The sequence below is a fragment of the Paenibacillus sp. LK1 genome (assembly GCF_002750415.1).
Taxonomy (GTDB): Bacteria; Bacillota; Bacilli; order Paenibacillales; family Paenibacillaceae; genus Paenibacillus; species Paenibacillus taichungensis.
This window is the reverse complement of record NZ_PEII01000021.1, coordinates 1-57,671: the sequence shown is the minus strand read 5'-3', so window position 1 is coordinate 57,671 and position 57,671 is coordinate 1. Positions and strand designations below refer to the sequence as shown.

Here is a 57,671-nt window from a genome sequence, read left to right as displayed (position 1 = left end):
AAGCTTTGACTTGCCATACACGGTCTGCGGGTTCGTCAAATCAAATTCCTGATAAGGTCTCGTTGCGGTGCCATCAAATACATAATCGGTACTAATATAGATCAGCTTGGCTTTCACTTTCTCTGCAGCAACAGCTATATTTCTAGTGCCTGTTACATTGACTGTGTACGCCATATTCTCATCTGTCTCGGCCTTATCAACGGCTGTATAGGCAGCACAATGAACGATGATGTGAGGCTGAAAAGCGTTAATGGTTTCTCTGCATTGCTGTTGGTCGGTAATGTCCAATTGATCCCTGTCACAGGCCATGACATCATGACCACCAGCTTGAAATGTCTTTACAACATCGTATCCGAGCTGTCCCGCAGCCCCTGTCACCATCACTCTATATTTCATTCTGTAGAATCACCCATTCGATCGCCGTATTGAAGTTTTACATAATCTTGATACGTACCTGATTGAATTCGTGTCCACCATTCCTGATGATTCAGATACCACTGGATGGTTTCCTTAATCCCTGTCTCAAAATTGTGCACGGGCTTCCAGCCAAGTTCAGTATGCAATTTGGTCGGGTCAATCCCATAACGTCGGTCGTGCCCCAATCGATCCTGTACATATTGAATCAAACTTGCAGGTTTGCCTAGTTGTTCTAGAATCTTTTCAACAATATATATATTAGTACGTTCGTTATTTCCTCCGATGTTATATACCTCTCCAATCTTGCCATTATGAATGACCAAATCGATAGCACTACAGTGATCTTCTACATAAAGCCAATCACGAATATTAAGCCCATCGCCATAGACAGGAATAGCCTCATCATTTAATGCACGAGATATAATAAGCGGTATAAGCTTTTCTGGAAATTGGAAAGGTCCATAATTGTTCGAACAACGTGTAATGTTTACAGGCAAACCAAAGGTTTCATGATACGCTCTTACAAGCAAATCCCCACCCGCTTTACTGGCAGAGTAAGGACTGTTCGGCATCAAAGGTGTCTCTTCTGTAAACAAACCTGTTGGACCAAGTGAGCCATATACTTCATCCGTAGACACCTGAACATATTTGGTAACCTGATATTTCTTCGCGGCATCCAGCAACACCTGAGTTCCGAGTACATTGGTGCGCACAAAAATATCCGGGGACAGAATGCTGCGATCCACATGAGACTCAGCCGCAAAATTGACGATTACATCGATCCCTTGGGAAATAATTTGTTCCATTTGCTGAACGTCAGTGATATCCGCTCGGATAAACGTATATTGAGAATTCGATTCTACGGATTGCAAATTCTCAAGGTTGCCCGCATACGTTAAGGAATCCACGTTAACAATTTCATAATCAGGATGCTCACGAAGCATATACATCACAAAGTTGCTGCCAATAAATCCAGCCCCTCCAGTAACGAGCAGTTTCATGTTATCTCTCTCCTTCTGCCCCCAGATACTGTACGATCCGAGAAGCTTGTTTTAGTTAGCCAAAATTCAGTTCCGCCCCTTGAAGTAAAGGGTGCTTCTGGTCTTTCTCGGAGAGAATGGGATTCGACACAGGCCAATCAATTCCGAGCGCTGGATCGTTCCACAATATACCCCGGTCATGTTCAGGCGAATAGTATGCGTCCACCTTATATGTCACCTGTGTATGTGGCACCAGTGTACAGAACCCATGAGCGAAACCTTGAGGGACAAGCAACTGCCGCTGATTATACTCACTGAGAATGACACTTTTCCACTGTCCGAAGGTTGGTGAAGTGGTACGAATATCTACAATAACATCATAGATGGCTCCAGATATAACTCTGACCAACTTGGTCTGTGCTCTGGGCTGAAGCTGGTAATGAAGTCCGCGAAGAACTCCAGCTTCTGCGGACAGGGATTGATTGTCCTGCACGAATACATGATGTATACCATTTTCATTCAGAACACGCTCATTATAACTTTCCATGAAATATCCCCGATGATCGCCATAAACCTTAGGTTCCAATATAGCTGCGCCATTCATAAACAGCGGAATCACCTTCATGTTATCCCTCCGTTATTGCTATTAACAGCATTTCTTCATATTAATCTATGTATATGTAAGGCATCGGGCAAGTGATCGTTCATTGGCCTGGTTAAATCACGATATTTCAATACGTTGTTCCATAAAATAATTAAAACCCAGCCGGTGTCTAACTTTCGGCTGGGCTTAATCATAGCGATTTCTCTATTTGTTCTGTACTATCTGCTCCAAATACTTCAACAAATCATCTCTAAGATCCGGGCGCTGAAGCGCATAATGAATCGTGGTTTTAATAAAACCAAGTTTCTCCCCAACATCATGACGTAGGCCATCAAAGTGATAGGCGAGAATCTGTCGTTGGTCATTCAGACGGGACAAAGCATCCGTTAACTGGATTTCTCCGCCCACGCCAGCAGACTGCTGACCAAGGATATCGAAGATATCCGGCGTTAGAATATAACGCCCCATAATAGCCAGATTGGAAGGTGATTCTTCCGTCTTCGGTTTCTCGATCAAACGACGCGCGCGGTATACACGATCTTCGGTGCGAGATACCAATTCCCCATCCACAATCCCGTAACGAGACACTTCGCTCCAATCAACAGGCTGCACACCTACGATTGGAGATTGCAATTCATCATAGACTTCGATCATCTGCTGTAGACAAGGATGTCTGGACTCCACGATGTCATCTCCTAGCAGGACAGCAAATGGTTCATTTCCGATAAACTTGCGGGCACACCAGATGGCGTGTCCCAGACCCTTTGGTTCCTTTTGACGGATATAATGGATGTCTGCCATCTCGGAGGGTTTGCGAACTTCATTCAGCAGATCCCATTTCTTTTTACCAGCAAGATTCTGCTCCAGTTCGAATGAATAGTCAAAATGATCCTCGATGGCCCGTTTACCTTTACCTGTTACGATAATGATATCCTCAATGCCTGAAGCCACGGCTTCTTCAATAATGTACTGGATCGTTGGTTTATCAACGATTGGTAACATTTCCTTGGGCATCGCCTTCGTGGCAGGAAGAAACCGGGTACCGAGCCCGGCCGCTGGAATGATTGCTTTGCGAATACGCATGCTGAGCCCCACTCCTTTTTTTGCTAGAGTCATATTTTAATATATTAAATGATGGTAAACTCCAATGTGATTGGACTTCATTATACCATCAACAACTCCCGGATATCCTGCTCGGATAAGGTAGTCGATCCTCGATCTCCGGGTTCAATGACTTCGGCAATCAAATCTTTTTTGCGCTGCTGCAGTTCCAGAATCTTCTCCTCAATTGTACCTTCCGTAACGAGGCGGATAACCTGTACAACTTGTTTCTGCCCCATACGATGGGCACGTCCGATGGCCTGTTCTTCCACGGCGGGATTCCACCACAAATCATATAAAATAACAGTATCTGCACCCGTTAAATTCAATCCGGTACCGCCAGCTTTCAAGGAGATCAGGAACAGCTCAGCTTCGCCTTCGTTGAATCTGCGGCACATCTCTACCCGACTCTGTGCAGGTGTCTGACCATCCAGGTAGAACAAATCTCTCCCCTGTGCAGCGAGCGTCTGTCGAATTAGATTCAGCATGCTAGCGAACTGGGAGAAGATGAGAATCCGCTTGCCAGCAGCCAGACAATCCTCTACCGTCTCCAGCAGCTGCTCCATTTTCCCGGAATCCCCTTGATAACCCTCCACAAAGAGAGCAGGATGACAGCACAACTGGCGCAGGCGTGTAATACCAGCAAGTATTTTGATCCGGTTCTTCTGAAAACCGTTCTCTTCCATATCCTTGGATGTCTCATCCTGAAGCTGGGATAGATAGGCGGCATACAGTTTCTTCTGTTCGTCCTTCAGCTCGGAGCGCTGTACGGTTTCAATACGATCGGGTAATTCCTCCAGCACGTCTTTCTTAAGACGACGGAGAATAAACGGACGAACCATTCGCGCGATCCGCTCAGGTGGCAGGTCCCGGAATCTGCGATAACTTGGAAACAAGCCCGGGAAAACCGCTTCAAAGATTGACCACAGCTCATCCAATGAATTCTCCACGGGTGTTCCTGTAAGAGCGAAGCGACGTGGTGCCTGAATCTGTTTAACAGCCTGAGCCGTCTGGGAAGAAGAATTTTTGATTGCCTGGGCTTCATCCAAAATAAGCGTATGAAACGTTCTCCCCAGATATGTGTCCAGATCACGCCGCAATAGAGGGTAGGAAGTCACAATAACATCTGCGTCATCCATACCTGCGAGCATACTTGCACGTTCGTCTTTTTGACCCGCTGCAATCAATACTCGCAAATGCGGTGCAAAACGGGCAAATTCATTCGCCCAGTTGTACGTTAATGAAGCTGGTGCAACGACGAGTACTGGAGGATGAGCAGGTTGTTGGGGCAACAATCCGACCTGTACTTCATCTGGGATGTTACTTCCGAAGGTTCCCTCATCGACAGTGTGGCTAGCATCACCTGGATGATTACTATTGTGCTGTTTCGGCTTTTCTTTCAGTTCTGCCGCGATATAGGCGATACTTTGCAGCGTTTTTCCAAGTCCCATATCATCTGCCAGAATGCCGCCAAATCGGTAAAATGCGAGTGTGCGCAGCCACTGGTATCCACTCGCTTGATAATCACGCAACACAGGAGCAAGCTCATCCGGCAGCGCAAAATCCATCCGCTCGGGATCACGAAGATCATCCAGGAAACGTTTCAGGGAACCTCCCCACTTCACATGTCCGGATACCTCGTCCCGGCCCGGAAGCTGTAACGCCCGAACTGCTGGCATCCGAATATGACTGCCCTTGATGTCGCCCGACGCAAGTCCAAGCGAGTCCGCCATGTGTGCGAAGCTGTCCGCTCCTTCATTTTCGAGAGAGACAAACACACCGCTGCGCAAGCGGAAATACGGTTTCTTTTCCACAATGCTGCGCATAATTTCCTGAAGCTCCAGCTCATCTACACCTTCCATCTCGAATGAGATCTCCAGCCAATCCAAGCCTTTGCCCAGATCTGCCCGAACTTTCGGCGGTGTCGGATAGGATTGCACCATGGCCTTCACCGCATTCGGGATATAGATATCTACCTGCTTCTCAAGCTCCGGCAGCAGATGATACATCACATCGTATACCGCATCTTCTCGTTCACTCGCCCATACACTGCCATCCCGTTCCAGGAAAGAGCGATCTAGTCGGTCGATCAGGTTACGCTCCGCATGACGGTCACGTACCAAAATCACCTTTTTCTCTTCCTCATCGATCAAATATTCGGCCAGCGGATTAATTACCATTACATCATAGTCAAACTCCAGACGCGCAGTAATCCGTTCCCGGTAGAAATCGATATACAACTTTGGCGCAAGCTCCGGCTCTGCGATTCGTTCTCTCACCTGGGAGTCGATAGACAGATGTCCAAGTGTTCGCAATTCCGGTACTACATGCTGCACAAATTCATCCACCTGCTGAGCTGAAATATCGATACTTTCCTTGATTCCATAAGATGTGAGCGCTCTGCTCAAATCCTCCAGACTTCGCATCTGCATCGGCTCCAACATATGCAATTGCCCTTCCACCACGGCAGCATCATAGGCTGGAAGAAGAATCAGCTCACGAAATCCGGAGATCTCCAGCTGATATCCTTCATTAGTCCCCTGCGCAATACGGTAAAATAAAGGCAGTGCCCCCTCACCCAAAGTGAGCGGACCATTCGCTAACCCTGTCCCCTCCATCCGGCTATCTGCCTGAAGCAACAAATCCAGTAGAGGCTTCCAAACCAGAGGAGCAATCAATATATCTCTTCCGTCTGAAGCACCCAAGTAACCCGAGATGGATTCGCGGTATGCTTCCTCACTCTGCCTCATTCGAATAAGCATAGACAGGATCGCCTGATCCTGGGGCCGAAAATAGTGCATTGAAGGGTCGTAGAAAAATAGCTTGGTAAACGACATCGGCTCACCATTCTCAATGCAGTTCAGGAATTGCTTCACTTTCTGAACGACATACAGGCGTTTATTTCCGACCTTCAGTTCAAGCGCGAGTTTGGCTCCGCCTTTGTGAACCTGCACAAGCTTGCATATAAATTGGAGCTGCAGTTCCTCCCGTAATAAAGACCGGGTTACAGGCGCAGTGTATTTACGATCATTTGCATGCAAAGGGCTGCGTTCTTTGGCAAACAAGGAAAGAATCTGATCTGCTGTTCGGTAGGAAGGTTTATCTGCTGATCTGCCCCATCCAGGAGCAGAGCTTGGACGACCTGCTTGAGCGAAATGTACGGACGGACGATCCCTATCCGAATGGTCATCAAGCTTGGCATCGGAAGGCAATGGCCCCGCTGCAAAGGTCTGAGCAGATGAAGTTGAATGAGATCCTGCATTCATCACTGAGTCGGTATTTGAAATGGAGTTTGGACGCTCCCACTCATTCTCCTCCACCAGCGTTCCTACTCTGGAAGTGGAGCCACGATCAGATTTAGACACCAGCTTCGAGGAGGTTTGAGAGCCCGTGTCACGCTGTTCTCCCCATTCATGAATCGCCAGCAATACGGCAGCCACATGTTTGCAATAGTCATAATATCTCCCATCGCCCGGACAGCTGCATCCGGCAACAACCTCACCTGCATCATCCAGATCAACCGTTACTTTGTATCGTTCTGTACCTCGAACCACAGCTTCGTAATGACGCTCATCCTCACTGGCAACCAGATTGGTCACCCTGCCAGATTGGTTATACGCTTCTCCCCGTTTGAAAGCCGTGACCCCGCACAGCAATTTGATATCCATCATCGTGAATGGCGCCACGGTTCTTCGCCTCCTATATTTCTCTGACAAACAAAATACCACATACGAATTTAGTATCGGTATAGTTCAAGTCTATTTTATAGAAAAAACCCCAAGAGCTCCGTAAAGCAGAGATTGGGGTTGCAGTATAGTTCAACTTCATGCTTGTTCTGTTTATTTCCGTTTCGATCTATTATTTCACCAGTTGACCACGCGTTACGCCAAGCTGGTTTGTTGCTTTCAGTGTTTTCCACACTTGTGTACCGCTGATCTCTCCACGCAAAGCACGATTGTACAGATCAATAACCTCGCGCACCTGCTCTGGAGTTTCCTCCAGGAATTCAACACGGTAACGGGATACACCCAGATCCATGAAGTTGGTCAGGTATTCAGCACCGGATTGTTCCACTGCATTATACACGGTATTACGGCAGCCTTCGTCCACACGTACCGGGTGAGACATACCGATCCGGTCTTGCAAGGAAGCCCGGTGATCTTCACATGGACGTCCACAGTTCGTAAAGTCCGTTCCTTCACTCATAAACGTACAGTACACACAGTGCTCAGTATGGAACATCGGCAAATGCTGATGAATAACGACTTCCGTCTGACTTGTACGGGAGTGTCCCAGCAAATCAACCATTTGCTGAATGTTCAGGTCATAAGAAGGTGTAATCCAGTCACAACCTGCTTCCAGGAACAGTTCCACTGCTTTGTGATTGGCAATGTTGAGTGAGAAGTCACCGATCAATTCAGGATGCTTCGCATCCGGGTTCTCCATCCGGTGGCGCAAGTAGAAGTACAATGCACCCGTATTACGTACGAGCACAGCATCCGGCTGCAAACGCAGGATGTTGTTGTGATACCCGTTCTCGCCAGGCATATGAATGCGTGGTGTTGCCAACGCAATCTTGCGGCCTGCGGCACGAACAGCTTCCACTGCTGCCGGGAACTGCTTGATAAACTCGAAGTCGGCGTAGATCATGCCGATACCCGCTTCCAGCGCTGCCTCCACTTGGGGCAGGCTGCGGCAGAGCGCGGTCAGCTCCGCATGACCGCGAGCAACTGGCGCTGCCGGTTTAACCGCATCGCCGTAGACTTCCACCGCCCGCTTCACGTAGACGGGCGGTTTAGGCCGCTCGCCCGCGAGTTGTTCCACCGCCTGACGGCGAATGTTATTCAACTCGCGCATCGGGATGATGACGTCACCGTGCAGGTTGACGTCCAGTTCTTCCAGCTGGAACACAGTGCCGCCCAGACGTCCGAATTGCTCTTCGAGCAGTTCGTGCGTCATTGGACGCTTCTGGGCAATATCCAGTTCCATCTCGGAATTCACACGGACTGTCGTGCCCTTCTGCACGTCCGTCCACCATGTGCTAAGCGGCTGCCCTGGGCTGCCGATAACTTTTACGTTTACCGGGAAGATGCGATAAGGCTTCTCGGTTTCAAAGCTCTGACGCAGACGTTTGTCCAGCGCCGGATCATTCGTTTTCCATACTTTGTCGCCAACTTTCACGCGGCGCAGGTCCACATCACTACGGCCTGGTACAACGTCCACGATCCAGCCTTCCTCGGCTTCGCCTTCAAGCTTCACGCCTTTGCGACGTACATCGTAGACACGTCCGCCCTCTTCCTTCTTCGTCGGATCTCCGGCATCGAATACGATTCCGTCTCCACGTTTCACTGGTGCATCGAGCTTCAGGACGACACCATCACGCAATACTTGGTCAACACGACCCAGATAGACGCCACGGCTTTTCGGGAACGTACCGTCAACCAGCTGTTTATTATTCGTTCCGTCCAAGAAACCGTGCGTAAATCCACGAGAGAAGCTCTGCTGCAATTCACGAACTTCTTCCTTACTTGGAGGAGTATTATCTCCATCAAAGTAACGGTCAATCGCTTTGCGGTATTTACTAACCACGTTGGCCACGTATTCCGGCGTTTTGAGACGTCCTTCGATTTTGAAGGAAGTTACGCCTGCTTCGATCAGTTCCGGCATCAAGTCAATCGCAGCCAGATCCTTCGGAGACAGCAGATACGCCACATCGCCCATTGGTTTATGCTCACCATCCACCATCAGGTCGTACGGCAGACGACAAGCCTGTGCACATTCCCCACGGTTGGCGGAGCGTCCACCCCACATTTCAGATGTCAAACATTGCCCAGAATAAGATACACACAACGCACCGTGAACAAATACTTCCATCGGCAACTTCGCCTGTTCTCCGATCTTCTGGATCTGCTTCAGGTTGTTCTCCCGTCCAAGCACGACACGTTCCATATCAAACGGCTTCGTAAACTCCACCGCTTCCGGTGACGTAATCGTCATTTGGGTGGAACCGTGAATCGGGAAATCCGGCGAGATCTCGCGAATCATTTTGACCAGACCCAAATCCTGTACAATTACGGCATCCACACCTGCATCGACACAAGCATCAATCAGTTCTTTGGCATCCGTCAATTCATTTTCAAAAATCAATATATTAAAGGTCAAAAAACCTTTTACGCCATAACTGTGCAAAAACGCCATAATCTCTGGCAGCTCGTCCATACGGAAATTGTTCGCCCGTGCCCGTGCATTAAATTTTTCGACTCCGAAGAAAATCGCATCCGCGCCGTTGGCTACCGCCGAACGCATACAATCCCAGTCACCTGCGGGTGCCAGAAGCTCAACGTCTTCTCTTCGTATTGTTGCTGTTTTCATGTGTATCCTCCCCATAACCGGCATAGCCGGATTTCATCCCTGTACCCTGTACGCTAAATCCTGTACTTAATTCCATACGCCTGCATTATCACTATATCGCTATATCTATACATTATGTCTGTATTGCCTGATTCCCAAGCCTACAGTCATTCTTATTTTTCAGAACAGCAGTCATAACTCCTGAACTAGTATAGTGTACCACTTCTGCAACGACTCTTCTACGCTTTCCTGAAAAAACCGTTTATCATTTTCATTTCCATCTCAATATGAAAAACCGGAAGGTCTCTTGACCCTCCGGCAACACACATCTATTTTATTTCAGTATTTCGCATTATTTGATAAAAGTAAATGAGTTCACGGCTTTTTCCAGCGCCGCTGCCTGGACTTCTGTCTTGTTGGCGTCATTCAGCCCGCTCGTAATGGTATACGTCGTTCCATTCTGTTCAAATACGATCTGACGTCCGGTATACGGCACACCATTGTCCACTTCATGATAGATAAAGGAAAACGCAGGCACACCCGCAAACGTCAACTCCTCACTGCTAAGCAACTTGAAGTTTTTACGCGTTTTGGTTGCTTCCGCATAGGCCTCTCTAAGTTGGCTGACGGTCATTTCAATGGATTTGTCCTCACTTGCGGCAATGGAGAATTGGCCACCTGTGAAGGTATACACGACAGGAGAATACTCAAACCGATCATTGTACGGCGTCCAGTAACGCGGAATATCTACACTGTAATGATAACGTTTGGACGTTCGTGTCACAGCTTTTGTTTTATCCGTCAAATACGGGTCTTCATCCAGCTGTCCGAAATTATCGGATACGGTATCAAAATCAATCTCGACACTCTTCATGATACTCTTAAACCATTCACGATCCTTCGTTTGCTCCTCAGGGAACGTATACTCTGCATAATAGCGATAGCCGTTTTTTTGCAAAAGAACATCAAACTCCGTCTGCCATCCATCGCCAAAGTTATAACGGAACTCATTCACCTCAGCAGTCTCGCCTGATACATCCATCGTATACGAACCTATCGGTTCATAACTTTCCCGCGTGAACGTCTCACGCATCCATTTGTCCAGTTGACCGCTCCACTCTTTGACCGTCGCACCTTTCGGTGCAGATGTAACACGCAGCTGCAGATATGCACCATCTTTGGCTTCGTATATCATCTGTGTGTTGTCCATGGACCAACCTGCTGGAATCTTCAGTTCAATGCCATAATCGTCATTCCAGGTAGAGCGCATACCCTCATCCACGGTTGAAAGATCCTTAATTGTACGATCGGACTGTGCATAAGTAGGCTGGAATGAATTAAGCAGCGCTGCACGTTTGCCCAGATCCTTGTAATTCAGTGCTTCATAATCGGCAAGGTATACGTCATATTGGCGACCATCATGGATATATTGACGCATTTCCCACAATACCCCGTCCGCATCTTTAACTACAATTCGGGCATAAGGGGTTTTCCCTTTGTCAATTGATTCCCGATCGAGCACCGTGTCTCCGCTCTCTTTCGCTTCCTGAACAAGCTGCTGTAACAAATCATCCGAATCCAGATTCACATCCTGGTCACTCACGTACACTTCAAGATAATAACTGCTGTCCTCCGCGCCAAATGTCATCATGCGCTCCTGCTCGCCCGTTTGCAGAATCATGAGGTCGGATGGGTAATTAATGGACCAGCCGTAATAACTGTTACCAATTCTCGTTTTGCCTTCGTCCAGATTAATGCCGCCCTCGTCCTCATCCACCGATTCATCCGTTTGCAATAATCGAATGACCATTTCTCCAGAGCTACTAGGGGCAAGTGTAGCGCCAATCCCCGCGGCTACCGGTCGGAGCGGCACCATGAGCACGCCATTTACCATTTTTGGGGCAGCGCCCATCTCTTTTTTGACTCCATCCACCCAGGCAATCGAACTGCCAATGGTTAAGGTGACAGTATGCGGGCCTTCCTTAACCTTGACCACATCATTCTTCTCCAGTCGGATCTCGCTACCAAAAGCTTTCTTGAATACACCGACAGGAACCATCGTAACCCCTTTGAACTTATATGGTTTGGCGATTGCCTGCTTGCTGCCATTGATATAGGCGCTCGTACTACCCGCTGTGATCCGCAGCTCACTTGATATAAGATCGGATGCCCCCGCAGGCAATGCCGCTCCAATGCTCAGCATCCCGGCTAACATTCCTGTGCTCAGCACACGTAAAAATGATTTTTTCATTCCGTTCATTCGTCCTCTCTGGATCCGGATTGCTCGCCGGGCTTTATTGATCTTCATCTACAGTGAACTGCTCATCTTCATCGTCTTGGAAATCCGCTCGATCAGCAAGGACCACCGTACGAGTGACAATATCGCCGTCCGTTTGCATTAACAGTTTGACCTTCTGACCTGGCACATACGCTTTGAGCAGCTCATTGATATCCACCACAGAGGACACACGTGTGCCTGCCACACTGTATAACACATCTCCCTCTTTGATTTTGGCTTTCTTCGCTTGAGCTGACAGCACACCCGTAATCGTCAAAGGATCATCTGTAGGCAGGCCCACAATCGCTGACCAGCTCTCTTCCAGTTGCAGTCCAAGGCTTGCACGCTTGATTTTTCCGTATTCAAAGAACTGATTGATAATATATTGAACGGTATCTACTGGAATTGAAAATCCCATGCTCTCGATACCCACCGCTGAAAATTTCATAGAGTTAATACCAACAACTTCACCTTTGAGGTTGACCAGCGGTCCGCCGCTGTTGCCCGGATTAATGGCCGTATCTGTTTGAATCAACCGATAGGTGGCCTCCACTCCCCGATTAAGCCCACTGATTACGCCCACTGTCGCCGAGTTACGCAAAGAGAAGGAGATCGGTGTGCCGATGGCAATGACAGTCTCTCCAACGGTTGTTTGGGAAGCTTTGGCGAAGGTCGCCGGTTTAAGAGATTTGGCATTAATTTTAATTAGAGCGATATCGCTTAACGGGTCACTGTATGTTTTGGTGATTTTATATGTATTGCCATCGGTCGTCACGACCAACGGATCGATTAATCCATCAACCACATGGGCGTTCGTCACAATCCAGCCGTTAGAGCGGATGATCACGCCAGTGCCATGAGCCAGGTTATAACGGTCCGATGTGACGCCATCCTGTGATTCAGTAGATTTGCCGATGATGCCTACAACAGACGGAGATACTTTTTCAATTACTTTCGGGACTGCTTCACTGCCCTTATACTGAAACGTTCCAGATTTGGCGTCATATTGGCCAGTTCCTCCCAGCGCTTTGACTAAATCCTTTGAATTAACATATACTTGTCCATCTACCACTTTGGCTTGCATACTTGATGAAGACTCCGCTGCTCCAGCCGTTGCTGCAACACTGATCGAGAGCACAGCAGCCATCAGTATGGCTACACCCTTTTTCCCCAACACTCTCATTCTCTCACCTAACCCTCTCTATATATCCTCCGTTATGCAACCGAAACCATAGGATCCAACACTGAATCTCTTTCTCTATTATCTGCAATACCGGTATCCTCAAATTTAACATACAAATTATTCCTGTACAATCGCTTTAAGACCTAATTTCTATAGAGAAGGCCGTATTATCCACACCACTCTGCAAAACACAAAAAAACACCCTCCTAAATTCCATGGAAAGTGTTTGTCTGTTCTTCTACTTGCTGTTTTCAAATAAGTTCAGCGTTGTCTACGAACCAAACCAACCGGTAATCATGGCATAGTCCGTCAAAAGGAATACAAGCAGACTGACCACTGCAAATCCGATAGCAAACAAATTCTTCTTCGGTGCGCGAAGCAGACGAACCACTCCGATGAAAATCAGGATCGTAAATAAGATGACAAAAATATCAAACGCATTAAAATTTGAAGTACTCGCCGCGGCAGCTTCTGCAAACAGCATGGATAGACAGACCTCCTCACCATAGTTGAACAGCTAAACGCATACCCTAATATCTTCCTCTATGTTATCTGTACCCTGCTTGTAATGCAAGCCCTATCATCCAGAAAAATGAAAAAAATCCAGTTTGGCAGTAGATTGTTGGAATGCTTGCTCTACCGCATATGTAAACACTTTCACCGATTTCATATAAGATTGACACAACGGCAAAATATCAGAAAACCCTTCTTCTCGGAAGAAGAGGACATCGAATCATACATCGATGCGCCTACTTCATGAAAAGAAGGGTTAGATATTTAAAAACAAGCTGTAAACTGGAGCATTTACTCCGTCAATTGCAACGTCTTGCTTCGTTCCGTATCCCGCTCCAATACTGGCTTCAAGTACTTACCTGTATATGAAGCTTCCACTTTAATAATATCCTCTGGCGTACCTGTCGCAACAATGGTTCCGCCACCACTTCCACCTTCTGGACCCAGATCAACGATATAATCGGCTGTTTTGATAACATCCAGGTTATGCTCGATAACCAGTACCGATTCTCCCGAATCCACCAGACGGTGCAGGACGTTCAGCAGACGATCAATATCATCGACATGAAGACCAGTCGTTGGCTCGTCCAGAATATAGATGGTTTTACCCGTACTGCGACGATACAGCTCGGAAGCAAGCTTCACGCGTTGTGCTTCACCACCGGACAACGTTGTTGCAGGCTGCCCCAGGTTAATGTAGCCCAACCCCACGTCGAGTAAGGTTTGCATTTTGCGATGAATTTTCGGAATGTTCTCGAAGAACTGTGTTGCATCCTCTACCGTCATTTCCAGCACATCTGCAATATTTCTATTTTTGTATTTGACTTCAAGGGTTTCGCGATTGTACCGTTTGCCTTTGCAGACCTCACAAGGCACGTAGACATCTGGCAGGAAGTGCATCTCAATTTTGATAATGCCGTCCCCGCGACATGCTTCACAACGACCACCTTTAATATTGAAACTAAATCTGCCTTTTTTGTATCCGCGCACTTTGGCTTCATTGGTCTGTGCAAACAGATCACGGATGTCATCAAAGACGCCTGTATAGGTAGCTGGGTTGGAACGTGGTGTCCGTCCGATTGGAGACTGGTCAATATCAATGACTTTATCGATATGTTCCAGACCGCGAATCTCTTTGTGCTGACCTGGGCGTACTCGTGCGCGGTTCAAATCACGCGCCAGCGTTTTATACAAAATCTCATTAATTAGCGTTGATTTACCCGAGCCGGATACACCCGTTACTGCGGTGAATACACCCACTGGAATTTTTACATTGAGGTTTTTCAGGTTATTTTCCTTCGCTCCACGCACTTCCAGCCAGCGGTCCCCGACACTACGACGTTCCGTACGTACCGGAATAAACTTGCGCCCGCTCAGATATTGACCCGTTAACGAGTTCTCGTCATTCATGATTTCTTCCGGTGTGCCCTGAGACATGATGGTACCACCGTGGATACCTGCCCCAGGACCAATATCGATAATATAATCGGCGGCCATCATCGTATCCTCATCATGTTCAACCACGATCAGTGTGTTACCGATATCCCGCATATGAGCGAGAGTTGAGATCAGACGATCGTTATCCCGTTGATGCAGACCGATACTCGGCTCATCCAGAATATACAGTACACCCATCAGGCTGGAACCAATCTGTGTCGCCAGTCTGATCCGCTGGGCTTCACCACCGGACAACGTTCCTGCAGCACGGCTCAGGGTCAGATAATCTAGTCCTACGTTTACCAGGAAGCCGAGACGGCTGTTGATTTCTTTTAAAATAAGTTTAGCGATTATTTCTTCTTTTTCACTCAATTGCAGCGAGTCGAAGAAACGACCAGCTTCTCCAATGGACAAACTTGTCACATAAGCCATGTTGTGATCGTTAATCGTAACAGCAAGGCTTTCACGTTTCAGTCGCTGACCTTTACATGTTCCACAAGGCTTAGCACTCATATAACCTTCAATGAATTCACGGATACCTTCGGATGCTGTCTCACGGTAACGGCGCTCCAGATTATTCACAATACCCTCAAAGGTAACCAGTGCTTCTTTCCGTTGTCCAAAATCATTCTCGTACCGGAAACGAATTTTCTCCGTACCTGTACCCTGCAACAGCTTGTTCATTTGTTCAGCAGGCAAATCTTCTACAGGTACGTTTTGTGGAATGTTAAAGTGCTCGCATACCGATTTGAGGAACTGCGGATAATAGGTGGATGTGCCACCTGTCCAAGCATCAAACGCACCGTCTTCAATTGTTTTGCTACGATCCGGTACTAACAGGTCCGGGTCAACAATCATTTTGACACCTAATCCATCACAATCCGGGCAGGCGCCAAATGGGCTGTTGAATGAAAACATGCGCGGCGCCAGCTCTTCAATACTGAACCCGCACACCGGGCAGGCAAAGTTGGAACTGAAACGCAGTTCTTCTTCACCCATAATATCTACCAGCAGTTGTCCACCGGACAGATTAAGTGCAGTCTCAATAGAGTCGGCCAAACGTGATTGCACATCTTCCTTGATCACGATCCGGTCAACCACAACTTCAATCGTATGTTTTTTGTTCTTCTCCAATTGAATATCTTCGGACAGATCACGTAACTCTCCGTTCACTCGAACACGGACAAAACCTTGTTTGGAGATATCGGAAAACACACTTTTGTGTTCACCCTTGCGTCCCGAGACAATCGGTGCCAGAATCTGCAACCGGGTCCGTTCAGGATATTGCATTATGCGGTCTACCATTTGTTCAACGGTCTGGGAGCTAATTTCCACGCCATGATCCGGACAATGAGGATGTCCCACACGTGCAAATAACAGACGCAGATAGTCATAGATTTCCGTAACGGTTCCCACAGTAGAACGCGGGTTACGACTTGTCGTTTTCTGATCTATGGAGATAGCCGGGGATAATCCTTCAATGGAATCAACGTCCGGTTTCTCCATCTGCCCCAGAAACTGTCGTGCATAAGCCGATAATGATTCAACGTAACGTCGCTGTCCTTCGGCATATATCGTATCAAAAGCCAGCGAGGACTTGCCTGAGCCACTTAGACCGGTCAATACAACAAAACGGTCACGCGGGATGGTGATATCAATGTTTTTGAGGTTATGCGCTCGCGCGCCTTTGATGACAATGTTCTCGCTCGCCAATGGTATTCATCCTTTCAATGTTGAAATTCCAACCTTTTTTAAAGGCTTTTCGATCCCTCCCAAACCCTCCCTTCCAAGGGAGGCCCCAAAGGGCACAGCCCTCTGGACACCCGAAACAAGCGGTGCAATGGTGAATGGTCGGGTCTTGCTATGTGAAGGTTGTCGTGTGCCCGCAGCTTCGTCCAAGATCCCGGCCGATCGCCGGTCTCTTGGACGGCCGCTCTACCACGAGAGGGCGCTCACGGCTTCGCCTCGTTCGCGATATGTCGCCATTCCCTTTGGCTCGGCTCCCTTTGAACACCGGGATGCTCACGGCTTTTCATCGCTCGCGATGGTCGCCATTGCCTTCGGCTCGGCTCCCGAGTACACGACTTCCAAATGTTTTCCTATAAACCTTTTAACCAATTTCAACTTTTCTATCAGTATAGACCTGATTTTAGGTTTTCAACATGTCTAATTATCGGTAGACATCACTGATTTCCTGACTCAACAAGAGAACGGCCACCCGGCCGTTCTCTTGTTGCAGATCTATCCTTGCTGCGACACATTCATTACTGTGCCTCTATCTTAAACTTATGCTGTCTGTCTTAATAAGCTATTCTGCGCGCAGTTCCAGCAATGCATCGCGAAGTTCAGCAGCACGCTCAAACTGCAAGTTTTTGGCTGCGTCTTTCATCTCTGCCTCTAGGCGCTGAATAAGTGACTGACGTTCCTTCTTCGACATCTTCTCGGCAGCGCCTGTAAGATAGTCTTTCTTGGATTCGGCAACTTTGGTTGCTTCAATCACATCACGCACTTTTTTACGTATCGTCTGTGGTGTAATGCCATGCTCTTCGTTATATTCAATCTGGATTGCACGACGGCGTTCCGTTTCCTTAATGGCCTTATCCATCGAATCCGTCACTTTGTCACCATACAGAATGACTCTACCTTCGCTGTTCCGCGCTGCCCGACCAATCGTTTGGATCAGTGAGCGTTCCGAGCGTAGGAAGCCTTCTTTGTCGGCATCCAAAATGGCTACCAGAGAAACTTCTGGAAGATCCAGACCTTCCCGGAGCAAGTTGATTCCGATAAGGACATGGAAAACCCCTAGCCTTAGATCACGCAGGATCGCCATACGCTCCAACGTCTTGATCTCGGAGTGCAAATAACGAACCTTGATTCCGATCTCCTTCAGATAATCTGTTAAATCCTCGGACATCTTCTTCGTTAATGTTGTGATCAGGACCCGCTCATCCTTCGCAATCCGGTCATTAATCTCACCAATCAGGTCATCAATCTGCCCCTTCGTTGGACGCAGTTCAATAATTGGATCAAGCAGACCGGTTGGACGAATGATCTGTTGTACCATCGTATCCGTATGCTCTATCTCGTAAGGACCTGGTGTCGCGGATACATAAATGATCTGATTCATCTTTTCTTCAAACTCGTCGAATTTGAGCGGACGGTTATCCAGTGCAGATGGCAGACGGAATCCGTGATCAACAAGTACAGTCTTCCGTGCTTGGTCACCGTTATACATTGCACGGATCTGTGGCAGCGTCACGTGGGACTCATCGACCACAATCAACATATCATCTGGGAAATAGTCCATCAGTGTGTAAGGTGTATCGCCTCGTTCACGGAACGTCAGTGGTCCGGAATAGTTCTCAATCCCTGAACAGAACCCGACTTCCTTCATCATCTCGATATCGTAACGTGTACGTTGCTCCAGTCGCTGAGCCTCCAGCAATTTCCCCTGTTCTCTCAGCACTTCAAGACGTTCTTCCAGTTCACGCTCAATGTTCACCAGCGCGACACGCATCGTCTCTTCTTGGGTTACGAAGTGAGATGCCGGGAAGATGGCGATATGCTCACGTTCGCCAACCAATTCTCCAGTTAACACGTCAATCTCCGTAATCTTTTCAATCTCATCACCGAACAATTCCACCCGAATCGCATGTTCACCCTTTGATGCAGGGAAAATCTCGATAACGTCACCGCGAACGCGGAACGTGCCACGCACAAAGTTAATGTCATTACGCTGATATTGAATCTCTACCAGACGAGACAAAATCTGATTGCGTGGTTTCTCCATCCCTACCCGTAGGGACAGAAGCATGCTGGAATAGGAGTGCGGCGAACCCAAACCATAGATGCAGGATACACTCGCTACAATAATGACATCCCTGCGTTCAAACAATGAACTCGTAGCCGCATGGCGCAACTTATCGATCTCTTCATTGATACTTGAATCCTTCTCGATATACGTATCAGAGGAAGGAATATAGGCTTCTGGCTGAAAGTAATCGTAGTAACTGACAAAATACTCAACCATGTTATTCGGAAAAAAGTCTTTGAACTCACTTGCAAGCTGTGCTGCCAGCGTTTTATTGTGGGCAATAATCAGTGTGGGACGTTGCAGCTTGGCAATCGTCTGTGCAATGGTGAATGTCTTACCCGTACCGGTTGCACCCAGCAGCGTCTGATATCTCTTCCCTTCCTGAACACCCTTCACCAATTCTTCAATGGCTACAGGCTGATCACCTTGGGGAGAAAACTCTGACTCGATTTCGAACGTTTTGTCGCTCATTATAATATCGCTCATTGCCGTATCTCACCCTATCGTCTAAAATAATAGTCACTATATATTGTCGAAGTTCCCCGAATTTACATATGGGAAAACTTATAGTAATAAGAATATTTGTTCCCGTTTAATTATACCTCGTCTGTGCAAGTGATGCAATCGCGAACTAAAGATAGGAGTGGGTTAATTTATGGATATTGCGACACTTATCGGCATTATTGCCGGGATTGCCGCAGTCATTAGTGGTTTCTTATGGGAAGGTGGCCAATTATCCGGTCTGATGCAAAAGACCGCTGCTCTAATTGTATTTGGTGGAACGATCGCCGCAGTTGTTGCCAGTTTCCCTGCACATCGGCTGCGTACGATTCCTGCTGCCCTCCGCATGGCCTTTGGGCGTAACAACAATGACTCAAGCCAGTGGGTTGAAGAACTTGTAGATATGTCTTCCATTGCTCGCCGCTCAGGCGTACTTGCACTGGAACGAAAAGTGATGGACCATCCGCATCCATTTTTGCAAGATGGTATTCAAATGGTTGTCGATGGCACAGATCAGGATGTAGTTCGCCAGATCATGGAGATGGAGATTGATTCCGTCGAACAAAAATATGAAGGTTATGCCAAAATTTTTGAATCAGCAGGCGGTTATGCTCCAACGATGGGTATCATTGGTACCGTGATGGGACTTATTCAGGTACTTGGCAGTCTGACCGATCCTACCGGACTCGGACCAGCAATTGCTGTTGCCTTTACCGCAACCCTTTACGGGGTCGCCAGTGCCAATCTTATCTTTTTACCCATTGCTTCTAAAATTAAATCCCGTGGAGCAGACGAAATTCAAACGATGGAAATGCTGCTCGAAGGCGTACTATCCATCCAGAACGGGGAAAACCCTCAGCTTGTGCGTAAACGGCTCGAGTCCTTTACACTTACTCACCGCCAAATTACACGTCCTGTAGTGAAGGAGGGATTGGATGAGTCGGCGCAGTAAACGGCGCGGAAAACGTGAACCTGGAGATCATCGAGATCGCTGGATGATTACCTATGCCGATCTCATTACCCTGCTACTGATCTTTTTTGTGATCATGTATGCCATGAGCAATCTGGATTCTGGTAAATACGATGTGGTTACTCAATCGTTGCAAAATACTTTCAACCAATCCAATTCCCTGCTTGATCAAGGGGAAGGCCTTGGTGGTACAGCTGGACAAGCCATTACCAAAAATCCACCTTCTCAGATTCAGGGTGAAGATCCCGGAGAAGGCGAAGGTTCTCCTTCCGGCTCCGAGACAGGTACGCCAGATGATGAAGATCAGCCACTTACGGAGCGTGAAGAGCAATTCAGATCACAGGAGCAGGAGCTGCAAAATCTGTTCAATGTGATTACCCAGTATATCGAAGACAATAAACTGGAAAATCAGATTTTTGTTGCGGACAAGCCGCAAGGCATCTCTATCACACTCAGCGACCGCTTCCTGTTTGATCAGGGAAAGGCAGCACTCAAAAGTGATGCTGCACCCACACTGAGCAAATTGGCAAGCCTGTTCCGTGATCTGAGCACGGTTGTCAGCATTGAAGGACATACGGACAACGTTCCTGTCGGAGCGAACGCAACCTATAAAGACAATTGGGAACTTTCCGGGGAACGTGCACTGTCTGTATTGCGATTTTTTCTCGACAAAGAAAAGCTTGACCCTGACGGATTTCAATATGCCGGATACGCGGATACGCGCCCAACTGGGGATAATACCACCGCAGCAGGGCGGCAAAAAAATAGACGTGTGGAAATCACCGTTTTACGTCAACTCCAGCCTTAAACTCAAACATTTCGTATGGAGCACCCTTGCTCTATTATAAAAAGCACGTTCTTACTGAATTCGATTCAGCAGAACGTGCTTTTTGTTTATACTTCTATCTCTTATTGCTAAACGACAGATCCCTTATTTTCTTCGTTGTACAGCAATGGCACACGATGTGATTACCTTCATCATACAAACGATTCACACATTACGCATCTACGCCTGGCTGGCTGGGACGAAGAATCGCAGAACCCACCGTCAGCAAAATGGCTGCCATGCCAAACAGTATCAGCAGCGGCATTGTGATATCCGACAACGTACCACCAGCAGAGATCGTTTCCACCGCTTGAATCGCCCATTTCTGCGGAACAAAATTAGCAAGTTTTTGCATGTAATCCGGCATGATCGACAGCGGCCAGAAACAGCCACCAATCATACACGTCGGTGTGATAATCAGTGAATTCAGCATGGTTGCATTTTTGGATTCACGAATCAAGCCGGCAACCGTACTCGCAATCCCCATGGAGACCAGCATAAATGCGGCCAAAATAAGAAGATGGATGCCAAATGGAATCCCCGCATCATAATGTAGCCCCCATCTGCTAATCACCAGCACCAAAACAATTTGGATCAAACCGATCGCAAAACTTCCCAAAAAATTGCCCAGTGCAATTTCATAAGCGCGGACCGGCGCCGTGTAGACTCTGGCCATCGTCCGCTTCCTGCGGTCTTCCATAATAACAGCAACTGTACTGGTCAGCAGACCCATCATGAACATAATTGTAAATCCGGTTACGTTGTTCAAACCCGGTTTTGGATAAATCTTCAGCTCAGTTGCTTCACCCGAAATTTGATGTTTACCAAGTTCAATTAACAGCTCTTTAAATTTTGCTTGGGCCAGAGCTGGATCAGGAGTCTCACCCGATGCCGCATCTGTTGCTGCCAATACTGCCGAAGCAGATTGATTCAATCCCGCCGCCAAACCTTCAACAGCAGCTCTAAGCGTATAAGAGCTTTCACTGACACGAAGTTCTACCAGCTCGATTTCAGGCTGTTTGTCTTGCAGTAAATTGTCCGTGTAATGCGCCGGGATGACGAGTCCTGAACTCCCCCTTTGCTGCGCGATGGCTTCATTAACTTCCCCAACGGTTTTCATGGGTTTGAGCAAATATTCCTCTTTGCGGCCCAGCTCATCCAAGATCCATCTGCCTGCTGCACCCTGATCCTCGTTTACATAAGGAATGACTGCACGTGTTCCCTCCTCGCTCCCAAACAGCGCAATTGTTCCTGTGACGACAAGGCAAGGAAGAAGAAAGAATGTGATGAAACCACGTTTGCGCAATATCGTGCGCCGGATCATCAGCCAGGCAATATTCAGGCTATTCATAGCGATATCCCGCCTTTCTATAGATCAGTCCCGCTGCCGCCACCATTACCGCACATACCGAACCAAGCATCATGATGCTGTACATAATCTCACTTAAGGGAGCGTTCAGCATCATCCGCAGAAAACTTTGCAAAGCCCAGTGGTTTACCGTAAATTCGCTTATTCGCTGTACAAAACCAACGGCAATGGGTGTAAATCCACCGCTAATAAATGTCATGGCAATAATGATGCCTTGAAGAGCGGCGCTTGCGGATGCCGAATTCTTGAAAAGCAGGGCAACAATCACGCCGAGAGTCATGGAAGCCAGCGTAATCAGCACACAGATTAGAACAATTAGCCAGGGATGTGTGCCCCAGTTCACACCATATAACCAATGTGTCGCCAGTACGATGATGATGGCCTGCAAGAAAGCAATTAGGCTGTTGCCTGCAATTTTCCCTGCAAAAATGACCCCATTGCCTATTGGAGCTGCCTGTAAGCGAGTTAGCGTTTTTTTGTCTCTCTCACCAAACAAGCTGTTGCTGGTGGTCATGCCCGAGTAAAGCATGAACATGGCGAGCATGGAAGCTGCATAATATTGTGAAGCACTATAAGAGGTACCCACTTCTCCGGGACTGCTGACGGCTATATATGAAGAGCTCGTTCTATTGGTCTGTGAATGCTCAGCCATTGCAGCTACTGCGTCAGGACCTAACATTTTCGCCGCAGCGACCTGTCTGTTCAATTCATCCGTGAACCGCGTAAACAAAGTCTGACCCACGACATTGAGCGTGCCATCCTTCCCCAGTATCCATTGCAAACTTGCCTCTTCCCCCTTCATGATCTGCTCTTCCAGATCCGATGGGACGATTAAGGCAAAATCTAGATCACCACGACGCAGTGCACTTATAGCCTCTTTTTCCGTAGAAATGTTCTGCACCTTCATCATCTCGGCTACCGCCGGGGATGTCACAAATGTATTTAGTGCTTTACTGATCGTATCCGAACCGGAATTCTTTTCAGTTTGAATGATCCCTACTCTCACCGGGTCAGGAATGGCTTCTTTTGCCGTTCCCATTGTACTGGAAAGTGCAGTACCCAATATAAAGATGAGCAGCAACGGCAGAATAAACAGATTCAGCAGAACCGAGCGAATTCTCAGAATCCGTCTTAACTCAAAGATGCAAATATGCCATATGTTCATCTGACATCCTCCTAGTCCCGAAGCGTACGTCCGGTCAGATTGAGGAAGAGCGTTTCCAGATCAGGCTCTTCGACCTTGAGCGATTGAATGGAGATTTCATGTTTGCTGCAAATGAAGAGCATATCCTGTAGGTCCTGCTGTGCAGAAGGCAGCGTAATGGTCAATGTATCGTCTGATACTTCTACCGCCCGCACACGGGGGTGAAGTTTCAACTCCTCCACAACGTCGTGACCAATGCCCGAAGTGGTGAGCACTATTTTTTCCTCAGATGCAACCCGTTCTCTCAGCTCTGTTTCGGTGCCACAGGCAATGATGTGCCCCTGATCCATAATCGCTACCCGATGACTGATTGCAGCAACTTCCTCCATGTAATGACTTGTATAAATAATGGTTGACCCCATCTGATTTAACGTACGGACCGACTCCAAAATATGATTCCGTGATTGCGGGTCAATGCCCACTGTTGGTTCATCCATAATGATTAAATCCGGCCGATGCATAATGGCACACGCAATGTTCAGCCTGCGTTTCATACCGCCAGAGAAAGTGGACGGGGCATCCTTCGCTTTGTCCTGCAAACCTACAAATTCGAGGGATTCCTGCACCCTTTCTTTAAGCATTTTTCCACGAAGTCCATATAGTCGGGCAAAAAAAGTGACATTCTCCGCAGCGGTCATCGTTTCGTATAGAGCCAGATCCTGTGGTACCAGCCCGATTTTGCGTTTTACTTCAAGCGGCCGCTCCTTGACTGATATGCCATCCAACCGAATTTCACCCTGATCCATATTTAAAAGACCAGCAATCATGCTAATGGTAGTACTTTTCCCAGCTCCATTGGGTCCAAGCAATCCAAAAATTTCACCTTTACCGACACTCAGATTTAAATGATCCACTGACAGCTTGCTACCGTATCGTTTCACGACGTGATCCACTTCAAGCATAGCCATAGATTATACACTCCTCTTCCGTCCAGCTTCCTGCGACTGGATTTTCATATCTGTATTGTAACGAATTGTGATCCTCTGCGAAGGTACGAAAGGTCATGAAACAAAGGTGACTTAAGTCATCTTCGGTTGGGAAAACTGCCTATGATATAATCGACATACATTACCGGAAGGTATACCTTCACTTCTAAAATAAAGGATGTCTCTGACATATGCCGATGCGGTTGCTGCAATACGGTTTACTCATAGTTCCTGCGGTCCTGTACATCCTGGTGCTACCCCTGGAACAAGAAGATAGCTATACTCTGTATATTATCATTGCGCTAGGACTCGCGGTGTGGAAAGACTTCTCCCGTTCAAGTATGCAGCTTTTGCTGCTCGCGGCCGAAATCCTCTTCAGCTGCTGGCTGATCGCTCTATATGGCCCATTTATGTTTTTCCTCTCCTTATCTGCGCTTTATGTGTACATGTACAGACTGGATAGGACCCAGCGATGGTTAATGCTCGCCATTCAGCTTATAGCCAGCAATATCGCGTTACATTGGTATTACAGCCCACCACAGGAGCTTCATGCATGGCTTACACTTCACACTAATACAGCCATTCCTTTTAGCTTTCCCCAAGAGACAATGGCTCGGGTTGCAGGTAACTTGCTCCTGCTCATCACCGCAACACTCTCTTGGCAGGGGTCTAGAAGCGCCAGCAGCCGTGGGCAGCTTGAACAGGTGTACGATGAGCTGAGAAGTAAACATTACGAGCTTCAGGAGGCACGCGAACAATTGCTGCAATTCACGAAGCAGCTTGAAGGAGCAGCACAGGTTGAGGAACGTACCCGGATATCCCGACAGCTTCATGATGATATTGGTCATCGCCTGATTCGTACTAAAATGATGTCTGAGGCAGCCCTCTTGACCCTCCCTATACATCCTGAACAGGGCACAGAAATGGTGAGACAGATTCGGGATCAATTGGCCTCCAGTATGGATGACATGCGCACCACGCTTCACAAATTGCGGCCTGACTCTTATATATCCGATGCCTATGCATTAGATCGTCTGCTTGAAGACGTTGGCCGGGAAACAGGTGTGAAAACGCGTTACGAAGTGCGTGGGCATTCACATGCACTCTATCCCAGTATGCAGATTGTCTTGTACAAAAATGCCAAAGAGGCCGTGACCAATGCACTCCGTCATGGTAATGCCACTACGATTAGTGTGGAACTGGAATTTGGGGAAAGAGAAATCTGTATGTCCATCAGCAACGATGGGAGGATCCATACCCTTTCCACCAAGGAACAAACGAAAAGAAGACATGAAGGATCTCGTGCTAAACCGGACGTAAAGGCAGAGTCTACAGGACTCGGCATGGGACTTGAAGGAATGCGCCTACGCACACAGCTGGTTGGTGGGAAACTGGAGATCAAGGCGGACTATCCCTATACAGTGATTACACACCTACCCATGGCGAACAAAGCTGAACTGATCTGAAAAAGGAAGTGATTTGCTCATGTCAGACCTGAATGAATTAAATAACTCGAGCCATTCTGTTCACCCTGAGTCCATTCGGCTGATGCTTGCGGATGATGATTCCTTTATCCGTGAAAGTCTCAAAGTCCTGCTTGGACTCGATCCCGGCATTACCGTTACAGGTACAGCTTCAAACGGCCGGGAAGCTCTGGAACTGCTGGAGTCCGGAACAATTGCCGACGTTGTACTTATGGATATTCGCATGCCAGATTGTGATGGAGTTGAAGGTACCCGAATCATTAAAACACGTTTCCCTGACGTGCGTGTACTGATGCTTACTACGTTTGATGATGATGAGTATATTATCCAGGCTTTGCAAAACGGAGCCAGCGGTTATTTGCTTAAAAATGTACCACCTGACCGGATCATTCAAGGCATCAAGACTGTACATAACGGGGATATGTTGATTCATCCCGATATTGCTCGTAAGCTCGCAAGTCTACTCCGTCCTGCTGCAGCTCCTCAGACACATGAACCCATTGACTCTTACGGACTAACCCGTATGGAAATGGCTGTTGCAGAGGCTATATCAGAAGGGCTGTCCAATAAAGAAATTGCCGCAAAACTATTTTTGAGTGAGGGCACGGTCAAAAACTATGTTACCGATATTCTTGGCAAGCTTAGTTTACGTGATCGGACTCAAATCGCCATTTTCATGTTAAAAAAGTAGCAAAAAGGGTATTTCCCTCGCCTAATTAGGCGGAGGAAATACCCTTTCGTCATTACATCTCTACAGATCTTTGCTCCCCCGCCGGGGCGGGCGGCAATGCCAGTGGAGCCTCAACATCAAGCTGATCTTTCCGACGTCGTGCGAACAATTTGAGACTTACGATATGAAACAGAGTTAGCGGACGCAAGCGGAGCGCCCAGGCTTCATGATTGTCCGGAGCCATAAGCACCCCAAGCTGGTGATGCTCACCTTCATAGATCGCCCGTTGCATGAACTTGCTCTCACCCTGATGATTACGTACCTCCAACTTACAAAAAGCCGGATTCATACGCAAAGCGCGATGTAATTGCTCAGGCGAATGCACCAATACGCCATTCACCTTGTACAAGGTCTCCCCTGCTTCAATTCCCAGTTCTTCCGCAGGACTATCAGGAATGACGCCAAGCACCTTCAAGCCGTGCTCAGGGTGTACAAACAGCGGGCTGCGGTTTTGCTCCTCAAAGCCGCTGTACCACACCAGAAACTCATGTCCAATGAAGGCAGCCAATGCTGCGACAACCATGAGTGGAGACCACCACGCAGCCAGGAGGCTGAGCACAAGTAGCCCTGTCCCATATAACAGCAATCGTTTTGCGGAAATCTGGACTTTTTTCCCGGGGAGCATACTTTGCGTAACTTCTCCAAATCCCAGCATAATCGGCAGCGCAACCAGCATGTAGCCATCCCCTCCGCTGATCAGGGCGGTCCATGGCAATTCGGCCCCGCCCGTAACTGGAACCAGAATCAGTAACGGAATCGGCCAGAAATGCTGCAACTGATAGCCTCCAACAAGCTTGCCGCGTTTACCCTCGAAGAGCAAAGGTGATGCCATGGATACCCCTTGCATACGTACCATCAGTGCTTCACCGATATGTAATACAGCTGCGAGCACAAGCAGTGCGGGCATATCCAGTGCACGTAATGCTTCAGTGACACTTCCCATCCATCCTGCCGGCTGCCAGCCCGAAGCCATATTTAAACCAAACTGCAGCACACCAAGCAAACCTGCAGCATAAGCAAAACATAAGTATCGGATACGGAATAATGCCAGGAATAACGTAGCTGCCCATATACAGATCAGGCTGCTCAGTGTAAGATGTGCCCCGAGAAACAGCGATATAACGGAGACCATTACACCGATCACAATACCTCCAAGTACTGCACGAATGGTCTGTGTGATCGAGCTTTGCAAACGAACGTGGAACAATTTACGTTCCTGTAAGAGTTGACGATGATAAACGAGAGCAATCAAGATTACCGCAATATAATAAAACGGCTGAATAAACAACTGCAACAATGCTTCTCCTAATGTGGTCAACCATGGCCAAGCCCATTCCATTGTGGACGGTCACCCCTCTCCTTCAGCCGGTTCAGAAAAAAAGAAGGCTGAAAATCAGCCTTCTTTATGGCTTCGACACTGCGGACGAAATATCCTTTGAGACATTTTCGATCGCGCGCTTCAGCTGTGCATCATATTGAGGATTGGCAATGCGTTCAATTAGAGCCGCTTCCAGTGATTCCGCGGTTTTCTCATCAATCTGGCCAGTTGCCTGAATGCCTTTTTGTTTCTGGAATGCTTTGACCGCTTCTTCTGTCTTCTGGTCATAGTATCCGTCCACACGATCCGGCTTAAAGTCAAGTCCTCTCAGCATCGTCTGCGCACTTTTCACATCCGTGCTATTGCTGTCGTATTTCAAAGGTAATTTTTCTTTGTTGATTGGTGCCACCGAGAAGTAATCTGGCTGGTTCACAGCGATATCGGGTTTGATCCCTTTTTCATGAATCCAGTCTCCGTTCGGAGTCAGCCATTTCGCGATGGTGATTTTCAGCAGGCTGCCATCACCCATTTGCTTGTCATAACTCGTCTGTACGGTTCCTTTACCAAAGGAGTTTTCCCCAACCAGCGTTGCGCCTGCCGACTGTTGCAATGCACCAGCCAAAATTTCCGATGCACTCGCGCTTCCTTTGTTCATCAATACCGTAATTGGGTACGATTTACCTGATCCGTTCGATTTGCTTTGTTCCTTCTTACCGTTCTTGTCTTCGACTTGAACAATAACTTTGCCTTTCGGAACAAATTGCTCTGCAATATCAATAACGACCTGTAAAACACCACCCGGGTCATTACGAACATCAATGATCAAGCCCTTCATGTTCTGCTTCTCCAGCTTCGCCAGTTCTTCCTTAAAGCGATCTCCTGTGTTCAGCGAGAATTGGGTGATTGTAATCACACCAACACCGTTATCCTCCATGTGGGCGTACACCGTCTCCAGATCAATGTCATCACGCACAATGACAAATTCAATCAGCTCGGAAGATCCAGCACGTTTAACCTGTACCTTCGCTTCACTGCCTTTTGGACCTCTGATTTTGTTAACGGCTTTGTTCAGTTCCAACCCTTGAAGGGATTCACCGTTCACGGACATGATCATGTCTTTCGCGCGAATACCCGCTTTCTCGGCAGGCGATCCTTTGATCGGTGATACCACTACCACATTTCCATCCTGTGAGGATACCTCTGCGCCGATTCCGGTAAATGAACCTTCAATCGACTCCTCGAACTGGGCTGCTGTTTCCTGCCCCATATAGTTGGAGTACGGATCACCAAGGGATTCCATCATGCCGTTGATCGCCCCATCAATCAGTTTGGTTCGATCCACGTCTTTATAGTAGTTGCTTGAGATCAAATCCATCGCGGTTTCAATCTTCTTCAAATCGTTCTTCTGCTGCGAACTGCCTGTAACGCTGGCGAGCAATCCTTCACCAGGTGTCGTTTGTGCCAGACCAGGTGAACTCATCAGCACCAGCGTAAGCAGGCTGCCTCCGAGAAGGGCTACAATGACAAGCAGCAGGGCCGATCTTTTCTTCATCATCCGTTTGTCACCGCCTTTAGTATTGAAGCGTGTCAAATTCAATTGCTCCGTTGAAACATTCCCTGAACATGCCAGCTTAGTATATGCCTAGCTTGTACGGAATATGTTTGTTCCATTCCAACTGTTGGCTAAAAACTACAAATAGTTAAATGGATTCACTGCTGTTCCATTATCACGTACTTCAAAATGCAAATGCGGTCCAGTGGAGTTGCCTGTACTGCCTGATTCAGCAATTATATCGCCACGGCTTACCGTGTCACCCTTGCTAACCTTAAATCCGCCTTCACGTAAATGACCGTATAGCGTCCATAATCCGCCTCCGTGGTCAACAATGACGGTGTAACCATATCCACTATACCATTCAGCCATGATGACGATCCCGCCTGAGGCAGCATGAACGGACGTTCCTTGAGCAACAGCAAAGTCTACACCTGCATGCATTTTACCTACTTCACCCGTGATCGGGTGAATACGAGGTCCAAAACCGGAAGATACACGCGCACCTGATACTGGCATACCAAAGATGCCGTTACCACTGGAGTATGACGTGCTACTGCTACTGCTGCTGCTGCTGTTGGAGCTAACCTTGGTCGCCGCCTTCGCAGCTGCCGCGGCACGTGCAGCTGCTGCTGCTTTTGCTTTGGCTGCTGCTGCCGCTTGCTGCTCACGCAATTTATTTTTCTCTTGCAGAAGGGCCGAACGTTTGCTGGCAATCTGCATCAATACGTCTTCCTGTTCTTGCGTCAGCTCTTCCGACTCTTCAATCTTAGCATCATAAGAAGCGAGAAGCACTTGCTTCTCCTGTTCCTTCTCATTCAATTGGGACTTACGCTGTTTCTTCTGCGCATACAGACTCTTGGCTTCTGCATATTGCACATCTAGTTCTGCTTTTTTGTCCACGACGAGCTGCTTGTCTTTTTTGTGTTCATCCAGCAAATGCTGATCCTGATCCACAATCGTTTTCAGTGAATCGGCACGAGTCAAGAAATCAGAGAAGCTTGTGGAAGTTAACAACACATCGAGATAAGAAACGGCACCGTCTGTATACATCAGCCGTACACGTGATTCAAGTAATTTCTCTCTTGCAACGATACGTTCTTCTGCGGCTTGCAGATCTTTTTTCGTTGTCCGAAGATCTTCTTCTGTATTCTCAATCTGCAAGGATACGTTTGCCAGCTCATCACTAACCACATTGATCTGCTCCATGACGACTTTCAAATAAGCATTGGTCTTGTTCTTGTAATGCTGGGCTTCCTTTTTATTGCTGGCAGCTTTTTGCTGCTCCTTTTTGGCCGAAGCCGCTTTGTTCTCCAGTTGCTGAATCTGCTGATCAATGTCGCTAATGCTACTCTTGGCATATCCGTCAGAAGGTTGAAGCGTCAAACTGGCCAATAACGTTAGAGCCAGCAGCGAAGCTGTTTTTTTCAAAATGTGATCCCCCATCCTATGAATTCACAAGAAAGCAACCTGCACAGGTGGTGAACAGCATGTTCTTTGCTTTCTTTACACTAAAGACTCCGTCTTTACTACATATCGTCAAACAGTGTTCAGTTGTGAACCTGCTTTGCCATTCTTTTTCGATTAAACGTTAAGAGATTTGCGGATGGACAATGTGCTTCCCAAAATACCAACCAGCACACCGAGTCCGATCAACAGTGTTCCAAACAGCAACCAAATATCACCGAGTGGAATCAAATTAAGCATCTGCATAAATACATCCTGACCAATCGTGGCCATCAGGCGGCTGTAACCGAAGAACAGTACTGCTACCGTAATCGCCGAACCGATCAATCCAATCAATGCCCCTTCGACAAAGAAAGGCCAACGAATGAACGTGTTGGTTGCACCAACCAGTTTCATAATACCGATCTCCCGGCGCCGGGCCAGAATCGTTACGCGAATCGTATTCGAGATCAGGAACATGGACATTAACCCCAGTCCCCCAACAAAAATAAATCCGATATTCCGGACAAGCTTCGTAAATTTGAACAATACTTCCACCGTTTCCTTGCCGTAGTTCACTTTCATGATCGGCTTCTCCGGGTGTTTATCGTTCAATGCTTCGATTTTTTGCGCCACAAAAGTGACGGTTTCCGGTTCAATGACCTCTACTTCAATGGTCTCCGGCAGTGGATTGTTATCCACATCGAAACCGCTCAGCACATTGTCTGCACTTTCTCCGAGACGTTCACGGAACTCCTTGAGTCCCTCTTCTTTGGAAACAAAACGAATTTCACTGACTTCAGGCATCGCACTGATTTCCTGCTCCAGCGTGTTACGCAGGTTCTCATCCACGTTCAGCTCAAGAAACGTACTGATCTCGACCTGACTGTCCACCTGGTTGGCCATGGAATTCACATTAAGCACCAGCAGCATGAACACGCCCAGAATGAGCAATGACACGATAATGGACATGATGGAGGCCACGGACATCCAGCCGTTGCGGAATACGTTTTTGAATCCCTCCCGTAAATGGCGCAAGAGAGTACTAAAATTCATAACCGTATTCCCCTCTCATCTGATCCCGTACAATCTGTCCCCGTTCAATCGCAATAACCCGTTTACGCATCGTATTGACGATATCCTTGTTGTGGGTCGCCATAACAATAGTGGTTCCGCGGAAATTAATTTCATCCAGCAGCTGCATAATGCCCCATGACGTCTCCGGATCAAGGTTACCCGTAGGCTCGTCCGCAATAATAACAGACGGATTGTTCACGATGGCACGTGCGATGGCAATACGCTGCTGTTCCCCACCCGACAACTGTGAAGGTTCACGATTCGCCTTGCTGCGCAATCCAACCAGATCAAGCACTTCCATCACTCGTTTCTTAATGTGACGCTTCGGTGCTTCAATAACTTCCATGGCAAATGCCACATTCTCAAATGCCGTCATGCGTGGCAGCAACCTGAAATCCTGGAACACAACGCCGATATTCCGGCGTACGTAAGGAATTTTGCGTGGCTTTAACTTTCCGATATTAAATCCGTTAATGGATATTTGTCCTTTGGTCGGAACTTCTTCCCTGTACATCAATTTCATAAATGTCGATTTGCCTGCGCCGGACGGACCGACGATATAGACAAATTCATTGCGGTCGATCTTCACCGACACCCCTTGTAATGCGTGGGTACCATTGGCGTAGGTCTTCCACACGTCCTGCATTTCTATCACATCATCACTTCCCGTTGCATAGTTAGCCATTATCATTTCGACACAATCCCGGCATTTCCTTTAAAAAGACCTGAATTTCATCAGGGAAAATCCATTTCACCCCTTTTTCGATGGTGAAGCATGGATTCATATGAATTTTATTGTAACAAATTTGTTACCTATTGAGTACCCGAAAGTTTTCCATCATTGGATCATATATATGGAAAGTGTTACGAAATGCGGAACAACAGAAGTACAAAGGAGCGTTCGGATATGAAAAAAATACATTTGATGGTCATTGCACTGTTCTCCATCCTTTTAATCGGTTCCGCGTCCTATGGATTGCTGTATATGTACGTGAACCAACCCGCGCTACCAGAAGGTGTACGTGTTGGGGAGTGGTCGGTTGAGGGCGTGAATCGCAAGGAAGTTCTACCAGCACTGGATGAACGATTAAAACAAATGGAAGCATGGCCGATCACCCTTGAAATTGACGATCCTACACCAAAAACATTGATGTTCACCGCCGCCCAGACAGGCGCCAGCTACAGTGCTGACGACTTCCGGACAGCTGTGCAGCAACTGGATGAAGGCAATCTGTGGGAGCGCGCTTATGCCCGATATCACTTCATTAAGGAGTGGTCCCTCAAGCTGACGTATAATTCAAAATCACTGAGAGAGCATCTTACCCCTGCCTGGGAAAAGGAAACCTTCGGTACACCCGCGAACGCTGTTCGCCGCATTACCGCAAGTGACAAGGTCCAGTACATCCCGGAAAAAGGCGTCCGCCGGATCGCCTGGGATGAACTCGCGAGCCTGATGCAGGCTAAACTGCACCGGGATTTCACTCCACTGGACCATGATGCAAAGCCAAACCCGCTGTTGATTCAGCTGCCGTTGTATACGCTGCAACCCGAAGTGACTCTCGATTCGCTGCGCCAAGAGGGAATTGACCGAAAGATCATTCAGTTCTCCACTGGCCTTGGAAACAGCAGTGCAGGCCGGATACATAACGTCAGCGCAGCAGCGCAAGCCGTTAACGGCATGATTTTGCCGCCAAATGGTACTTTTGATTATGAGAAGGTCATTAAGAAGGCCGAGGAAGACTATGGTTTCCGGGAAGCCCCGGTTATCGTGAATGGGCAACTGACCCCCGGTATTGGGGGCGGTATCTGCCAGGTATCGAGTACGGTTTACAATGCAGCCTTGTTGACCGGACTGGACATCGTAGAACGCCGCAACCACTCCTTGCCCGTCAAATATTTGCCGAAGGGACTGGATGCCACGTTTGCCTCAGGTTCCATCAATTTTCGGTTCAAAAACAATACTGGCAAGTCCCTGCTCATTCATGCCAAAGTGGAAGGTGGAAGCTTAACGGTCAAATTTTTCGGCACCTTCCCGGAGAACGTCAGTTATGCACTGGAATCCCGTACAATTGAGACATTAAGTGCTCCCGTGAAATATGTATCGAGCAACGTACTGCCTGACGGTGCTCAGCAGGTGCTCCAGAACGGTCAACCTGGATATATTGTAGAGACGATGCGCACCAAGAAGGTGGATGGTAAAATCGTCGAATCCAAGACCATTACACGTGACACATACAAAGCCCAGAATCGCCTGATTGCCCGCTCTGGTCATACTAACCTGCCTGATCCCAAGGAGCCTTCTGTCGTAGAAGATGGCATCAGCGACACGAAACAGCCTTAATCTTACTATCACATGCGTGCACATGGATAGGCTCCACTCAGCAAACGTAATAACAAATAGAAAAAGACACATCTCCTATTCCCCATTCTGGGTCCCTTGAGAGATGTGTCTTTGGTTTATTTTACAGATACATATTAGGTTTGATTAGACTGATACCTTTAATGTCCGCCTGTGTACTCTTTCTGCTCCTCGCCGATAACCATCTTCTCATTACCCATAAAGAAAGCAGCAATCAACGCGAGTGCAGCCGGGATCGCAGCCCAGGCAAAGAGCTGCACGATGGATGAAGACAACGCATGCGTAATGGTGTCCAGAACCTGAGGCGGAATCGCCTTTCTCAGCTCTGGCGACAGCAGCGCATGTGGATCGCTCAGATCCACTCCCTGAGGCATACCGCCTGCAGGAGCACCAGCGCCACCCGCTTCTGCCGCTGATCCGGCGAGGGCATCATTCATTTTACGCGTAAATACCTGGCTCTGCACGATACCAAAAATCGTAATGCCCATCGTCATCCCAAGCGAACGCAGGAAGTTAAGTGTGGAGCTTGCTGCTCCGCGTCTTTGCGGTTCAAACGCGTTCATGGCTGCATTGCTGAGTACCGAGAATGACGCCCCGACACCGAGTCCAATCATCACCATGAATATACGTATCGTCCATAGAGACGAAGTTTCATCCAGCGTTGTCAGCAATCCAAGACCAACCACCAGCAACGCCAGCGTAGGAATCATAATGTTGCGATATTTGATTTTGGTCATCAGTACCCCACCCATGGAAGCCGTCACAACGGACCCCAGCATCATGGGCAATAATACGAGACCAGAATTGGTCGCTTTGCCACCGAGTACCCCCTGGATGAAGATTGGAATATACACGGATGCGGTAATAAACGCCGCACCACTGAACATGCCAATAACGTTACTGGACCAGTACACCCGGTTGCGGAACATGCCGAAGGAGATAATGGGTTCCTTGGCTCTCGTTTCTGCAAACAGGAAGAGCAATGCTAGCACCACGAATCCGGCAAACAAACCGAGGATCTGCCACGAGCCCCAAGCATACGTTTTGCCGCCCAGTTCAAGCCCAAATATGAGACAGACTACCGCACCAATCAGTGTGATTGCACCAAGCCAGTCAATCTGTTGGGATTGATGCTGATGGGATTCTTTGTAGAAAAATGCAATAAACACAAACGCGATCAGACCAAGCGGCAGGTTGATATAAAATACCCATTCCCATGTCGCATACTGCGTGATGTAAGCACCCAGTAGTGGACCAAATACGCTGGATAAACCAAACACGGCTCCGAACAAACCGCCCAATTTACCCCGTGATTCCGGTGCGACCACATCAAACATGATTGTAAAGGCAATCGGCACCAATGCACCCGCACCAATACCCTGAATAGCTCTGTACATCGTCAGCTCAACGATTGATGTTGCCGTTCCACATAATGCAGATCCGAGCATAAATACCAGTATTCCGAAAACAAAAAACTTTTTCCGTCCGTACATGTCGGATAACTTACCGAAGATTGGCATACCCGCCATCTCGGCCACCATGTAAGCGGAGGTCACCCAGACGAACTTGTCGAGCCCACCCAGCTTCCCGACAATATCGCCCATAGCTGTTGCCACGATGGTATTGTCCATCGAAGCCATCAGTATGCTTAGCAGTAACCCTGCCAGCACCAATCCAATATTATTTTTACGTGTAGCCATTCTACTCAATCTCTCCCATTCACATCCGATTCATATGACTGAATTAGTATATCCGAAAAGTTACGGCGGATAATCAGTCCAAGGACCGATTGCTTTGCACCAAAACTTCCGATTGCGGATGAATTTGCAGAGAAGAGCGGTATTCTACCGTACCAATCCGGCAGCCTGGACCAATTTTTATTTTATCTCCTCGTACAACCTCGGCCTCCGTGTTCTCAAGTTCAATTTCGTCGCCTTCGATTAGATTGGCCTTGAGAATAGACTTGTTACCAGTGAACAAACCCTCCAGCAGTTTTCCCCGCGAATTCTTCACTGAAATGATGGAACCGCCCATTTCCTTGACCTCGGATGGACCCATAATTTTAAGTGTCATACTTTCGGCACTGAGCATACCCGTTATCGTAAAACGGCCATTCAACTTCATATTCTCCACCTGACAATCACCTGATACATGAAGCTCGCCTACCACTTTCATATGTTCAGCTTTTGCATACAGGTTAGAAGCATGATTGTCTTCCTGCTCATCGGAACCAACAGCAGACCGCTCTTTCAAGGTAAGGGTTCCCGTAATTTTGATATCGGTTGATTCAAGAGATCCATATATAACGGATGTGCCGGTGCATTTGAATTGATCACAGAACAGATTATCGTTAAATGAGGAATCTCCCACTACCTTGACCTTGCCGTACACACCGCCAGAAGAACTGCCGTCGCCGATGATGCTAATGTCATGCTTTTTATCCAATGAACCAGCAAAATGGTTATTCAAATCGATCACATCCCTTTCTCTCCAGGTCAAAACTTAAATTAAAATTTAAATCCGCTGACTGCTGCCCACCTTAGCGTCTGGATCAACCTCTAGTTCACCCGAATATTCGACCAACCTGATGTTACAGCCACGACCGATATGAACCTTGCTGCCACGAACAATATCAGCCTCGGTATCTTCCAGCACGATTTCATCCCCCTCAATCAAGGATGTCTTGAAGGATGGGGTACCGCCCAGGCCAATACTTTTCCAAAAACCAGTCTGTTCCTTACGCCGAATATCAATGCGTTCCCCGCCAATCTCTCTCGCCGAAGAAGATGTATGCAGCCTGATCTCTACCGTTCCCGCATTCAGAAAGCCACTAATTTTAATATTGCCCTGTACGTTCAAAGACTCACATTGTACGTCGCCTTCAATATCGATCACGCCACCAATATCAATGCGTTCCCCATCAACCCGTCCACGAACAGTACACTTCCCGTTGACTTCGAGCTCAGGGCTTCGGAGGTCTCCGTTAATGGTTGTTAAGCCATCCACACGAACACGTGAACTAATCAAGGGGCCGTTCAGCGTGCACATACCGTTGATCGTTGCACTCTCAGAGCTCAAAGCACCGTGCATCTTCAAGGTTCCATTCACATTCAGGGAGGTACAGTCCAGGTTACCATTTACTTTAGCCATGCCATCGATGGATACCCGGTGAAAATTCCCGCCTGCCGTTTGGCTCATGCCCGCTACGTTCAGATCATTTCGCAAATTACGTTCCTCCATATATGATCCTCTCCTTATCCCAATTTGAGTTTTAACTCTTCCATGAACGTCCCCATTGGCTGCCTGAGAACGACCTTCACTCCATTGTCAAAATAAAGCTCTGTTCCTGCCGTTACCAGCAAGAATGAAGGGATACCCATCTTGCGAATAAGCACCAGTTCGCTTGGTTTGCCTGTGAAACGATAATAATGCTCGGACATGACATCGATCAGCAGCGTACCCTCCTGGCGGGTAACATCTCCGCTCATTAGCAGCTTATCAAGTACATAAAGCATCATGATCTGCTCCAAAGCATACAACGGCCGCTCCCGGCCTGCTTCTTTCAATAGCTCAAGCGAAATGATCGAAACAATGTTTCGCTCTAACAGCTCCTGAGCGGACATTTCCACTTCACCCAAAGTTGGTGAAAACACGTCTGCCAGTTCATCCAGCGACAAGCCGTCTTTCATATTGAGAATCTTGTCAATCCGCAGTAAAATCTGTTGTTTTGGAAAAAAAGTTTCTTGTCCCGTATAGGACGACTTCCGAATAAACCATTCCTCCGGAATGAGATTCTTCCGCTTCCAGCGGTACAACTGGCCGTAGGAGATACCCGTCAGGTCCAGCAATTCTTTTTTGGAGATCAAATCATCCGTCATATATGGTCCCCCTTTGTGTTGAAAACAGTGTAACATAACATTGTTACGTTGTAAATAAGGTGAATAACTAGTTGTGAATTTCTTATTATTGCAATGAAAAGACTTTGCGTATAACCTGTTTATTATAGACACTATGGAACCATTATGGATTCAGATCCCATCCTATTGAATCGGGTCAGAACACATCGTTAATGGACTTATGAAAGGGGTTTCTCATATATATGGCACTTATTAAATGTGACTTTTACTCTGACACGCTTGGTCTAAGCACCAGTATGCATGTTATTCTTCCACAACAGACCCACAATCAGATTGGCATGGAGAACGTATCCGGCCAAGGGTTACATCCCACGCTGTATCTGCTGCACGGGCTATCGGATGATGACTCCATCTGGCTGCGCCGTACATCCATCGAACGATATGTTGCGGACCTTGGTATTGCCGTTGTGATGCCTCAGGTACATCGCAGCTTCTATACGGATATGGCGGAAGGCGGACGCTACTGGACATTCATCAGTGAAGAGCTGCCTGCACTTGCACGTTCCTTCTTCCCGCTATCACACAAACGTGAGGACAACTTTGTTGCTGGCTTGTCTATGGGTGGCTACGGAGCATTCAAGCTGGCACTTCACAAACCGGAGCAATACGCCGCTGCGGCAAGTTTGTCTGGAGCACTCGACATGGTAGCGCATATGGATAACCGAATTGTTAAGGCATTAAGTGATGCTGAGTTCAAACGGATTTTCGGAGCAGAAATTAAAGGTTCGGAGAATGACTTGCTGCATCTGCTCGAAGAAAGCAAAGCAAGTCAGGGTCCAAAACCTTTGCTCTACCAATGCTGTGGGACAGAGGACTTCCTGTATGACGAGAATCAAGCGTTCCGTCAAGCTTGTGCACAGACCGATTTCCAGCTGACGTACGAGGAAGAACCCGGTGGACATGACTGGGGATATTGGGACGAGAAGATCCAGAATGTGCTGAAATGGTTGCCTTTGCGTGAACGTAAGTAGTCGAGAAATTTAAATGAAGCCATTGCATTTTAGATGGATATGTACAGAAAGAACTATATAAGTTCAACTAGTGAATATTTACACTGGCACTCCAATGACAGAACAACCTTCCGATTGTTGTAATACACAAAAAAAAGCAGGCCCTTGAGAAGAAAATCTCGGCCTGCTTTTTTGCGTTATATATCTTTATTTCATTATAGTAAATCCGTTATTAACCCCGATTGGTGATCCATTGCTCTGTAATTTCAAGCACCTTTTCACTCCGTCCAATCGCCTCAGCCACCTGGTTCGAAGCCGTTCCTCCGTACACATTACGAGCATTTACAACCGCTTCTGGTTGCAGCACATCGTATATACGCTCATCGAACAACGGGGAGAACTGACGGAATTCATCGATTGTCAGATCCAACAGATACTTACCGTTCTGGATACAATACAATACTGTTTTCCCGATAACCTCATGCGCCTGACGGAAAGGCAAACCTTCTCCCACGAGGAAGTCCGCAATATCTGTAGCGTTCGAGAAATCCTGATTGACCGCTTGACGCATCCGACCCTTGTTAACCGTCATCGTTGCAATCATCGGAGCAAACAATTGAAGTGCGCCTTCCAGCGTCGCTACCGTGTCAAACATGCCTTCCTTATCTTCCTGCATGTCCTTGTTGTAAGCGAGCGGTAGAGATTTCAGTACTGTCAGCAAACCGATCAGGTTGCCATACACACGTCCTGTTTTACCACGAACGAGTTCCGGTACGTCTGGATTTTTCTTCTGTGGCATAATGCTGCTGCCCGTGCAGAATGCATCATCCAGTTCAACAAAACCAAACTCCGTGCTGCTCCACAGGACCAACTCTTCACTCAGACGGGACAAGTGAGTCATGATCAGTGAAGCGGCTGCCAGGAACTCCACGATAAAGTCACGGTCGCTTACTGCGTCCAGACTATTCTCATATACTCCATCAAAGCCCAACTGTTCCGCCACAAAATGACGGTCAATCGGGAACGTTGTGCCTGCAAGCGCACCTGCACCCAGTGGCAGCACGTTAATGCGTTTGTAGCTGTCCATAAGACGCTCTGCATCCCGTTGGAACATCGATACATACGCCATCAGGTGATGGGCGAACAGAATTGGTTGTGCACGTTGAAGATGGGTATACCCCGGTACAATCGTATCAAGATTGTCTTTGGCTTGTCCGATCAGCGCTTCCTGCAACGAATGCAGCATGCCAACAAACCCAACCACGCGCTCACGCAAGTACAAGTGCATATCCGTTGCCACTTGGTCATTCCGGCTGCGTCCCGTATGTAATTTGCCACCTACAGGGCCGATAGTCTCAATCAGGTTTTTCTCAATATTCATGTGGATGTCTTCATCCGATACGGAGAATTCCACTTCGCCTGCACGGATTTTATGCAGAACAGTGATCAAACCTTCCTTGATCGTCTCTACATCCTCTGCTGGCAGAATTCCACATTTGCCCAACATCGTGACATGAGCCAGACTTCCTTGAATATCTTCCTCGGCCAACGCTTTGTCAAAGTTGATTGACGCTGTATATTCCTCAACGAGGTGATTGGTTTGTTTGGTAAAACGTCCTCCCCACAGCTTGCTCACAGTGAGTACTCCCCTTTCGCTCATGGACAAAGCCGCTCCTGCCAGATGTGCAAGAACGGCCCGCCTTGTCAGTTATTATCGTGATGCTTTATATGCATGATGAAATTAGTTTTTGTTTTGTTCCACACCGGAATTTACTTTCAAACGCAATGCGTTCAGGCGGATAAAGCCCGTTGCATCCCCTTGATCGTATGCTTGTGTTGGATCAGCTTCCATTGTGGCAATGTCCGGGTTGTACAGGCTGACAGGGCTTTTCACACCTGCGCCGATGATGTTGCCTTTATACAGTTTCACACGAACGGTACCTGTTACATTTTTCTGACTTTCGGTCACCAGGGCTTGCAGCGCCAGACGTTCCGGTGCGAACCAGAAGCCGTTGTATACGAGTGTGCTGTAACGTGTGATCAGGCTATCACGCAGGTTCATGACTTCACGGTCCATCGTGATGGATTCCATTTTGCGGTGTGCCGTGAACAGAATCGTTCCACCTGGTGTCTCGTATACACCACGGCTCTTCATGCCGACGAAGCGGTTCTCTACCATGTCCACACGGCCGATACCATGTTTGCCACCCAGCTCATTCAGTTGCTCCATTACTTGCAGTGGGCTCAAGCGCTCACCATTCAGTGCAACACAGTCGCCTTGTTCGAATTCAAGTTCAACATATTCCGCTTGATCCGGTGCATCTTCAGGTGCGCTGCTGAGCAGGAACATGTCTTTGTTCTCGTCCGCACTTGGATCGAACCAAGGATCTTCGAGCACGCCGCTCTCATAGCTGATATGCAGCAGGTTACGGTCTGTGGAGTAAGGTTTAGCCGCCGATGCGGTTACCGGAATGCCATGTTTTTCAGCGTAAGCGATCATCTCCGCACGTCCTGGGAACTGGTTGCGGAATTCTTCCAGACGCCAAGGCGCGATGACTTCAATATCTGGTGTCAGCGCAGCTGCGTTCAGCTCAAAACGAACCTGGTCATTCCCTTTACCCGTAGCGCCGTGAGCAATCGCTGTAGCGCCTTCTGCACGAGCGATATCGACCATACGTTTCGCGATCAGTGGACGTGCGATACTTGTGCCAAGCAGGTATTGTCCTTCATAAAGGGCACCAGCTTGGAACATTGGATAGATGAAATCTTTGGCGAACTCGTCACGCAGATCGTCAATATACACTTTGGAAGCACCTGTAGCGAGAGCTTTCTCCTCAAGGCCGTCCAGTTCATCCTTTTGTCCAATATCCGCCGTAAATGCGATAATCTCCGCATCATATGTTTCTTTCAACCATTTCAAAATTACAGATGTGTCCAACCCGCCAGAATAAGCGAGTACAATTTTTTCCTTAGCCATGTTCGATGGTCCTCCCCAAGTTCAGTTGCTTAATCTATCATCGCGAAATCTGTGCCTAAAATCAACCCATTCAGGCAAACAGCATCTATTCACTCATTAACGCAGCCATCAATGCTTTCTGCGCATGCAGTCGGTTCTCCGCCTGATCAAAGATCAGGGAGTTTGGCCCGTCAATCACTCCAGCACTCACTTCTTCTCCACGGTGAGCTGGCAGGCAATGCAGGAACATATAATCCGGCTTCGCGCCTTTCATCAGTTCCTCATCGACCTGATACGCAGCGAATGCTTGTTCACGAATCTTCTGTTCTTCTTCAAAACCCATGCTCGCCCATACATCCGTATACACGATATCCGCATCTTTCACAGCTTCCTGAGCACTGTACGTTACAGTCACCTGTGAGCCGCTCTCCTGTGCAATGCTGCGCGCCTGCTCTACAACTGCGCTGTCAGGCTCATAACCTTCCGGAGTCGCTACTGCAACATGCATACCCATCTTCGCTGCACCAAGCATAAGGGAATGCGCCATGTTATTGCCATCTCCGACATAAGCCATTTTCAGCCCTTCCAGCTTTCCTTTGTGCTCCAGCACAGTTTGGAAATCTGCGAGTACTTGGCATGGATGTGCTGCATCGCTCAGTCCGTTAATAACCGGAATATCCGCATGTTGTGCCAGTTCAGTCACATTATGGTGTCCAAAGGTACGAATCATGATGCCGTCCAGGTAACGTGACAGGACTTTGGCTGTATCATGTGTCGTTTCTCCGCGACCGAGTTGGATATCATTTTTGCTCAGGAAGAGCGCGTGTCCGCCCAGTTGGAACATACCGACTTCAAAAGATACACGGGTACGTGTAGATGATTTTTCAAAAATGAGTCCGATCGTTTTGCCTTGCAGTGGCTGATACGGCACACCGTTTTTTTGTTTGCCTTTAATCTCAATCGCAAGATCCAGCAAATAACGGATTTCCTCCGCTGTATAATCTGTAAATTCAATAAAATCACGGCCTCTAAGATTGACCTTCTGTACCTTTTCCGTCTGTTGCGCTTGTGTCATGTTAGTGTTGTCCTCCTTATTTCCGGTTCCCTGCACCCGCATGGGCAGAAGAGTGTAGAAGGTTGAGATCTTGCCATCCGGCTGCTCACTTTCATCTTCCGCTAGTTTACCGCGCGGCTACAGGGATTCATGAATCATCATTTTGGTTCCGCTTCGAGGCCCCTGAAGGCCCCGAGTCAGAAAGGTTGTATAAAGTCTTATTAAGCGTTCTTCGCAGCCACATGCTCTTCAATCAACATAGCTACCAAGGATACCGCCTGATCTATCTCTTCCTTGCTCACATACAAGTTTGGAAGCAGACGAATGACATTCGGTCCTGCGGAAACAAAGAGAATGCCTCGTTTCTGACCAGCAAGCACGATGTCGCCTACCGCTTCAGCACATTCGATTCCAACAAGCAGGCCCATACCCCGAACTTCTTTTACAAACGAATTACCAGCCAAACGCTCCCGCAGAGAGTTCATCAGGTATTCACCCATTTCAGCGGCACGTTCTGGCAGGTGATCCTCGAGCATGGTTTCAATCGTTGCAATGACAACAGAGGAAGCAAGCGGTGTACCGCCAAATGTTGTTGCATGACTGCCTGCAGTAAACGCATCCTTCAGATAACCTTTACCTAGCATCGCACCTACAGGGAATCCACTACCAATACCTTTGGCTACCGTGAAAATGTCCGGCTCAATGCCATAATGCTCATGCGCGAACAGTTTGCCTGTACGTCCCATTCCGGTCTGTACTTCGTCTACAATCAACAGCAGTCCGTGCTCTTCACACAGTTTCCGAACGTGGTGGACAAAATCTGGTTTGACCGGATGCACGCCACCCTCGGCTTGCACCATCTCCAGCATAATTGCTGCTGTATTGGGTCCGATCGCCGCTTCGAGAGCCGCTGTGTCATGCAATGGTACGGTTACGAATCCGGCTGGCAATGGCAAAAATCCTTCTTTCACTTTATCCTGCCCAGTTGCTGTCAAAGTTGCGAGTGTCCGTCCGTGGAAGGATTGGGCAAATGTAATGACTTCGTACCGACCTGTGCCTTTTACCTTCTGGTGATAGCGACGAGCCAGTTTGATTGCCGCTTCATTCGCTTCTGCACCACTGTTACAGAAGAATACGGCGTCTGCGCACGTATTTGCTGTCAACAAAGCCGCTGCTTTTTCCTGACCTGGAATCTGGAACAGGTTGGATACATGCCACAGCTCATCAATCTGAGCTTTCAGCTTGGCTCCGACTTTCTCCGGTGCATGGCCCAGACTCGTTACAGCCAACCCGCACGTGAAATCAAGATAACGATTGCCCTGATCATCCCACAGCCAGCTGCCTTTACCTTTGACCAAACTGATTGGATAACGTGCATACGTTTGGAAAAGAGAGCTTTCCGTCTGTGCCGCTACACCTGTCGCTGCTACGCCCGCTACTGCTGTGCCAGAACCTGGCAGTTCATTGCCTTTTGCCATCACCTATCACTCCTTATTTGTTGGTATGAGTACACTAGGCAAACCATATAAGCTAAACCTACTTTCCACAAGGCCACTCCGATTGCAGTCCACCTTCCGAACATATGCATACTCCCACTTCGATGACAGAACAACCTTCCGATCGCTGTTATCCCCAGATTTCTTTGATTAATTGTTTAAAGGTGGAAATCCAGTGATAAAGGCGCACGCTCCGCTTCTTCAGGTTATTTCTGTCCTCTCCGTTCTGGCGTTTTTNCTTCGATGACAGAACAACCTTCCGATCGCTGTTATCCCCAGATTTCTTTGATTAATTGTTTAAAGGTGGAAATCCAGTGATAAAGGCGCACGCTCCGCTTCTTCAGGTTATTTCTGTCCTCTCCGTTCTGGCGTTTTTGTTTCTTCAGATTGGTTCTGCACTCTCCGTTCTCGTGTCATGTCCAGTTCATCTTATATAAAAAATGCCGTGTACATAATGTTGATTCCTCTGGTTATCACAACTTCACCTTACTGCATACGGATAATTCGGGTTCCGATGGTTTCTCCGCCAAGCACACGGCTCAGAATCTGTGGTTCGCTTCCATCTACGATGATGACTTCACGCACTTTGCCGTGAATACAAGCGATGGCTGCACGTACCTTTGGAATCATGCCGCCATAGATTTCTCCGGTTTGGATCATATCCTCGATCTCCTGTACAGAGACGGATGGCAGCACTTTTTTCTCGCCACCTACATTCTTCATAATGCCAGGGACATCGGTCACTACGATCATCCGACTCACTCCGAGATGGGAAGCTACCGCACCTGCGGCTGTATCTGCGTTGATGTTATAACGCTGGCCAGAGGCATCCACACCAACTGGCGCGATAACTGGCATATATCCCATGTTTACGATGCCTTGAATAATCTCCGCATTAACGCCTGTTACGTCACCTACCCAACCAATCTCTGCATGGTTGCTAACCGGTTTTGCCTGGATCAGACCACCGTCCACACCCGACAATCCCAGCGCGTGTCCACCAACTCGTTGGATCAGGCGGACGATCTGTTTGTTAATACTTCCCGCAAGAACCATCTCTACGACGTCCAGCACGGGTTCCGTTGTTTTACGCAATCCGTTCACAAACTCGGTCTCAATGCCCAGCTTCGCCAAATTATCCGAGATCGCAGGACCGCCGCCATGTACGATGACAGGCTGTGTTCCCTTGGACTGCAAATCACGCAGATCTGCAAAAAAGGATTCAGGCAACGCCGCCAGCGTGCTGCCTCCGCATTTCATTACAAACGTCTGCTTCTCAGCACCTGCCTCTGTTCCGATACTCTCATTTTGCAATGTTGAATTCATGAGGGCACTCCTTTCAATTCAAATGTTTTAACGAGATTAACACTTCATTGATGCAATATTCTTCGGCTGACGTTCCGAATCCGGATCGTTCTTTCGATCGCTGTTGTCTCCAGGTTTTTTTGAATCCCCTCTTTTGAGGGGAAAACCCGGAGACAAAGGCGAACGCTTTGCTTCTACAGAATCGATTCCGCCTTCTCCACTACCTTCGCAGTTATCAACCACCAAAGAAAGTTCAATCCTTATACATTTTCAACATATTTTACGAAGCAGCTACTCATAGGAAAGCAGCATTCTCCGTTAACGTGTAAATATAAATAGTTGCTTATTACGTGCGGTATGCCGCGTTGATTCGTACATAGTCGTACGTCAGGTCACAGCCCCAAGCGATGGCTGTTCCGTCGCCGTGGTGCAGATCGACCACAATGCGTACGGTATCGGTCTGCAAGTAGGCCAGCGCCGCTTCTTCGTCGAATACGACTGGACGGGATTGTTCAAGTACAGAGATGTCACCCAGACGGATATCAACGGTCTCCGGGTTCACCGGCTGTCCTGCACGCCCTACAGCTGCAATGATTCGTCCCCAGTTGGCATCCGCGCCAAACATGGCGGATTTCACCAGGCTGGACCCAATGACGGTCTTAGCAATAGCTTGCGCAGATTCATCACTTACGGCACCCGTTACCTGTACTTCTACCAGCTTGGTTGCTCCTTCGCCATCGCGCGCAATGGCTTTGGCAAGCACTTCGCACACATAAGTGAATCCGGCAGCAAAAGCATCCCAATCCGGATGTTCCACGGTCAGTTCTTCGTTCCCTGCCAGACCGCTGGACATGGCTACAAGCATGTCGTTCGTGCTTGTATCTCCATCCACTGTAATCATGTTAAATGTATGATTGGTCGCCTGACGCAGCAGGCGCTGCAACGCTTCTGCACTAATGACTGCATCAGAAGTCATAAAAGCCAGCATGGTCGCCATATTCGGATGAATCATCCCCGATCCTTTGGCGGCACCAGCAATCGTAATCGTTTTGCCGTTCACCTCAACGGAGACGCAGGCTTCTTTTTTCACCAAATCGGTTGTCAGAATAGCTTGGGAAAAATGCTCCGCCTCTTCTGCTTCCTTGCCCAAATGTGCCGGAAGTCCGCTAATCCCCGAGTGTACAGCGTCCATCTTCAGCAATTCACCAATGACACCTGTAGAAGCGACTGCAACATCCTCTTCTGCTACACCCAACTCACGTGCGGCCGCCGTACGCATGGCGTAGGCATCCTCTTCACCTTGTTGTCCAGTACATGCATTGGCATTCCCGCTGTTCACGATGACTGCCTGAAGGCATCCATTGCTCAAGCTCTCACGTGTGACTTTCAGAGGTGCGGCTTGGAATACGTTCGTTGTATACACCGCAGCTGCAGTTGCCGGCACGTCACAGCGGATCGCTCCGATGTCGTTACGAGACGTTTTTTTCAATCCGCAGTGCAGTCCACCAGCAGTGAACCCGCGCGGGGTTACAATCGTTCCGTTCTCAACTATAGTAAAAGCCTTTTGCTCCACATTCGTTCCCATATGTTATCCCCCGTTATGCGTTCGGCTGCATGCCGATTGTCCGCTTGCTTTGCCTGATCCGTTTTCCCCACATTGTATCGGAATTGCGTCTAGACGCTCTCCCAATGATTCAACCCTTATGGATATACTGGAGTCATGTTCAGCCCGAGGTTCTCCTCCCATCCCATCATCAGGTTCATATTTTGAATGGCTTGCCCGGATGCACCTTTTACCAGGTTGTCGATGACCGAAATAATCGTCAAACGACCTGTACGAGGGTCAGCTGCAAATCCGATATCACAATAGTTCGATCCGTACACTTCCTTCGTTGAAGGCCAGATCCCCGGCTCACGTACACGCACGAACGGCCGATTCTCATAATATTTGCGGTACAGATCAACGATTTCACGGTCACTGTGTTCACCAGTTAAATTGGCATACATCGTGCTCATGATTCCACGCGTCATCGGCACCAGTTGAGTTGTGAACGTTACTGTGACTGGAGTGCCAGTGATATTTCCCAGCACTTGCTCAATTTCGGGAATATGCTGATGTTTGTTCAGTTTATATGCTTTGAAGTTCTCATTCATTTCTGCATAATGATTCGTCAAACTTGTTCCCCGTCCCGCACCCGATACGCCGGATTTGGCATCAATAATGATACTGGAAGGGTCAATCCATCCTGCCTCAACAGCTGGAATCAATCCGAGTAACGTAGCCGTTGGGTAACAACCTGGGTTGGAAATAAAGTTCTTGCCCTTCACTTCGTCGCCATACACCTCTGCCATGCCGTATACCGCCTGTTCCAGCAATGATGCAGATGGTGCCGGATGTTTATACCACTCTTCATAAACCGTTCCATCCTTGAGTCTAAAATCTCCAGACAGATCAATGACCTTAAGACCTGCTTCAAGCAGACTCGGAACGAGCTTTGCGCTTACACCAGACGGGGTTGCTGTGAACACCAGATCTGCACGACTTGCGATCTCAGCCGGGTCTACGCCGTCGAGTGGCCTCTGAATCACGTCCGTCAAATGCGGGAATCCATCTGCGATGGACTCACCACTGCTGGATGAAGAGATTACCGAAGTAATTTCAACCTGCGGATGGTTCTGGAAAAAACGAATCAGCTCCACCCCGCCGTAGCCGGTGGAACCGACGATTGCCACTTTTAATTTGTTATTCACTCTCGCTCCCCCAATCTTGTCGTATGCGCTACTTATACTGTTCTCCTGCTCCCAATGAGCTTTCATACAGCAATTCCGTCGCTTCTATGCATATTTGTGTATTATTATACGACTCTAGTTATATAAATACAACACTCTATCATCAATTTTACATGGATTCTCATCGCTTCCGAACATATCTTTCCAACATCTGCGGACGAACCCGTATACTTCTGCTAAAATACGTATTATAGGAAACATTACAACCAGGGTCTAATTCATAATCAATCTACACGATGAAGGGTTTATGAATGGATTCATGATGGTCATTATGAGACATGGGGGACTACAGTGCATATCGAATCCATTTTACTTGTTGTACTCCTGGGCCTGAATATTATTTTCGCTGCAGCGGTCGTTTTCTTCGAACGAAAGGATGCCAGTGCATCCTGGGCTTGGCTGCTCGTCTTGAACTTTATTCCGGTGTTCGGGTTTGTACTCTACTTATTAACAGGGCAAAACCTGACGCGCTACCGACTTTTCCAGTGGAAAGAGCGCAAGAAGCTTGGGCTTGAAGAACGTATTGCTGCCCAGCTTGCACAGCTGCAAGACAATAGAACACCTTTCCGTAATCAAGCGACAGAGAGTAGTCAGGACATGATTTATATGAACCTGAAGCAGAACGATGCTCTGTTGACCGAAGACAACGCGGTCGAGATTATTACCGACGGAACAGACAAATTCCAGCGGTTGCTCGATGATATCGAGGCAGCGAAAGATCATGTTCACGTGCAATACTACATTTATAGAGGTGACCGACTCGGCAAAAGAATCCGGGATGCACTTATTCGTAAAGCGCGCGAAGGTGTCAAAGTTCGTCTGCTGTATGACGCGCTGGGATCGCGGCGGGTATCCAAACGCTTTTTCAAAGAATTGCGCGAAGCAGGCGGTTTGGTTGAGGTCTTTTTCCCATCCAAATTCAGTCTGATCAACCTGCGTATGAACTACCGAAATCACCGTAAAATCGTCATCATTGATGGCAACCTTGGATATACAGGCGGGTTTAATGTAGGGGATGAATATCTCGGCTTGAATTCCAAGTTCGGTTACTGGCGCGATACTCATTTGCGTATTCAGGGTAATGCTGTTCATGCTCTTCAGACCCGTTTTCTTCTCGATTGGAATGAAGCGTCTAAGCAGCACGATACACCGTATGTTCCGGCGCATTTCCCTCATATTGAGGGCACAGGAACAACTGCTATGCAGATTGTATCCAGCGGACCGGATGCAGAGACAGAGCATATCAAGAACAGTTATCTGAAAATGATTAATGGAGCCAAACATTCGATTCTGATTCAGACCCCTTATTTTATTCCAGATGCCAGTGTATTCGAAGCCATTCGTCTTGCGTGCCTGTCAGGAATCGATGTTCGCATTATGATTCCAAATAAACCGGATCACGCCTTCGTATATTGGGCTACGCTATCTTATATCGGTGAGTTGTTAAAGGTGGGAGCAACCGTGTTCATCTACGATAACGGCTTTATTCATGCCAAAACGCTCATTATCGACAGTATGGTCGCATCCGTGGGAACCGCTAATATTGATTACCGCAGCTTCCGATTGAACTTTGAGGTAAATGCATTTATGTATGACGAGGCGATTGCGACTACTCTTGTGCAGACGTTTGAGCATGATCTTCTTGTATCCCGTGAGATGACGTTAGAGGAATACAATAAACGCAGTGTGAAGATCCGCTTCAAAGAAGCAATCTCTCGTCTGCTGTCTCCAATTCTCTAGATACAGTAGTAAAAGAAGGATTATCAGTCAAAAGAAAAACAAAAAGCAGGTGCTTCCTTTCCAGCCATGTCTGGTGGAGGAGTACCTGCTTTTTTTGATTATAAATTTACTTTCTACTTATAAGTTAACGAATGACCTCTACACCGCTCTCCGTTATCATGTGAATGTTAAGTTTGATTTATAGGTGCCTACTCGCTGTACCTTACAATTCCCCACGCTTGAAGCCTTCGCCCAGTACTTCATGCGCATTGCTAATAATGACAAAAGCCCCCGGGTCCACGGACCGAATCAAAGCTTTCAGTCTAGGCACCTCATTCTGTCCGACAACCACCATCAGTACAGTGCGCTGATCGTCGGTGTAACCACCTTTTGCCTCCAGCTTCGTCAGTCCGCGATCCAGATCATCCAGAATCACCTTCGTAATCGGTTCGGTCTGGTTGGAAATAATATAAGCTACCTTCGAGTTACCAAGCCCCATCTCGACGGCATCTATGACTTTTCCGGTAACGTATAATCCGATCAGAGCAAAGAGTGACTGCTCCAATGACAATACAAAGGCAGCCATAATAATGACCGTAGCATCCATCATCACAACGCAAAGAGAGTAACTCAGTCCACTATATTTTTGAACGATCCTGGCCAGAATGCTCATGCCCCCTGTTGAACCTCTACCCCGATATACGATTCCAATCCCGAGACCAACCCCAATTCCTCCATAGAGTGAACCAAGTAGCGGATTCGTTGTTGGAATGGCCCAGTCTTTCGTGAGGTATACAAACAGTGGCAGTACAATACTGCCGAGTACAGAACGTATTCCATACTGCTTGCCAATCAGGAGAAAACCCGCGATCAGAAGCGGAATATTAATAGCCCACTGGGTGTATGCCGGCTCAAGCCCCAGCCAATGTTTGCCCAATATCGATAACCCGGATACCCCACCTGAAGCAATCTGGTTCGGAAGTAAAAATAAATTAAAGGCCACGGCAATTAAAAACGAACCTAAAATAATGGATACGGTATCTACAACGTTTCTCCATGGGCCGTTCAGGGGAATGAGCGTAGTTAGCCTCTTCTTGCGGTTATTGTGTAACGGTTGTTGCTGTTGCATGTCATCTTGCTCTCCTTTTTTGTATATATGCTCAAAAAAAAGCCCCTGTATACACCCAGCATACGCCTACACGTATCGGGTCTATACAGGAACTTTTGATTAATCGGTATCTACTTTAATCTGGCTGCGCAAATAACCATCGATGAATCCATCGAGGTCGCCATCCATTACTGCTCCTGTGTTTCCAGTCTCCACGCTCGTACGGTGATCCTTTACCATACTATAGGGATGGAACACATAGGACCGAATCTGGCTACCCCACGCAATATCCGACTGTTCTCCTCGGATTTCGTCCAGCTGTTGTTTTTGTTCTTCGATTTTACGTTCATACAATTTGGAACGAAGCATCGTCATCGCTCGCTCACGGTTCTTAATCTGTGACCGTTCATTCTGACACGTTACAACCACACCTGTTGGAAGGTGAGTAATCCGTACAGCTGAGTCAGTGGTATTGATATGCTGTCCACCCGCGCCGCTCGCACGGTACGTATCGATCTTGAGATCTTCTGTTCGAATGTCCAATTCAATCGTGTCATCAATCTCAGGAACCACGTCACAGGATACGAAGGAAGTATGTCTGCGTCCTGAGGAGTCAAAAGGTGAGATTCGCACCAATCGGTGGACACCTTTTTCGGCTTTCAGATACCCATAAGCATTGTGCCCCTTGATGGATAGCGTGACACTCTTGATTCCTGCTTCATCTCCTGCCAGATAATCCAGCACCTCAACCTTGAAACCACGTTTCTCGGCCCAGCGTGTATACATCCGCATCAGCATCTGTCCCCAGTCCTGTGACTCGGTACCACCAGCACCCGGGTGAAGCTCGAGAATGGCATTCATCTTGTCATACGGCTGATTCAGGAGAAGTTGTAGCTCGAACTCTTCTACCTTGCTCACGATGGCTGTCACGCTGTTACCGATCTCCACGGCCAGATCATCATCGCCTTCTTCGTCAGCCAGTTCTGCCATCATGACCGCATCGTCATAATCCTGCTGCAGCTTGGTGTATTGATCCACAGATCCCTTCACCGCGTTCAGCTCGGCGATTAAGGATTGTGCCTTATCATTATCATCCCAGAAATCAGGGGCGGACATCTTCACTTCGAAGTTCTCAATCATCTCTTGCTTAAGATCTAAGTCAAAGAGACCCCCTAAGATTTGTTAGTTTCTTGCCTATTTCACGCAGGTCCTGCTTCACGCTTGGATCGATCATGTGCAATTCCTCTTTTCATTAAGATAAGCTCCCCGCATCCAGGGCATTCCTCCAGATCAAGTATCCGATGCTTCACCTTGGAGTCTAGGTTACCTTTATGTCGGCAATCCTCTTCTCCATGATCTTGATCACATAGTTATAACTATGCACCAATTACAGGTTATGCATCCTTCACTTGATCATTTGGAATACCCGGCTGCAAGGAGCCGTTCATGTCATTCTATTTAAGTTGAGCCAGCATTGGTTACACCTTACCACTCCGATTGCAGTAGCATCTTCCGATCACTCTTATCCCCAGATTTTCTTAATTCCCTCTCACAAGGAAAAAATCCGGTGATAAATGCGAACGCGTTGCTTCTCCAGATTGCTTCTGCACTCTCCGTTATGGTGTAAAAAATTTAGATCGAACTTATATACAGGGTAATATAAGAGAGTCGTTTAACTACTCTTGACCGTGGCAGTGTTTAAACTTTTTGCCGCTGCCACATGGACAAGCATCGTTGCGTCCGATTTGGTCAGACACTTTTACCGGACGTTTCTCCGTAGGCTCGCCGCTTGTCGAGATCTGGCTTTCGTCAACAACCGCTTGACGCTCCTGATTGCTCTCGATTTGTGCTCTCATCACATAAGTTGCCACTTCTTCCTGAATCGAAGCGATCATCTGATGGAACATTTCGAAGCCCTCAAACTGGTACTCACGCAGTGGATCTGTACCGCCGTAGGCACGAAGGTGGATACCTTGACGCAATTGATCCATCGCATCAATATGATCCATCCATTTGCTATCTACTGCGCGAAGCACAACCACTTTCTCGAACTCACGAACCATCTCTTCACCGATTCGCTCTTCTCGTGCATTGTACTTGTTCTGAACTTTCTCAAACAGGTAGTCGATAATCTCTTCTGCTTCTTTGCCCCACAGATCATCTTTCGTTACAGAGCCTTCATCCAGCAATTTGCTGTTCATGTAGTCGGCAACTTCCTGCAGTTCCCAGTTTTCCGGAATGTCATCACTGCAATGAGCTTCTACAATACGTTCAATGGAAGGCTTGATCATATCCATAACGATTTGTTTGATATTCTCGGACTCAAGCACCTCGCGGCGCTGTTTATATATAATTTCACGTTGTTGGTTCATGACATCATCATATTGGAGAACGACTTTACGTACGTCAAAGTTATTACCTTCAACCCGTTTTTGTGCCGACTCTACCGCACGGGTAATCATCCGGCTCTCAATCGGTTGGTCTTCTTCAAAACCAAGACGCTCCATCATGTTCAGTACATTGTCTGCACCGAAACGTCTCATCAGCTCGTCACCCAGTGACAGGTAGAACTGTGTAGAACCCGGGTCACCCTGACGTCCTGCACGTCCACGCAGCTGGTTATCAATCCGGCGGGATTCGTGACGCTCTGTACCAATGATATGAAGGCCGCCCACTTCAGCTACACCTTCGCCCAAGATAATATCCGTACCCCGTCCAGCCATGTTGGTTGCAATCGTTACTGCACCAGCTTGTCCAGCTCCTGTGATGATTTCCGCTTCTTCAGCGTGATATTTGGCATTCAATACCTGGTGACGGACACCACGGCGTTTCAGCATATCGGAAATACGCTCGGAGTTTTCAATGGAAACCGTACCCACCAGAACCGGCTGGTTCTTGCTGTGACGTGCCACGATTTCTTCCACAACCGCGTTGAACTTGCCATCGATGCTCTTGTACACCACATCAGCCATATCATCCCGTTTGTTTGGACGGTTGGTTGGGATCTGCAATACTTCGAGACCGTAGATTTTTTTGAATTCTTCTTCCTCGGTCTTCGCTGTACCTGTCATTCCCGCAAGCTTACGGTACATCCGGAAATAGTTCTGGAATGTAATCGTAGCAAGTGTCATGCTCTCGTTCTGTACTTCAATACCTTCTTTGGCTTCAATCGCTTGGTGCAATCCATCGCTATAACGACGTCCTGCCATCAAACGGCCTGTGAACTCATCGACGATCAGTACTTCTTCATCACTCACCACATAATCGACGTCACGACGCATGATTACATTGGCTTTCAATCCCTGTACGATGTGATGGTTAAGCGTAACATTGGCATGATCATACAAGTTTTCGATACCAAATGCTTTCTCAGCTTTCGCTACACCAGCTTCTGTCAGCGCTACGGATTTCACCTTGATGTCCACCGTAAAGTCTTCTTCTGGAACCAGACGTTTCACGAAACGGTCAGCTGCATAGTACAGATCTGTCGATTTCTGAGCTTGTCCGGAAATGATCAGAGGTGTACGTGCCTCATCGACCAGAATGGAGTCCACTTCATCAATGATACAGAAGAACAATGGACGTTGTACCATCTGCTCTTTGTACAACACCATGTTGTCACGCAGATAGTCAAAGCCAAATTCATTATTCGTACCGTACGTAATATCACATGCATAAGCATGTTGTTTCAAAGCATGGTCCATACCGCTCAGGTTAACCCCTACCGTCATGCCCATGAATTCATAAATTTGTCCCATTTCCTGGCTATCCCGTTGAGCCAAATAATCATTGACCGTTACCACGTGTACACCTTTGGACATCAATGCATTCAGGTATACCGGGAGTGTTCCTACCAGTGTCTTACCTTCACCCGTTTTCATCTCTGAAATCCGGCCTTCATGAAGGGCAATGCCTCCGAGCATCTGTACGTCATAGTGACGTTTGCCCAGTACACGACGAGATGCCTCACGTACGGTTGCAAATGCTTCAGGAAGAAGTTCATCTGTTGTTTCTCCCTTTTCAATACGGGCACGGAATTCCTCCGTTTTGGATTTCAGTTGTTCATCAGACAGAGCCTGAAATTGTGGTTCCAGTTTATTGATCACATCGACTGTCTTCATCAGACGTTTAACATCACGTTCGTTCATGTCGCCGAAGATCTTTTTGACAAGTCCTAGCATGGTATACCCCTTTCGTGCAAAACAGAATAGACCCCCTGCTGCCGCCGCGCGACACCATCGGATGGATATGTATCCACTTGCCCGGGGGTGACAAACGATATAAAAAATAATATAAATGAATCAACTCCAGGCTTGCCAAGGTTCCTCATGAAGCTGATTCGGTATTCAACCGGATCCGGTTATTAGAAATAAGCCGAATACCGAGCCTTATGAATCATGTTCATGGTGCTGTGCCTGTCATTGATTATGATTAGCGATCATTCGTTGACAATTCCTCATCAGGACAATGATTCTCTTGCATAAATTGTAACAGTTTGTAAGGGTCGCCGCAACACGCCACGGCACACTTCTTTGAACTTCTGAAGCCTCTCCGATGGAGTTTAAGTGCAAAAAATCATAGTCGTTAGCGGAAGCCCTGGATTCTATCGTTTCATTTTCCAGTTAGATAAGGCATGTTAACGAATTTTGGTGGTAAATTTGGATGAAAATCTCAATATAGAGAAAAAGAATACATCTTTAACGACTTCTCCGTGAGCACTTATAATTTTGCATTCACTTTGCACGGATTGGTCTCATTCCTACTATCTATTAGACGCAGTAACATGGGAAATAGTTTCACAATCTTGCTTCAGCGACTTTTTTCCAGCCCATCCACGCACAAAAGAGCCCCATCCCATAAAGGATGGAGGCTCTTGTTAGTTTAATTCAATACAGAAGACTATAGTCCCTGTGTTCATTCGTTATCATTAAGGAATCATTTTTCATTTTCAATTCAATGGTTTAACCTTGTTCAATCAAACCGTATTTACCATCGTTCCGTTTATACACAACGCTGACTTCTTCGTTCTCAATGTTGGAGAATACGAAGAAATTGTGACCGACCATGTTCATTTGGAGGATAGCCTCTTCCACGTCCATTGGTTTCAACATAAACCGTTTCGTCCGCACCACTTCCAGGTCATCATCTTCGGTTTCCGTATCCAGTTCAGCGGTAGCCACTGTACCTGTTGGGTCTTCAACGAAGAGAGTTTTCAGGCTGCCTTCCTGGCGGAACTTACGGTTTATTTTCGTTTTGTGTTTACGGATCTGACGTTCCAGCTTGTCCACCACGGAGTCAATGGAAGCGTACATATCGTCGCTCTCATCCTCGGCGCGGAGCACAATTCCTTTCAAAGGGATCGTCACCTCTACTGTATGCAAGCCTCTCGTCGTGCTCAGGGTAACAGCACCGTCAGAGTTAAGGGGTGCATCGAAATACTTCTCGAGTCTACTCAACTTTTTGTCGACATAATCCTTCAAAGCATCGGTAACCTCGATTTGTTGACCTCGAATACTTAAATTCATAGGGCACTCCTCCTTTTCCTTTGCCACTTCATTATAACACGAATGTAAGCGCCATGTAAAAACTCCCGGTGACCGAATAATGACATCTGTTCAAGCCACATCAGCCAACATAGGCTTACCGCCATATTTCGCGATATTTCACCATTTTGAGGCATAATCGTTAATTACATGGATGGTCTTATTAGGCGCTTGATGATGTAATTAACCGTTTTGGAGCTTGCTCAATCTATTAGGGTATACTTCATAGAAAAATAGCCCTATGGAGGTTCTCTCTCTCCATAAGGCTACATAATAATATATTTTCCGAACTATATTAAACACTAAAAATTTCGTTTCTTTAGCTTTTGCCTTCTACTACTGCAGTGCTTATAATTGTCCTACTCTGACTGGAAGGACTCAATCACAGCATTT

At 47.6% G+C, this 57,671-nt stretch carries 41 protein-coding genes (1 of these 41 running past the window's edge); 7 read left to right on the top strand and 34 right to left on the bottom strand.

Features of this window, described 5'->3' with window-relative positions:
• From rfbD to uvrB, 11 genes are all read right to left on the bottom strand, one after another.
• Window positions 1-396, bottom strand: the beginning of a protein-coding gene (rfbD, locus tag CS562_RS30495; protein ID WP_099859235.1) for a dTDP-4-dehydrorhamnose reductase. Its footprint begins 486 nt before the window's first position; 396 of the gene's 882 nt are visible here — the first part of the coding sequence; the start codon lies at window positions 394-396; its stop codon lies off the left edge, out of view.
• Window positions 393-1,418 carry a dTDP-glucose 4,6-dehydratase gene (rfbB, locus tag CS562_RS30490; RefSeq protein ID WP_099859234.1) on the bottom strand — a complete coding sequence of 342 codons (1,026 nt, stop codon included), beginning with the start codon at window positions 1,416-1,418 and terminating at the stop codon, window positions 393-395. The genes rfbD and rfbB overlap by 4 nt, the downstream gene beginning before the upstream one ends.
• A gap of 55 nt (window positions 1,419-1,473) precedes the next feature.
• Window positions 1,474-2,022 carry a dTDP-4-dehydrorhamnose 3,5-epimerase gene (rfbC, locus tag CS562_RS30485; protein WP_099859233.1) on the bottom strand — a complete coding sequence of 183 codons (549 nt, stop codon included), beginning with the start codon at window positions 2,020-2,022 and terminating at the stop codon, window positions 1,474-1,476.
• A gap of 183 nt (window positions 2,023-2,205) precedes the next feature.
• Window positions 2,206-3,084: a UTP--glucose-1-phosphate uridylyltransferase GalU gene (gene galU / locus CS562_RS30480; protein ID WP_099859232.1), complete on the bottom strand. Its 879-nt coding sequence runs from the start codon at window positions 3,082-3,084 to the stop codon at window positions 2,206-2,208.
• Window positions 3,085-3,164: 80 nt separating this feature from the next.
• Complete coding sequence (locus CS562_RS30475) at window positions 3,165-6,788, bottom strand: DEAD/DEAH box helicase (RefSeq protein WP_099859231.1); 3,624 nt, start codon at window positions 6,786-6,788, stop codon at window positions 3,165-3,167.
• 172 nt (window positions 6,789-6,960) lie between these two features.
• The gene (locus CS562_RS30470; RefSeq protein WP_099859230.1) at window positions 6,961-9,474 is read right to left on the bottom strand and encodes a U32 family peptidase; all 2,514 of its coding nucleotides are present in this window, start codon (window positions 9,472-9,474) and stop codon (window positions 6,961-6,963) included.
• A 331-nt stretch (window positions 9,475-9,805) separates the two neighbouring features.
• Complete coding sequence (locus CS562_RS30465; protein WP_257219655.1) at window positions 9,806-11,704, bottom strand: stalk domain-containing protein; 1,899 nt, start codon at window positions 11,702-11,704, stop codon at window positions 9,806-9,808.
• Between the two features lie 43 nt (window positions 11,705-11,747).
• Window positions 11,748-12,914, bottom strand: a complete 1,167-nt coding sequence (locus tag CS562_RS30460; RefSeq protein ID WP_257219654.1) for a S1C family serine protease — start codon at window positions 12,912-12,914, stop codon at window positions 11,748-11,750.
• 271 nt (window positions 12,915-13,185) lie between these two features.
• Window positions 13,186-13,398, bottom strand: a complete 213-nt coding sequence (locus tag CS562_RS30455) for a hypothetical protein (RefSeq protein WP_076287653.1) — start codon at window positions 13,396-13,398, stop codon at window positions 13,186-13,188.
• Between the two features lie 320 nt (window positions 13,399-13,718).
• Window positions 13,719-16,577: an excinuclease ABC subunit UvrA gene (gene uvrA, locus CS562_RS30450; protein WP_076287652.1), complete on the bottom strand. Its 2,859-nt coding sequence runs from the start codon at window positions 16,575-16,577 to the stop codon at window positions 13,719-13,721.
• Between the two features lie 595 nt (window positions 16,578-17,172).
• Window positions 17,173-19,164 (bottom strand): excinuclease ABC subunit UvrB, encoded by a 1,992-nt coding sequence (uvrB, locus tag CS562_RS30445; protein ID WP_076287651.1) that lies wholly within the window; start codon window positions 19,162-19,164, stop codon window positions 17,173-17,175.
• Between the two features lie 169 nt (window positions 19,165-19,333).
• On the opposite strand from uvrB, the gene CS562_RS30440 reads away from it, so the two are divergent.
• A complete protein-coding gene (locus CS562_RS30440) occupies window positions 19,334-20,131 on the top strand; it encodes a flagellar motor protein (RefSeq protein ID WP_072733566.1) in 798 nt (265 codons plus the stop codon).
• A complete protein-coding gene (locus tag CS562_RS30435) occupies window positions 20,115-20,957 on the top strand; it encodes a flagellar motor protein MotB (protein WP_099859229.1) in 843 nt (280 codons plus the stop codon). The genes CS562_RS30440 and CS562_RS30435 overlap by 17 nt, the downstream gene beginning before the upstream one ends.
• Before the next feature lie 190 nt (window positions 20,958-21,147).
• Here the strand turns inward: CS562_RS30435 and CS562_RS30430 are convergent, their stop codons facing one another.
• From CS562_RS30430 to CS562_RS30420, 3 genes are read right to left on the bottom strand one after another with little or no spacing between them, the layout of a single operon-like run.
• Complete coding sequence (locus tag CS562_RS30430; protein ID WP_099859228.1) at window positions 21,148-22,326, bottom strand: ABC transporter permease; 1,179 nt, start codon at window positions 22,324-22,326, stop codon at window positions 21,148-21,150.
• Complete coding sequence (locus tag CS562_RS30425) at window positions 22,319-23,509, bottom strand: ABC transporter permease (protein ID WP_099859227.1); 1,191 nt, start codon at window positions 23,507-23,509, stop codon at window positions 22,319-22,321. Before CS562_RS30425 ends, CS562_RS30430 begins: the two co-directional genes overlap by 8 nt.
• Before the next feature lie 11 nt (window positions 23,510-23,520).
• Window positions 23,521-24,456 carry an ABC transporter ATP-binding protein gene (locus CS562_RS30420; RefSeq protein ID WP_099859226.1) on the bottom strand — a complete coding sequence of 312 codons (936 nt, stop codon included), beginning with the start codon at window positions 24,454-24,456 and terminating at the stop codon, window positions 23,521-23,523.
• A gap of 209 nt (window positions 24,457-24,665) precedes the next feature.
• Between CS562_RS30420 and CS562_RS30415 the strand changes: the two genes are divergently transcribed.
• Both CS562_RS30415 and CS562_RS30410 read left to right on the top strand, forming a co-directional pair.
• Complete coding sequence (locus CS562_RS30415) at window positions 24,666-25,940, top strand: sensor histidine kinase (RefSeq protein WP_099859225.1); 1,275 nt, start codon at window positions 24,666-24,668, stop codon at window positions 25,938-25,940.
• A gap of 19 nt (window positions 25,941-25,959) precedes the next feature.
• Window positions 25,960-26,649, top strand: a complete 690-nt coding sequence (locus tag CS562_RS30410; protein WP_099859224.1) for a response regulator — start codon at window positions 25,960-25,962, stop codon at window positions 26,647-26,649.
• Between the two features lie 52 nt (window positions 26,650-26,701).
• On the opposite strand, the gene CS562_RS30405 is transcribed toward CS562_RS30410, so the two are convergent.
• The 5 genes from CS562_RS30405 to ftsE form a co-directional block, all read right to left on the bottom strand.
• Window positions 26,702-28,027 carry a PDZ domain-containing protein gene (locus CS562_RS30405; RefSeq protein ID WP_099859223.1) on the bottom strand — a complete coding sequence of 442 codons (1,326 nt, stop codon included), beginning with the start codon at window positions 28,025-28,027 and terminating at the stop codon, window positions 26,702-26,704.
• A gap of 64 nt (window positions 28,028-28,091) precedes the next feature.
• Window positions 28,092-29,561 (bottom strand): S41 family peptidase, encoded by a 1,470-nt coding sequence (locus CS562_RS30400; protein ID WP_076287642.1) that lies wholly within the window; start codon window positions 29,559-29,561, stop codon window positions 28,092-28,094.
• 135 nt (window positions 29,562-29,696) lie between these two features.
• Window positions 29,697-30,989 (bottom strand): murein hydrolase activator EnvC family protein, encoded by a 1,293-nt coding sequence (locus CS562_RS30395; protein WP_099859222.1) that lies wholly within the window; start codon window positions 30,987-30,989, stop codon window positions 29,697-29,699.
• A gap of 153 nt (window positions 30,990-31,142) precedes the next feature.
• The gene (gene ftsX / locus CS562_RS30390) at window positions 31,143-32,060 is read right to left on the bottom strand and encodes a permease-like cell division protein FtsX (protein WP_063567509.1); all 918 of its coding nucleotides are present in this window, start codon (window positions 32,058-32,060) and stop codon (window positions 31,143-31,145) included.
• Window positions 32,050-32,736 (bottom strand): cell division ATP-binding protein FtsE, encoded by a 687-nt coding sequence (ftsE, locus tag CS562_RS30385; RefSeq protein WP_024631580.1) that lies wholly within the window; start codon window positions 32,734-32,736, stop codon window positions 32,050-32,052. The genes ftsX and ftsE overlap by 11 nt, the downstream gene beginning before the upstream one ends.
• Window positions 32,737-32,988: 252 nt before the next feature.
• On the opposite strand from ftsE, the gene CS562_RS30380 reads away from it, so the two are divergent.
• Window positions 32,989-34,422 carry a VanW family protein gene (locus tag CS562_RS30380; protein ID WP_099859221.1) on the top strand — a complete coding sequence of 478 codons (1,434 nt, stop codon included), beginning with the start codon at window positions 32,989-32,991 and terminating at the stop codon, window positions 34,420-34,422.
• 158 nt (window positions 34,423-34,580) lie between these two features.
• Here CS562_RS30380 and CS562_RS30375 read toward each other — a convergent pair whose 3' ends face one another.
• The 4 genes from CS562_RS30375 to CS562_RS30360 all read right to left on the bottom strand — a co-directional run bounded on the left by CS562_RS30375 (window position 34,581) and on the right by CS562_RS30360 (window position 38,318).
• The gene (locus CS562_RS30375) at window positions 34,581-36,140 is read right to left on the bottom strand and encodes an MDR family MFS transporter (protein WP_076287639.1); all 1,560 of its coding nucleotides are present in this window, start codon (window positions 36,138-36,140) and stop codon (window positions 34,581-34,583) included.
• A 73-nt stretch (window positions 36,141-36,213) separates the two neighbouring features.
• Window positions 36,214-36,918: a hypothetical protein gene (locus CS562_RS30370; RefSeq protein WP_099859220.1), complete on the bottom strand. Its 705-nt coding sequence runs from the start codon at window positions 36,916-36,918 to the stop codon at window positions 36,214-36,216.
• Window positions 36,919-36,954: 36 nt separating this feature from the next.
• Entirely contained in the window at window positions 36,955-37,680 is a 726-nt protein-coding gene (locus CS562_RS30365; protein ID WP_099859219.1) for a polymer-forming cytoskeletal protein, read from the bottom strand.
• Window positions 37,681-37,694: 14 nt separating this feature from the next.
• Complete coding sequence (locus CS562_RS30360; protein WP_099859218.1) at window positions 37,695-38,318, bottom strand: YhbD family protein; 624 nt, start codon at window positions 38,316-38,318, stop codon at window positions 37,695-37,697.
• A 221-nt stretch (window positions 38,319-38,539) separates the two neighbouring features.
• Between CS562_RS30360 and CS562_RS30355 the strand changes: the two genes are divergently transcribed.
• Complete coding sequence (locus tag CS562_RS30355; protein ID WP_076287635.1) at window positions 38,540-39,328, top strand: alpha/beta hydrolase; 789 nt, start codon at window positions 38,540-38,542, stop codon at window positions 39,326-39,328.
• Between the two features lie 211 nt (window positions 39,329-39,539).
• Here CS562_RS30355 and argH read toward each other — a convergent pair whose 3' ends face one another.
• From argH to argC, 7 genes are all read right to left on the bottom strand, one after another.
• Window positions 39,540-40,943 (bottom strand): argininosuccinate lyase, encoded by a 1,404-nt coding sequence (argH, locus tag CS562_RS30350; RefSeq protein WP_099859217.1) that lies wholly within the window; start codon window positions 40,941-40,943, stop codon window positions 39,540-39,542.
• Window positions 40,944-41,048: 105 nt separating this feature from the next.
• Complete coding sequence (locus CS562_RS30345; RefSeq protein WP_076287634.1) at window positions 41,049-42,284, bottom strand: argininosuccinate synthase; 1,236 nt, start codon at window positions 42,282-42,284, stop codon at window positions 41,049-41,051.
• 85 nt (window positions 42,285-42,369) lie between these two features.
• Window positions 42,370-43,338: an ornithine carbamoyltransferase gene (argF, locus tag CS562_RS30340; RefSeq protein WP_099859216.1), complete on the bottom strand. Its 969-nt coding sequence runs from the start codon at window positions 43,336-43,338 to the stop codon at window positions 42,370-42,372.
• 200 nt (window positions 43,339-43,538) lie between these two features.
• Window positions 43,539-44,795 (bottom strand): acetylornithine transaminase, encoded by a 1,257-nt coding sequence (locus tag CS562_RS30335; RefSeq protein WP_099859215.1) that lies wholly within the window; start codon window positions 44,793-44,795, stop codon window positions 43,539-43,541.
• A gap of 504 nt (window positions 44,796-45,299) precedes the next feature.
• Entirely contained in the window at window positions 45,300-46,139 is an 840-nt protein-coding gene (gene argB, locus CS562_RS30330) for an acetylglutamate kinase (protein ID WP_099859214.1), read from the bottom strand.
• A 325-nt stretch (window positions 46,140-46,464) separates the two neighbouring features.
• A complete protein-coding gene (gene argJ / locus CS562_RS30320) occupies window positions 46,465-47,703 on the bottom strand; it encodes a bifunctional glutamate N-acetyltransferase/amino-acid acetyltransferase ArgJ (RefSeq protein WP_099859212.1) in 1,239 nt (412 codons plus the stop codon).
• A gap of 116 nt (window positions 47,704-47,819) precedes the next feature.
• On the bottom strand, window positions 47,820-48,869 hold the full coding sequence (gene argC / locus CS562_RS30315) for an N-acetyl-gamma-glutamyl-phosphate reductase (protein WP_072733584.1): 1,050 nt from the start codon (window positions 48,867-48,869) through the stop codon (window positions 47,820-47,822).
• Window positions 48,870-49,199: 330 nt separating this feature from the next.
• On the opposite strand from argC, the gene cls reads away from it, so the two are divergent.
• On the top strand, window positions 49,200-50,648 hold the full coding sequence (gene cls / locus CS562_RS30310; protein WP_099859211.1) for a cardiolipin synthase: 1,449 nt from the start codon (window positions 49,200-49,202) through the stop codon (window positions 50,646-50,648).
• A 202-nt stretch (window positions 50,649-50,850) separates the two neighbouring features.
• Here the strand turns inward: cls and CS562_RS30305 are convergent, their stop codons facing one another.
• From CS562_RS30305 to hpf, 4 genes are all read right to left on the bottom strand, one after another.
• The gene (locus CS562_RS30305; RefSeq protein ID WP_076287629.1) at window positions 50,851-51,756 is read right to left on the bottom strand and encodes a YitT family protein; all 906 of its coding nucleotides are present in this window, start codon (window positions 51,754-51,756) and stop codon (window positions 50,851-50,853) included.
• Between the two features lie 99 nt (window positions 51,757-51,855).
• Window positions 51,856-52,969, bottom strand: a protein-coding gene (gene prfB, locus CS562_RS30300) for a peptide chain release factor 2 (RefSeq protein WP_099859210.1) whose coding sequence is annotated in 2 segments (ribosomal slippage) — window positions 51,856-52,896 and window positions 52,898-52,969 — 1,113 coding nt in all. Because the reading frame shifts where the segments join, the coding sequence is not laid out codon by codon here.
• A gap of 442 nt (window positions 52,970-53,411) precedes the next feature.
• The gene (secA, locus tag CS562_RS30295; RefSeq protein ID WP_076287627.1) at window positions 53,412-55,916 is read right to left on the bottom strand and encodes a preprotein translocase subunit SecA; all 2,505 of its coding nucleotides are present in this window, start codon (window positions 55,914-55,916) and stop codon (window positions 53,412-53,414) included.
• A 780-nt stretch (window positions 55,917-56,696) separates the two neighbouring features.
• Window positions 56,697-57,260, bottom strand: coding sequence for a ribosome hibernation-promoting factor, HPF/YfiA family (gene hpf, locus CS562_RS30290; RefSeq protein WP_072733587.1), 564 nt, complete (start codon window positions 57,258-57,260; stop codon window positions 56,697-56,699).
• Window positions 57,261-57,671 lie beyond the last annotated feature (411 nt).

Excerpts from the sequence above, each read along its gene's own strand:
- rfbB (WP_099859234.1), bottom strand. The coding sequence starts at position 1,418 with ATGAAACTGCTCGTTACTGGAGGGGCTGGATTTATTGGCAGCAACTTT.
- rfbC (WP_099859233.1), bottom strand. The coding sequence starts at position 2,022 with ATGAAGGTGATTCCGCTGTTTATGAATGGCGCAGCTATATTGGAACCT.
- galU (WP_099859232.1), bottom strand. The coding sequence starts at position 3,084 with ATGCGTATTCGCAAAGCAATCATTCCAGCGGCCGGGCTCGGTACCCGG.
- CS562_RS30470 (WP_099859230.1), bottom strand. The coding sequence starts at position 9,474 with ATGAAAACAGCAACAATACGAAGAGAAGACGTTGAGCTTCTGGCACCC.
- CS562_RS30465 (WP_257219655.1), bottom strand. The coding sequence starts at position 11,704 with ATGAAAAAATCATTTTTACGTGTGCTGAGCACAGGAATGTTAGCCGGG.
- CS562_RS30460 (WP_257219654.1), bottom strand. The coding sequence starts at position 12,914 with ATGAGAGTGTTGGGGAAAAAGGGTGTAGCCATACTGATGGCTGCTGTG.
- CS562_RS30455 (WP_076287653.1), bottom strand. The coding sequence starts at position 13,398 with ATGCTGTTTGCAGAAGCTGCCGCGGCGAGTACTTCAAATTTTAATGCG.
- uvrB (WP_076287651.1), bottom strand. The coding sequence starts at position 19,164 with ATGAGCGATATTATAATGAGCGACAAAACGTTCGAAATCGAGTCAGAG.
- CS562_RS30440 (WP_072733566.1), top strand. The coding sequence starts at position 19,334 with ATGGATATTGCGACACTTATCGGCATTATTGCCGGGATTGCCGCAGTC.
- CS562_RS30435 (WP_099859229.1), top strand. The coding sequence starts at position 20,115 with ATGAGTCGGCGCAGTAAACGGCGCGGAAAACGTGAACCTGGAGATCAT.
- CS562_RS30430 (WP_099859228.1), bottom strand. The coding sequence starts at position 22,326 with ATGAATAGCCTGAATATTGCCTGGCTGATGATCCGGCGCACGATATTG.
- CS562_RS30425 (WP_099859227.1), bottom strand. The coding sequence starts at position 23,509 with ATGAACATATGGCATATTTGCATCTTTGAGTTAAGACGGATTCTGAGA.
- CS562_RS30420 (WP_099859226.1), bottom strand. The coding sequence starts at position 24,456 with ATGGCTATGCTTGAAGTGGATCACGTCGTGAAACGATACGGTAGCAAG.
- CS562_RS30415 (WP_099859225.1), top strand. The coding sequence starts at position 24,666 with ATGCCGATGCGGTTGCTGCAATACGGTTTACTCATAGTTCCTGCGGTC.
- CS562_RS30410 (WP_099859224.1), top strand. The coding sequence starts at position 25,960 with ATGTCAGACCTGAATGAATTAAATAACTCGAGCCATTCTGTTCACCCT.
- CS562_RS30405 (WP_099859223.1), bottom strand. The coding sequence starts at position 28,027 with ATGGAATGGGCTTGGCCATGGTTGACCACATTAGGAGAAGCATTGTTG.
- CS562_RS30400 (WP_076287642.1), bottom strand. The coding sequence starts at position 29,561 with ATGATGAAGAAAAGATCGGCCCTGCTGCTTGTCATTGTAGCCCTTCTC.
- ftsX (WP_063567509.1), bottom strand. The coding sequence starts at position 32,060 with ATGAATTTTAGTACTCTCTTGCGCCATTTACGGGAGGGATTCAAAAAC.
- CS562_RS30380 (WP_099859221.1), top strand. The coding sequence starts at position 32,989 with ATGAAAAAAATACATTTGATGGTCATTGCACTGTTCTCCATCCTTTTA.
- CS562_RS30375 (WP_076287639.1), bottom strand. The coding sequence starts at position 36,140 with ATGGCTACACGTAAAAATAATATTGGATTGGTGCTGGCAGGGTTACTG.
- CS562_RS30365 (WP_099859219.1), bottom strand. The coding sequence starts at position 37,680 with ATGGAGGAACGTAATTTGCGAAATGATCTGAACGTAGCGGGCATGAGC.
- CS562_RS30360 (WP_099859218.1), bottom strand. The coding sequence starts at position 38,318 with ATGACGGATGATTTGATCTCCAAAAAAGAATTGCTGGACCTGACGGGT.
- CS562_RS30355 (WP_076287635.1), top strand. The coding sequence starts at position 38,540 with ATGGCACTTATTAAATGTGACTTTTACTCTGACACGCTTGGTCTAAGC.
- CS562_RS30345 (WP_076287634.1), bottom strand. The coding sequence starts at position 42,284 with ATGGCTAAGGAAAAAATTGTACTCGCTTATTCTGGCGGGTTGGACACA.
- argF (WP_099859216.1), bottom strand. The coding sequence starts at position 43,338 with ATGACACAAGCGCAACAGACGGAAAAGGTACAGAAGGTCAATCTTAGA.
- CS562_RS30335 (WP_099859215.1), bottom strand. The coding sequence starts at position 44,795 with ATGGCAAAAGGCAATGAACTGCCAGGTTCTGGCACAGCAGTAGCGGGC.
- argB (WP_099859214.1), bottom strand. The coding sequence starts at position 46,139 with ATGAATTCAACATTGCAAAATGAGAGTATCGGAACAGAGGCAGGTGCT.
- argJ (WP_099859212.1), bottom strand. The coding sequence starts at position 47,703 with ATGGGAACGAATGTGGAGCAAAAGGCTTTTACTATAGTTGAGAACGGA.
- CS562_RS30305 (WP_076287629.1), bottom strand. The coding sequence starts at position 51,756 with ATGCAACAGCAACAACCGTTACACAATAACCGCAAGAAGAGGCTAACT.
- secA (WP_076287627.1), bottom strand. The coding sequence starts at position 55,916 with ATGCTAGGACTTGTCAAAAAGATCTTCGGCGACATGAACGAACGTGAT.
- hpf (WP_072733587.1), bottom strand. The coding sequence starts at position 57,260 with ATGAATTTAAGTATTCGAGGTCAACAAATCGAGGTTACCGATGCTTTG.